Origin of the sequence: Roseovarius amoyensis (assembly GCF_003260265.1) — a bacterium.
Taxonomy (GTDB): Bacteria; Pseudomonadota; Alphaproteobacteria; order Rhodobacterales; family Rhodobacteraceae; genus Roseovarius; species Roseovarius amoyensis.
On the sequence record NZ_QITQ01000019.1, the window covers coordinates 1 to 54,192 of the forward strand.

General features: G+C 64.7%; 62 protein-coding genes, 1 tRNA gene and 1 pseudogene (1 of these 64 only partly in view). 40 read left to right on the forward strand and 24 right to left on the reverse strand.

The window, feature by feature from the left end:
• Positions 1-89: 89 nt before the first annotated feature.
• The 8 genes from DL899_RS14375 to DL899_RS14405 form a co-directional block, all read right to left on the reverse strand.
• Positions 90-575: a hypothetical protein gene (locus DL899_RS14375; RefSeq protein WP_111735061.1), complete on the reverse strand. Its 486-nt coding sequence runs from the start codon at positions 573-575 to the stop codon at positions 90-92.
• Positions 576-856: 281 nt separating this feature from the next.
• Entirely contained in the window at positions 857-1,207 is a 351-nt protein-coding gene (locus DL899_RS14380; RefSeq protein WP_162685589.1) for a hypothetical protein, read from the reverse strand.
• Positions 1,208-1,257: 50 nt separating this feature from the next.
• The gene (locus tag DL899_RS14385) at positions 1,258-1,458 is read right to left on the reverse strand and encodes a hypothetical protein (RefSeq protein WP_111735063.1); all 201 of its coding nucleotides are present in this window, start codon (positions 1,456-1,458) and stop codon (positions 1,258-1,260) included.
• A complete protein-coding gene (locus tag DL899_RS14390; protein WP_111735064.1) occupies positions 1,448-1,729 on the reverse strand; it encodes a hypothetical protein in 282 nt (93 codons plus the stop codon). The genes DL899_RS14385 and DL899_RS14390 overlap by 11 nt, the downstream gene beginning before the upstream one ends.
• Positions 1,722-1,970: a hypothetical protein gene (locus DL899_RS19435; RefSeq protein ID WP_162685590.1), complete on the reverse strand. Its 249-nt coding sequence runs from the start codon at positions 1,968-1,970 to the stop codon at positions 1,722-1,724. Before DL899_RS19435 ends, DL899_RS14390 begins: the two co-directional genes overlap by 8 nt.
• On the reverse strand, positions 1,967-2,464 hold the full coding sequence (locus DL899_RS14395; protein WP_111735065.1) for a hypothetical protein: 498 nt from the start codon (positions 2,462-2,464) through the stop codon (positions 1,967-1,969). Before DL899_RS14395 ends, DL899_RS19435 begins: the two co-directional genes overlap by 4 nt.
• Positions 2,461-2,859, reverse strand: coding sequence for a hypothetical protein (locus tag DL899_RS14400; RefSeq protein ID WP_162685591.1), 399 nt, complete (start codon positions 2,857-2,859; stop codon positions 2,461-2,463). The genes DL899_RS14395 and DL899_RS14400 overlap by 4 nt, the downstream gene beginning before the upstream one ends.
• A gap of 379 nt (positions 2,860-3,238) precedes the next feature.
• Complete coding sequence (locus DL899_RS14405; protein ID WP_111735067.1) at positions 3,239-4,324, reverse strand: site-specific integrase; 1,086 nt, start codon at positions 4,322-4,324, stop codon at positions 3,239-3,241.
• Positions 4,325-4,424: 100 nt separating this feature from the next.
• Here DL899_RS14405 and dusA point away from each other — a divergent pair, with 100 nt between their 5' ends.
• Positions 4,425-5,438 (forward strand): tRNA dihydrouridine(20/20a) synthase DusA, encoded by a 1,014-nt coding sequence (gene dusA, locus DL899_RS14410; RefSeq protein ID WP_111735068.1) that lies wholly within the window; start codon positions 4,425-4,427, stop codon positions 5,436-5,438.
• A gap of 60 nt (positions 5,439-5,498) precedes the next feature.
• Positions 5,499-6,323 carry a sulfite exporter TauE/SafE family protein gene (locus tag DL899_RS14415; protein ID WP_111735122.1) on the forward strand — a complete coding sequence of 275 codons (825 nt, stop codon included), beginning with the start codon at positions 5,499-5,501 and terminating at the stop codon, positions 6,321-6,323.
• Positions 6,324-6,419: 96 nt separating this feature from the next.
• Here the strand turns inward: DL899_RS14415 and DL899_RS14420 are convergent, their stop codons facing one another.
• Genes DL899_RS14420 through ccmI form a run of 3 tightly spaced genes read right to left on the reverse strand, consistent with a single transcriptional unit; the run spans position 6,420 to position 8,358 of the window.
• On the reverse strand, positions 6,420-6,656 hold the full coding sequence (locus tag DL899_RS14420) for a DUF1289 domain-containing protein (RefSeq protein WP_111735069.1): 237 nt from the start codon (positions 6,654-6,656) through the stop codon (positions 6,420-6,422).
• Positions 6,653-7,129: a Holliday junction resolvase RuvX gene (ruvX, locus tag DL899_RS14425; protein ID WP_111735070.1), complete on the reverse strand. Its 477-nt coding sequence runs from the start codon at positions 7,127-7,129 to the stop codon at positions 6,653-6,655. The genes DL899_RS14420 and ruvX overlap by 4 nt, the downstream gene beginning before the upstream one ends.
• Positions 7,126-8,358, reverse strand: a complete 1,233-nt coding sequence (ccmI, locus tag DL899_RS14430) for a c-type cytochrome biogenesis protein CcmI (protein WP_111735071.1) — start codon at positions 8,356-8,358, stop codon at positions 7,126-7,128. The genes ruvX and ccmI overlap by 4 nt, the downstream gene beginning before the upstream one ends.
• A 222-nt stretch (positions 8,359-8,580) precedes the next feature.
• On the opposite strand from ccmI, the gene DL899_RS14435 reads away from it, so the two are divergent.
• From DL899_RS14435 to DL899_RS19440, 7 genes are all read left to right on the forward strand, one after another.
• Complete coding sequence (locus tag DL899_RS14435; protein WP_111735072.1) at positions 8,581-9,825, forward strand: sarcosine oxidase subunit beta family protein; 1,245 nt, start codon at positions 8,581-8,583, stop codon at positions 9,823-9,825.
• Between the two features lie 181 nt (positions 9,826-10,006).
• The gene (locus tag DL899_RS14440) at positions 10,007-10,216 is read left to right on the forward strand and encodes a hypothetical protein (RefSeq protein WP_111735073.1); all 210 of its coding nucleotides are present in this window, start codon (positions 10,007-10,009) and stop codon (positions 10,214-10,216) included.
• A gap of 108 nt (positions 10,217-10,324) precedes the next feature.
• Positions 10,325-10,654: a sarcosine oxidase subunit delta gene (locus tag DL899_RS14445; protein ID WP_111735123.1), complete on the forward strand. Its 330-nt coding sequence runs from the start codon at positions 10,325-10,327 to the stop codon at positions 10,652-10,654.
• Entirely contained in the window at positions 10,651-13,665 is a 3,015-nt protein-coding gene (locus tag DL899_RS14450) for a sarcosine oxidase subunit alpha family protein (RefSeq protein ID WP_111735074.1), read from the forward strand. The genes DL899_RS14445 and DL899_RS14450 overlap by 4 nt, the downstream gene beginning before the upstream one ends.
• Entirely contained in the window at positions 13,658-14,212 is a 555-nt protein-coding gene (locus DL899_RS14455; protein WP_111735075.1) for a sarcosine oxidase subunit gamma, read from the forward strand. The genes DL899_RS14450 and DL899_RS14455 overlap by 8 nt, the downstream gene beginning before the upstream one ends.
• Before the next feature lie 120 nt (positions 14,213-14,332).
• Positions 14,333-14,932 (forward strand): superoxide dismutase, encoded by a 600-nt coding sequence (locus DL899_RS14460; protein ID WP_111735076.1) that lies wholly within the window; start codon positions 14,333-14,335, stop codon positions 14,930-14,932.
• 266 nt (positions 14,933-15,198) lie between these two features.
• On the forward strand, positions 15,199-15,870 hold the full coding sequence (locus DL899_RS19440; protein WP_162685592.1) for a hypothetical protein: 672 nt from the start codon (positions 15,199-15,201) through the stop codon (positions 15,868-15,870).
• A 280-nt stretch (positions 15,871-16,150) separates the two neighbouring features.
• On the opposite strand, the gene DL899_RS14465 is transcribed toward DL899_RS19440, so the two are convergent.
• Positions 16,151-16,882, reverse strand: coding sequence for a class I SAM-dependent methyltransferase (locus DL899_RS14465; protein ID WP_111735077.1), 732 nt, complete (start codon positions 16,880-16,882; stop codon positions 16,151-16,153).
• Positions 16,883-17,155: 273 nt separating this feature from the next.
• On the opposite strand from DL899_RS14465, the gene DL899_RS14470 reads away from it, so the two are divergent.
• Together DL899_RS14470 and rarD are read left to right on the forward strand one after the other, a co-directional pair.
• On the forward strand, positions 17,156-17,614 hold the full coding sequence (locus DL899_RS14470; RefSeq protein WP_111735078.1) for a host attachment family protein: 459 nt from the start codon (positions 17,156-17,158) through the stop codon (positions 17,612-17,614).
• A gap of 84 nt (positions 17,615-17,698) precedes the next feature.
• Positions 17,699-18,619, forward strand: a complete 921-nt coding sequence (gene rarD, locus DL899_RS14475) for an EamA family transporter RarD (RefSeq protein ID WP_111735079.1) — start codon at positions 17,699-17,701, stop codon at positions 18,617-18,619.
• Here rarD and DL899_RS14480 read toward each other — a convergent pair.
• Complete coding sequence (locus DL899_RS14480; protein ID WP_111735124.1) at positions 18,556-19,107, reverse strand: LOG family protein; 552 nt, start codon at positions 19,105-19,107, stop codon at positions 18,556-18,558. The two genes, rarD and DL899_RS14480, sit on opposite strands and share 64 nt — an antisense overlap.
• A 103-nt stretch (positions 19,108-19,210) precedes the next feature.
• Between DL899_RS14480 and DL899_RS14485 the strand changes: the two genes are divergently transcribed.
• The 3 genes from DL899_RS14485 to xrtE all read left to right on the forward strand — a co-directional run bounded on the left by DL899_RS14485 (position 19,211) and on the right by xrtE (position 24,068).
• Positions 19,211-20,470 (forward strand): LysM peptidoglycan-binding domain-containing protein, encoded by a 1,260-nt coding sequence (locus tag DL899_RS14485; protein WP_111735080.1) that lies wholly within the window; start codon positions 19,211-19,213, stop codon positions 20,468-20,470.
• A 78-nt stretch (positions 20,471-20,548) separates the two neighbouring features.
• The gene (locus DL899_RS14490; RefSeq protein ID WP_111735081.1) at positions 20,549-22,384 is read left to right on the forward strand and encodes an ABCB family ABC transporter ATP-binding protein/permease; all 1,836 of its coding nucleotides are present in this window, start codon (positions 20,549-20,551) and stop codon (positions 22,382-22,384) included.
• Between the two features lie 106 nt (positions 22,385-22,490).
• Positions 22,491-24,068 carry an exosortase E/protease, VPEID-CTERM system gene (xrtE, locus tag DL899_RS14495; protein ID WP_476705490.1) on the forward strand — a complete coding sequence of 526 codons (1,578 nt, stop codon included), beginning with the start codon at positions 22,491-22,493 and terminating at the stop codon, positions 24,066-24,068.
• A gap of 12 nt (positions 24,069-24,080) precedes the next feature.
• Here xrtE and DL899_RS14500 read toward each other — a convergent pair whose 3' ends face one another.
• Complete coding sequence (locus tag DL899_RS14500; protein WP_111735125.1) at positions 24,081-24,308, reverse strand: VPEID-CTERM sorting domain-containing protein; 228 nt, start codon at positions 24,306-24,308, stop codon at positions 24,081-24,083.
• Positions 24,309-24,603: 295 nt separating this feature from the next.
• Between DL899_RS14500 and tnpA the strand changes: the two are divergent.
• From tnpA to der, 4 genes and pseudogenes are all read left to right on the forward strand, one after another.
• Positions 24,604-24,980 (forward strand): annotated as a pseudogene (tnpA, locus tag DL899_RS14505) (IS200/IS605 family transposase).
• A 143-nt stretch (positions 24,981-25,123) separates the two neighbouring features.
• Positions 25,124-25,777, forward strand: a complete 654-nt coding sequence (locus DL899_RS14510; protein WP_111735083.1) for a hypothetical protein — start codon at positions 25,124-25,126, stop codon at positions 25,775-25,777.
• A gap of 104 nt (positions 25,778-25,881) precedes the next feature.
• Positions 25,882-27,177: a PQQ-like beta-propeller repeat protein gene (locus DL899_RS14515; RefSeq protein WP_239494715.1), complete on the forward strand. Its 1,296-nt coding sequence runs from the start codon at positions 25,882-25,884 to the stop codon at positions 27,175-27,177.
• Between the two features lie 48 nt (positions 27,178-27,225).
• A complete protein-coding gene (gene der, locus DL899_RS14520; protein WP_111735084.1) occupies positions 27,226-28,692 on the forward strand; it encodes a ribosome biogenesis GTPase Der in 1,467 nt (488 codons plus the stop codon).
• Positions 28,693-28,727: 35 nt separating this feature from the next.
• Here der and DL899_RS14525 read toward each other — a convergent pair whose 3' ends face one another.
• Positions 28,728-29,429 (reverse strand): hypothetical protein, encoded by a 702-nt coding sequence (locus DL899_RS14525; RefSeq protein WP_111735127.1) that lies wholly within the window; start codon positions 29,427-29,429, stop codon positions 28,728-28,730.
• Positions 29,430-29,639: 210 nt separating this feature from the next.
• Here DL899_RS14525 and DL899_RS14530 point away from each other — a divergent pair, with 210 nt between their 5' ends.
• Entirely contained in the window at positions 29,640-30,629 is a 990-nt protein-coding gene (locus DL899_RS14530; protein ID WP_111735085.1) for a fatty acid desaturase, read from the forward strand.
• A gap of 162 nt (positions 30,630-30,791) precedes the next feature.
• Complete coding sequence (locus DL899_RS14535) at positions 30,792-31,025, forward strand: EF-hand domain-containing protein (RefSeq protein ID WP_111735086.1); 234 nt, start codon at positions 30,792-30,794, stop codon at positions 31,023-31,025.
• A 162-nt stretch (positions 31,026-31,187) separates the two neighbouring features.
• Here DL899_RS14535 and DL899_RS14540 read toward each other — a convergent pair whose 3' ends face one another.
• Complete coding sequence (locus DL899_RS14540; protein ID WP_162685594.1) at positions 31,188-32,054, reverse strand: sigma-70 family RNA polymerase sigma factor; 867 nt, start codon at positions 32,052-32,054, stop codon at positions 31,188-31,190.
• 114 nt (positions 32,055-32,168) lie between these two features.
• Here DL899_RS14540 and DL899_RS14545 point away from each other — a divergent pair, with 114 nt between their 5' ends.
• Complete coding sequence (locus DL899_RS14545) at positions 32,169-32,765, forward strand: MarR family winged helix-turn-helix transcriptional regulator (RefSeq protein WP_111735088.1); 597 nt, start codon at positions 32,169-32,171, stop codon at positions 32,763-32,765.
• A 37-nt stretch (positions 32,766-32,802) separates the two neighbouring features.
• Here the strand turns inward: DL899_RS14545 and serS are convergent, their stop codons facing one another.
• A complete protein-coding gene (gene serS / locus DL899_RS14550) occupies positions 32,803-34,095 on the reverse strand; it encodes a serine--tRNA ligase (RefSeq protein ID WP_111735089.1) in 1,293 nt (430 codons plus the stop codon).
• Between the two features lie 87 nt (positions 34,096-34,182).
• Positions 34,183-35,541 carry a pentapeptide repeat-containing protein gene (locus DL899_RS14555; RefSeq protein ID WP_162685595.1) on the reverse strand — a complete coding sequence of 453 codons (1,359 nt, stop codon included), beginning with the start codon at positions 35,539-35,541 and terminating at the stop codon, positions 34,183-34,185.
• A gap of 236 nt (positions 35,542-35,777) precedes the next feature.
• Between DL899_RS14555 and yajC the strand changes: the two genes are divergently transcribed.
• The 9 genes from yajC (at position 35,778) to DL899_RS14600 (ending at position 43,338) form a co-directional block, all read left to right on the forward strand.
• A complete protein-coding gene (gene yajC, locus DL899_RS14560) occupies positions 35,778-36,059 on the forward strand; it encodes a preprotein translocase subunit YajC (protein ID WP_111735091.1) in 282 nt (93 codons plus the stop codon).
• Between the two features lie 38 nt (positions 36,060-36,097).
• A complete protein-coding gene (gene secD / locus DL899_RS14565) occupies positions 36,098-38,731 on the forward strand; it encodes a protein translocase subunit SecD (protein ID WP_111735092.1) in 2,634 nt (877 codons plus the stop codon).
• Between the two features lie 43 nt (positions 38,732-38,774).
• The gene (locus DL899_RS14570; protein ID WP_111735093.1) at positions 38,775-39,128 is read left to right on the forward strand and encodes an Mth938-like domain-containing protein; all 354 of its coding nucleotides are present in this window, start codon (positions 38,775-38,777) and stop codon (positions 39,126-39,128) included.
• A gap of 68 nt (positions 39,129-39,196) precedes the next feature.
• Positions 39,197-39,814 carry a heme ABC exporter ATP-binding protein CcmA gene (gene ccmA, locus DL899_RS14575; RefSeq protein ID WP_111735094.1) on the forward strand — a complete coding sequence of 206 codons (618 nt, stop codon included), beginning with the start codon at positions 39,197-39,199 and terminating at the stop codon, positions 39,812-39,814.
• Positions 39,811-40,467 carry a heme exporter protein CcmB gene (gene ccmB, locus DL899_RS14580; protein ID WP_111735095.1) on the forward strand — a complete coding sequence of 219 codons (657 nt, stop codon included), beginning with the start codon at positions 39,811-39,813 and terminating at the stop codon, positions 40,465-40,467. The genes ccmA and ccmB overlap by 4 nt, the downstream gene beginning before the upstream one ends.
• A 16-nt stretch (positions 40,468-40,483) precedes the next feature.
• Positions 40,484-41,221 carry a heme ABC transporter permease gene (locus DL899_RS14585; protein ID WP_111735096.1) on the forward strand — a complete coding sequence of 246 codons (738 nt, stop codon included), beginning with the start codon at positions 40,484-40,486 and terminating at the stop codon, positions 41,219-41,221.
• On the forward strand, positions 41,218-41,376 hold the full coding sequence (ccmD, locus tag DL899_RS14590; protein WP_204355320.1) for a heme exporter protein CcmD: 159 nt from the start codon (positions 41,218-41,220) through the stop codon (positions 41,374-41,376). The genes DL899_RS14585 and ccmD overlap by 4 nt, the downstream gene beginning before the upstream one ends.
• Before the next feature lie 231 nt (positions 41,377-41,607).
• Positions 41,608-42,153, forward strand: a complete 546-nt coding sequence (locus DL899_RS14595) for a DsbE family thiol:disulfide interchange protein (RefSeq protein ID WP_239494716.1) — start codon at positions 41,608-41,610, stop codon at positions 42,151-42,153.
• 123 nt (positions 42,154-42,276) lie between these two features.
• Positions 42,277-43,338, forward strand: coding sequence for an ABC transporter ATP-binding protein (locus DL899_RS14600; RefSeq protein ID WP_111735098.1), 1,062 nt, complete (start codon positions 42,277-42,279; stop codon positions 43,336-43,338).
• 103 nt (positions 43,339-43,441) lie between these two features.
• Here DL899_RS14600 and DL899_RS20100 read toward each other — a convergent pair whose 3' ends face one another.
• The 4 genes from DL899_RS20100 to DL899_RS14620 all read right to left on the reverse strand — a co-directional run bounded on the left by DL899_RS20100 (position 43,442) and on the right by DL899_RS14620 (position 45,187).
• Positions 43,442-43,567, reverse strand: a complete 126-nt coding sequence (locus DL899_RS20100) for a hypothetical protein (RefSeq protein ID WP_275426795.1) — start codon at positions 43,565-43,567, stop codon at positions 43,442-43,444.
• Positions 43,568-43,722: 155 nt separating this feature from the next.
• Positions 43,723-44,502, reverse strand: a complete 780-nt coding sequence (locus tag DL899_RS14610) for a short-chain dehydrogenase/reductase (protein ID WP_111735099.1) — start codon at positions 44,500-44,502, stop codon at positions 43,723-43,725.
• Between the two features lie 46 nt (positions 44,503-44,548).
• Complete coding sequence (locus DL899_RS14615) at positions 44,549-44,755, reverse strand: Clp protease/crotonase-like domain-containing protein (protein ID WP_111735100.1); 207 nt, start codon at positions 44,753-44,755, stop codon at positions 44,549-44,551.
• A gap of 342 nt (positions 44,756-45,097) precedes the next feature.
• Positions 45,098-45,187: transfer RNA gene (locus DL899_RS14620), tRNA-Ser, on the reverse strand.
• A 119-nt stretch (positions 45,188-45,306) separates the two neighbouring features.
• Between DL899_RS14620 and DL899_RS14625 the strand changes: the two genes are divergently transcribed.
• From DL899_RS14625 to DL899_RS14655, 7 genes are all read left to right on the forward strand, one after another.
• Positions 45,307-46,146: a DUF2059 domain-containing protein gene (locus DL899_RS14625; RefSeq protein WP_162685596.1), complete on the forward strand. Its 840-nt coding sequence runs from the start codon at positions 45,307-45,309 to the stop codon at positions 46,144-46,146.
• A gap of 195 nt (positions 46,147-46,341) precedes the next feature.
• A complete protein-coding gene (locus DL899_RS14630) occupies positions 46,342-46,980 on the forward strand; it encodes a 50S ribosomal protein L21 (protein ID WP_111735102.1) in 639 nt (212 codons plus the stop codon).
• A gap of 23 nt (positions 46,981-47,003) precedes the next feature.
• Positions 47,004-47,273, forward strand: coding sequence for a 50S ribosomal protein L27 (gene rpmA, locus DL899_RS14635; RefSeq protein ID WP_111735103.1), 270 nt, complete (start codon positions 47,004-47,006; stop codon positions 47,271-47,273).
• Between the two features lie 160 nt (positions 47,274-47,433).
• Positions 47,434-47,973: a GNAT family N-acetyltransferase gene (locus DL899_RS14640; protein ID WP_111735104.1), complete on the forward strand. Its 540-nt coding sequence runs from the start codon at positions 47,434-47,436 to the stop codon at positions 47,971-47,973.
• A gap of 38 nt (positions 47,974-48,011) precedes the next feature.
• A complete protein-coding gene (obgE, locus tag DL899_RS14645; protein WP_111735105.1) occupies positions 48,012-49,049 on the forward strand; it encodes a GTPase ObgE in 1,038 nt (345 codons plus the stop codon).
• Complete coding sequence (gene proB / locus DL899_RS14650) at positions 49,037-50,143, forward strand: glutamate 5-kinase (protein WP_111735106.1); 1,107 nt, start codon at positions 49,037-49,039, stop codon at positions 50,141-50,143. The genes obgE and proB overlap by 13 nt, the downstream gene beginning before the upstream one ends.
• Before the next feature lie 58 nt (positions 50,144-50,201).
• A complete protein-coding gene (locus DL899_RS14655) occupies positions 50,202-51,467 on the forward strand; it encodes a glutamate-5-semialdehyde dehydrogenase (protein ID WP_111735107.1) in 1,266 nt (421 codons plus the stop codon).
• On the opposite strand, the gene DL899_RS14660 is transcribed toward DL899_RS14655, so the two are convergent.
• A complete protein-coding gene (locus DL899_RS14660; RefSeq protein ID WP_162685597.1) occupies positions 51,464-52,063 on the reverse strand; it encodes a histidine phosphotransferase family protein in 600 nt (199 codons plus the stop codon). The genes DL899_RS14655 and DL899_RS14660 overlap by 4 nt on opposite strands.
• A gap of 29 nt (positions 52,064-52,092) precedes the next feature.
• Here DL899_RS14660 and DL899_RS14665 point away from each other — a divergent pair, with 29 nt between their 5' ends.
• From DL899_RS14665 to olsA, 3 genes are all read left to right on the forward strand, one after another.
• Complete coding sequence (locus tag DL899_RS14665) at positions 52,093-52,275, forward strand: DUF3553 domain-containing protein (protein ID WP_111735109.1); 183 nt, start codon at positions 52,093-52,095, stop codon at positions 52,273-52,275.
• A 120-nt stretch (positions 52,276-52,395) separates the two neighbouring features.
• Positions 52,396-53,163: an L-ornithine N(alpha)-acyltransferase gene (gene olsB / locus DL899_RS14670; RefSeq protein WP_111735110.1), complete on the forward strand. Its 768-nt coding sequence runs from the start codon at positions 52,396-52,398 to the stop codon at positions 53,161-53,163.
• A complete protein-coding gene (gene olsA, locus DL899_RS14675) occupies positions 53,160-53,996 on the forward strand; it encodes a lyso-ornithine lipid O-acyltransferase (protein WP_476705489.1) in 837 nt (278 codons plus the stop codon). Before olsB ends, olsA begins: the two co-directional genes overlap by 4 nt.
• A 4-nt stretch (positions 53,997-54,000) precedes the next feature.
• Here the strand turns inward: olsA and DL899_RS14680 are convergent, their stop codons facing one another.
• Positions 54,001-54,192, reverse strand: the end of a protein-coding gene (locus DL899_RS14680; protein WP_111735112.1) for a thiamine phosphate synthase. The gene runs 429 nt beyond the window's last position; 192 of the gene's 621 nt are visible here — the last part of the coding sequence; the start codon falls outside the window, past its right edge — the gene reads right to left on this strand; its stop codon occupies positions 54,001-54,003.

Consider the following 54,192-nt stretch of genomic DNA (forward strand, 5'->3'; position numbering starts at 1 on the left):
GGCCCTTGGCGGCAGACCACCCGCCGTGGTCTATTGGCAGAGAAATGAAACAACCAACCCCGATCAGCAGATGCAAAGAGTAGCTTGAATTACGCCAGATCCTGTCCAACCGATGGGGAGTAGCTCACCGGTACGCGCTTTCGTCGCCCCCGGAAGACAGGCCTGTCCTCTGCCTTCGCTGCCAGATCGGCCAGCTTGTCGAGGTGCGCGTCACGTTCTTCGGCATAGGCCGCGCAGTCTTCGATATATGCGTCGATCTTGTTTTCGATCAGCATTTCCAGTTCGCTATCTACCGTGGCAATAGCTGCGGCACACATATGATGAATCTGGTCCTCGGAGTCTGCGACGTACTGAAATTCATCGAAGACCTCGCGCGGCAACGGACAGCCAGTCAATTGCCACACGGCATTTTGGGCGCTCGCAAAGCCAGCCCAATATTCATAGCTGAGGTCGGTAACCTTCCCGGCGAGGTGGCGCAGCCGTTCGGCGGTGGTCAGCGTCAGCGGATGCAGCGCCAAATTTGCCATTTCATCGGTCAGCCGGAGCAACCGGCCTTCGCGTTCTTCGTTTTCCATTCTCAATCCTTCCGTTTTTGGTGGTAGTGACGTCCATTTAAGTGGGGTGGATGCGGGAGTCAAATTTATGATTTTGTTAGAAAAAATCACATCTGAACGCTCGGAAAAATGGCATTCTCTGGAAAATGTCACATCCCATGACAGGGCGTCCGGTGCGTCACCTTCACTTGCGTCAATTCGGCTTAGGGTCAGCGCTTGTGACACCCATTGCCTAAAAATTAGGCGAATGGGAAATGTCACATCCTGAAGAATCGGCTGTCTCTGATTTGGAAACGGACTGTTTAGGCATGATCGAACAGAATATCCGTCATCTCTTCCGCGAACACCTCGGGAAAAGTATAGGCGTCGGGGCGAGTGTCCCCCTTTCCAATGGCCCACTGCTCAGGCATCCGCCGGAATCCGGCGCGGCGCAGGACCGCACGGGCGAGTCGGGGTCCGAGTGCATCGGACAGCCATTCGAAGCTGAGGCGCATCCCGCGACCACCGCCCCGGCGGGCAAGCGTGGTGATCTTGTCCGCCAGTTCCTGCACAAGGTCGTCATCAAAGGTGGGCAAGCGCCCATTCTGGAAAGTCTGCATGTGTATCTCCATTGCAGTGGTGATGATTAGGGCAGACGGCGGCAATTCTTCCACGAGAACCCCCCGCTATGTGCGGGGTGCCGCCGTCTGTTCTTTGGAGGGGCTTAGCCCAGCCCCTCGCGTTCAAGCTGTTGGCTCACGCTGCGCTCTACGGCCCCAAGGTTCTTAAAGAACGCCTCTTCGCCAAGGCGGTGGCGGGCTGACGCCCAGAGGGCGTTGCGGCGATGCATCCTTTCACGGGCAACAAGGTACTTGGCCGCGTCGAAGGTCGCGGGGGTGTTTCGCTGGATAAAGCTACGCCGCATCGCGCTGTTCCCCTTCGCGGGCTTCCAGCATCGCCTGCACTTCCAGTTCCAGCCGCTGGCGTTCCTCTTCGTGCATCTCGGGCGTCCAATATTCGCGCGCTGCATGGGCACGTGCCCAGTGCTGCTTGCGCTCAAATGACCGCTTCTTTGCGGCGGCGCGTTCTGCCTTGGGCAGATGCTTAAAATCGCCGCTGGTATCGAACGGCTCGGCGTATCCGAATCGAGGTTCTTCGAGCACGGTTCCGGAATCGTTCATGGGATCGTCAGACATTCCCTCCTCCCTTGGCCACGGCCTTCGCGCGCAAGTCATTGCGCCGACGGTCGGACAAGGTCGCCCCCGGCGCGGGTTCTTCGCCGGTGAAATGGCGCACTACTGCAAGATACGCCGCTGGGGTCAGAACATGACCACTTGGAAGGTACTTGTACCCATTTTCAACGGCGTGAAAGACGCCCCAAAATGCCCCACTGTGGTGGGTCTGAATCTCTTCGATTACATCATCAACATTGGTCATTCGATCAGTCCCCAACGGCGCGCCAGTGAGAGCCTTTCGGAGGGGTCGGAAATGTCCTTCAGAGCTTCGAGTCGCTCATTGCGGGAACGCTCATCCTCTTCCGGCGGCGGCGTCGCGATTCCAAGCTCGCGAGCTTCGGACAAACGGCGCGCGGCATGAGATACGCAGTTCGAATGGTGAACATCATCCTTGCCCCGGTTCACATCCGCGACAGCCGCTGCCCGTGCCTCTTCATCGCCCTCGGAAATCGCCTTCTTGCGGGCGGCGGTGGACAGCGCGGGCAGGTTCAGAAGCTCCGCCGCGTATTCGTCTTCATCCAGAGGCGCGCCAAGCGCGGCGATGCGGGCCGAACGAAGGTTCAGCACGTCATCTGCTTCAAGCGTAACGCCGTGCTGCGCAGCTTCGGTGACGGTGCGCTCTACCAGAGCGGCCCAGCGGTCGCGGACGGCCTCAGAGCCTTCCACAATGTTCAAAAAATTGGTGTAGTCGGTCATGCCGCTTCCTTCATAGTGGTGTGATACTGGTCAAGGGTGCCTTCGTTCGAAGCGACCGCGAAAGCGGGGGCGATACCGTCAACGTCCGGGGCTTCCCCACCACGCAGAACCCACGCCAGAACCGGCGGGCAGAGCGCGAAAAGCTGGCGCAACGGGGTCAGGTTCCGAACGATGGTCGGGCTGCACAGGCGGCTGTTCGCCACTGCCACGACGAAAGAATTCTGGGCGGTCCGAAGGCGGTTGCGCATGGCCTCAGTCGGAAGCCATTCAGCAAATTCCAGCGCCATGGGTAGCGCTTCAGCTTCAACGTAGAGGTCGCGCCCGTGAAGGTCCTTCGCGGCCTGTGCCAGAGCCTCAGCGGCCCCTGCATCCACTTCCTTGCCCTTCAAGGTCATTACGGCCCCAGCAAGCGGGAAGTGCTTCCGTCCCCGTCCGCGCGTCGGGATGCGAAACGGGACGTCCGCGAGACGCCGACCCGCCGTGGCGGTGCTTACGCCGGTTGCGGCGCAGTAATCTTCGATCTTTATATACAATGCTCTTCCTCATTTTCTGGGAGATTTTGTTGCCCGCAAATTAGGGGTTGACATTTCTATATAACGAATTCCTAAAACTGTCACGAATCGGCGCAAAAACGGGTCACGGAATGCAAATGGACGGCAGAGCCGTCCCGCTGACGCGGGGGCCATAGGAAGGACAAAGCCCCGCCAAATCGGCGGGGGCGGGGCAGTGTGTTTGCGGCACTGATGAATGCCCGCGTTTAGCGGGCGGGGGCGGCTAGGTAACTTCTTTGATCCACCGCCAGTTTTCGTACTTGTCGCCCCGCTTCTTGATTTGCGTGTAACGCTTCATGCTGGTCCACGACTTGTGGCCTGTAACTGACGCCGCGAGTGGCACCGTGTACCCTAGTTCAAACAGGCGCGATGTTCCTTCGTGGCGCAGGTCGTGGAAGTGAAGGTCTTCAATTCCCAAGAATTGACAAGCCCGCGTGAAGCGGGTGCTGACGCTATCACTGTGAAAGGGAAAGATGCGCTCTTCTACGCGTGGCATAGCGTCGATAATTGCGCAGCAAGGGTCCGGCAGTTCGCACCAAATGTCATTTCCCTTCTTCTGGCCGGGGTTCTTCATGTCCCGGACCAGAACCCGCTGGTGCTCCGGTTCGTAATCTTCCCAAGTGATCCTGCAAATCTCAGCCTGACGGCGCGCGCTGAATATCGCGAAGGCGCACAATACATGCATTGGCGTGACGCGCGGGTCCGCCGCTGACGCGGCGTAAAAATGTTCCATGAGGCGATTCATTTCATCTAAGGTCGGGCGGCGGGTCCGCTTATTGCTCTTGCTGGTGAGGCCATGCCGTGTGCAGACGCGCTGGGCGTCCTTCATGGCCTGTTCGTCCAGCGGATACCCCCACAGGGGGCGGGCGTCCGCGAAGACGGCGGAAAGGTGCGAAAGGTAGTTCAGTGCGGTTGCCGGGGAAGACAGGTCTGGGCGTTTGTGCAGTTCCCGGACAAAGGTAACAATGTCGGGGGACTCAATTTTGTCACAGGGCATATCCGCGATGTCATATTCCGTTCGGATGGTGCGCAGTACCTGCGCCTTGGTCTTCCCGATTTCAGACATGGACTCGGCGATATACCTGTCTATGGCGTCGCCCAAAGTCACCTTCTTTGCGCCCCGCCTCTGCACCTTCCGTCCGGCGGCAATGTCGTCGTCTATTTCTTTCTCTCGCTTCTTGGCCCATGCTTCGGCGGTCTTGCGTTTGTCAAAGGTACGCGCTTCCTGATATGGGGGATTTCGGCGTACAATCTGAGCCGTCACGCTGGTCTTGCCGCTCTTCAATGTTCGTTCGCGAAAGGTGGCCATTCTCGTATGACTCCGGGTTGCTTCGTATGACTCTGAGTCATACAGGATGCAAAAAAAGGCGTAAATGGGTCAAAATGAGCAAGAATGGTATGACTCCAATATGGAAGAAAATGTAGCAAAAACAGATATTTCAAGAGCTTCACGGCTATCTATCGCCCCGATGATGGATTGGACCGATCGGCATTGCCGGTTCCTGCATCGCCAGTTCTCGCGCAACGTGCTGCTTTATACCGAGATGGTGACCGCCCCGGCGCTGGTGCGGGGGGGCGCGCTGTATCTGTTGGAACATTCCCCCGCCGAGCACCCTGTTGCGCTGCAACTTGGCGGGTCGGACCCGGATGAGCTGGCGCAGGCGGCCCGGCTGGGGGCCGAGGCGGGGTATGACGAGATCAACCTCAATGTCGGCTGCCCCTCGGACCGGGTGCAGTCGGGCACCTTTGGCGCGGTGCTGATGAAAGAGCCGGCGCTGGTGGCCGACTGCTGTGCGGCGATGATCGCGGCGCAGCCGCGCGAGGTGACGGTCAAGTGTCGTATCGGGGTCGATGACCAGGACCCCGAAACCGTGCTGCCCGATTTCCTGGACCGCTTCCGGCAGGCTGGCGTGACCCGCGTGATCATCCATGCCCGCAAGGCGTGGCTGCAGGGGCTGAGCCCCAAGGAAAACCGCGATGTTCCGCCGCTCGATTACGACATCGTGCACAAGGTGAAGGCGCGGTTTGGCGATCTGCACATCTCGGTCAATGGCGGCATCGCCACGCTGGAGGATGCACGCGCGCAGCTTGCAGCCGGGCTTGACGGGGTAATGGTGGGGCGGGCGGCCTATTACAACCCGGCTGCCATCCTGGGTCCGGCCGATCGGGTGATCTATGGCGATGACGTGCCCGACCGGCGGGCAGAGGACGTGGTGCGCGCGATGCTGCCCTATATCGAGGCGCATCTGGCGGCGGGCGGGCGGCTGCACCAGGTGGCGCGGCACATGCTGGGGCTCTTTGCCGGGCGTTCGGGCGCGCGGGGCTGGCGGCGGGTCTTGTCGGAGGGAGCGACGCGCCCCGGCGCGGGGCCCGAACTGGTCGAGGCGGCGCTGACGCAAGTGGCCGGCGTGCAGGTGGGCTGAGGTGCTTTCCTCGCGCATCATGCCGGTGTAAGCCTGCCCCGGCGACCAGAGGAAATGCCCATGCCCGACACCTCCCTTCTTTGGCAAATGTTGATCCTGCTGATGGCCATCGGCGGCTTTGCCGGCGTGCTGGCCGGGCTGTTGGGGGTGGGCGGCGGCATCGTTCTGGTGCCGGCCTTTTTCTATGCCTTTAAGACGTTGGGCTATGACGGCCCGCAACTGATGCAGATCTGCCTGGCGACGTCGCTGGCGACGATCATCGTCACCTCGGTGCGTTCGGTCATCAGCCATCACGCCAAGGGGGCGGTGGACTGGTCGATCCTCAGGACATGGGCGCCGGGCATCGCGGTGGGCGCTGTGTTGGGCGTGCTGGTGGCGTCGTCGCTGCGCTCGGGCGTGTTGCAGGGGGTGTTCGGCGGCGTGGGCATCGTCATCGGGCTTTACCTGGCGCTGGGGCGGGCGGAATGGCGGCTGGGCGAAGAGATGCCCGGCGGCCTGACGCGGGCGCTGATGTCGCCGGTGGTGGGGTTCCTGTCGGTGCTGATGGGTATCGGCGGCGGCAGTTTCGGCGTCCCGCTGATGAGCCTTTACGGCCTACCCATTCACCGGGCGGTGGCCACCGCTGCGGGCTTTGGCGTGACCATCGCGGTGCCATCGGTGATCGGGTTTCTGTTTCTGACCATTGCGCCCGAACACCGCCCGCCGCTGACGCTGGGGGCGGTCAACCTGCCGGCATTTGCGGTGATCATCACCATGACGCTGCTGACCGCGCCGCTGGGGGTGCGGCTGGCGCATGCGATGAACCCGCGGCCACTGCGGCGCGTCTTTGCGGTGTTCCTGCTGTTGGTGGCGGGCAACATGCTGCGCAAGGCGCTGGGATGGTAGAGGGGGTGTTGGCGCGGGGCTGGGCAACTTTCCCGGCCGCGCCGCCGTTGCCGGGTATTTGTAACCAAAAAGAAGCAGGCAGAGGGGTGTGCCCGGTCAGCCCCTCGCCAGCCTCGCCGCGCGCCCGCCCCGGCGTTTTTTCAACAGCGAGGCGCGGCCCGGAAGTTCAGCCATGACCTGTTGACGTTCCTCGCGTGTCATCCTTGACCAGCGCGAGATTTCATCGGTGGTGCGGTAGCAGCCGGTGCAGATGCGCGCTTCGGGATGCACCACGCAGACGCGAATGCAGGGGCTGTCGGTTTCCGGGCGGGTCCAGACGGGCGTGTCGTTCACGGCTCTGTCCTCAGATGTTGCAACCGGTCGAGGGCTCCTTGCAGAATATACGCCGCCGCGACCGCGTCGATAACCTCTTTGCGACGCTTCCGGGTCAAATCGGCCTCCAACAGTGCCCTTTCGGCCGCGACCGTCGACAATCGTTCGTCCCAGAACCCGATCGGCAGCTCGGTCAGCTTGGCGAGGTTGCGGGCGAATGCGCGTACTGACTGGCAGCGCGGCCCCTCTGACCCGTCCATGTTGCGCGGCAGGCCCAGGATGATGCCTGCCGCGGCGCGATCCTCGGCGATGGCCAGGATCCGGGCGGCGTCGGCGGCAAAGCGGGTGCGGCGGATGGTTTCGACCGCCCCGGCCGAGGACAGCAGCGCGTCCGAGACCGCGACGCCCACCGTCTTTTCCCCCGGGTCGAGCCCGATCAGCGGACGCATCGGCGCCAGCGCGGCGGCAAAGGCGGCGATGTCGTCGTGGATCATTCGATCAGCCCGGCGCGGCGCGCGGCCTGCGCGAGGATCTCCAGGTCGTCCTCTTGCCCGGCAAAGGCGGATTGCGCCGCGTCCCAGGCGGCCTGCGCCTGTTCGGGCTGACCCAGAACGCCGTAGGCGGCAATGAGGCGGGCCCATTCGGCTGCGCTGCCGCCCCCGTCGTTGAGGCGCGTGGCAAGCCCCTCGACCATGCCGCGGATCATTTCGGTGCGTTCGGCATCGGTCATGTCGCCGGCGGCCTCCAGCGCTGTGGCGTCGGGGCCGGGGGCCGCGTCATCAAGCGGCGGCAGCTGGTATTCGACGCCGGCGCGCCAGGCGACCTCTTCTATCTGGCTGCGGATCAGCGGCACCCAGGGCGCGTCGGGGCGGCTGTCGCTCAGCAGTTTTTCCCAGGTGCGGAATGCGGCGTCGGGGCGGTCGACCTGCATCAGGTAAAGCCCCAGGTAATAGCGCGCGCGCGGCTCGCTCGGGTCGCGTTCCAGCGCGGACCGGATCGCGGCCTCGGCCTCTTGCGAGACATAGCCGCGGGCGGCCGACACCATCAGGTCGGCCAGCAGGCCGTATTCCCAGGCTTGCGCGTTGTCGCCCTCGATTTCGATCACATGGGCCTGGGCGGTGTGTGCGGCGGTGTAGTTGCCCAGCGCGGCCTCGTTGCGCACCAGCAGGCGCAGACCGCGCAGGTCGTCGGGGTGTTTCGCCACTGCCTCGCGCAGGCGGTCGACCAGGGCGAGGTATTCCTCGCCGGCCTCGGGGGGCGGGGCAGGGGCGGCGGTCGCGCTCGTCTCTGCGTCGGCCTGGCTCAGCCGGTCGGTACGCGCGGCGTCAGAGGCCGCCAGCCTTTGCGAGATCGGCAGATCGCGATAGCCGGGCGCGCCGATGCGGTTGTAAAGCAGCCCGGCGCCAAGCGTCAGCCCCGCCACGGCCAGCCCCGCCACGGCCCAGCCGGCGGCGCGCGGCTGACCGCCGGTTTCGCCGGCGGCGCGCAGCTTGGCGTCGGCGGCCAGGATGCGGCGCGATATTTCGGTGCGCAGGCGCTCGGCCTCTTCGGCATCGACGATGCCGCGGGCGCGGTCGCGATCGACTTCGCGCAGCTGGTCGCGGTAGACCTGCAGGTCATAGGCGGCGGGCGCGGCGTCGCCGGTGCGGCGCGCCATGGCCGCGCGTGCCAGAACGGCGCCGCAGACCAGCGCAAGGACGATGACGGTAATCCAGAACAGCATGGCGTCTCCGTTGGCTTTGCCTCATGTAGCGGCGCGCCGCCCCGATAGAAAGGGGCAAGTGGTCACAATCCGGCAGGCTGTCAGGTGTCGCGGGCGGCATGATCACGCGTGTCGCAATTTTCATGTTTTTTGCCGCGCAGGGCATCTTATGCGCGGTCGGGATGGCGCATTACACTGGGCAGCACTGCCAGACCCGCGAATCCATGAGCCTTGGGGATGTCCATGAAACGCTATTCCGCCTTTGCCGTCGCCCGCGAAGCCCTGCGGTATCACCTTGGCTGGGAACGCGCCTGGGCCAGCCCAGAGCCGCGCCGCAAATACGACATCATCATCATCGGTGCCGGCGGGCACGGCCTGGCCACGGCCTATTACCTGGGCAAGAACCACGGCATCACCAATGTGGCGATCCTGGAAAAGGGTTGGCTGGGCGGTGGCAACACCGGGCGCAACACCACCATCATCCGCTCGAATTACCTGCAGGATCCGTCCGCCGCGATCTATGAAAAGGCCCGCTCTCTCTATGAGAGCATGAGCCAGGACCTGAACTTCAACGTCATGTTCAGCCCCCGCGGCGTGATCATGCTGGCCCAGACCGAACACGAGGTGCGCGGCTACAAGCGCACCGCGCAGGCCAACGCCCTGCAAGGCGTGACGACCGAGTTCATATCGCCTGCGCGGGTCAAGGAGATCGTGCCGATCATCAACCTGGACGGTCCGCGCTATCCGGTCCTCGGCGGGCTGTCGCAGGCGCGCGGCGGCACTGCCCGGCACGACGCGGTGGCCTGGGGCTATGCTCGTGCTTGCTCTGCGATGGGCATGCACGTCATCCAGAAATGCGAGGTCACGGGCATCCGGTCGGAAAACGGCAATGTCACCGGCGTGGCCACCAACCGCGGCGACATCGACTGTGACAAGCTGGGTATCGTGGTGGCGGGGCATTCCGGCCACCTGGCCGACATGGCGGGCTTTCGCCTGCCGATCGAAAGCGTGGCCTTGCAGGCGCTGGTCAGCGAGCCGATCAAGCCCTGCATGGACTGCGTCGTCATGGCCAACACGGTGCACGGCTACATGAGCCAGTCGGACAAGGGCGAAATGGTGATCGGCGGCGGTGCGGACGGGTTCAACAACTTTACCCAGCGCGGCAGTTTTCACCATATCGAGGAAACCGTGCGCGCGTTGTGCGAGACCTTCCCGATGATCCAGCGGCTCAAGATGCTGCGGCAATGGGGCGGCATCGTCGACATGACCGGCGACCGCTCGCCCATCCTGTCAAAGACGCCGCTTGGCAACTGCTTCATCAACTGCGGCTGGGGCACCGGCGGGTTCAAGGCGATCCCCGGCTCCGGCTGGGGATTTGCCGAGCTGATGGCGCGGGGGCAGTCGCCGCTGTGCGATGCCTTCTCGCTCGACCGGTTCCGCGAAGGCCGCTTCATCGACGAATCCGTGGCCGCCGGGGTGGCGCACTGATGGCACCCGACCGGATGATCCTTTCGGGGCGCGGCAGGACCCCGCTGAAGGCGGATATCGGCCTACGCGACCCCGGCCGTTTCGCGGGGTTTGGCCGGTTTGCCTTGGGGAAATCCGCCGAGCCTTTCCAGCCCGTCCCCGCGCCCGCATCCTGTGTGACAGCCACACAGGAGGAATTCAGATGGCCCACGAATGGCGCAAATCGCGCGACATGCCGGACTTTACCCGCAACGGCAATGAAACTGGCGGCGGGCGGCTGGTCTGGCTGCTTGTCGTTCTCGCCGTTCTCGGCGGGCTGGTCCTTGCCAGCACCTTCGTTCTGTCGCCCCTGCCGACCGGTGGTGATGACGGAACTGTGCGCATCCCCGCGCCGGCCATGTCCGGCGACTGAGACACTGACAACGGCAAGAAAGGGCGGGCGCCGCGCGGCGCCCGCCCTTTGCCTGCCCGGCCACCGGGCCACCCCCCGAAATGCAACCCCCACCAGATGGAGACGCGCATGCTGATCCTCGAATGTCCCTATTGCGGCGTCAAAGGCGAAGAGACAGAGTTCGCCCCCGGTGGCGAGGCGCATCTCAAGCGGTTCGGCCCCGGTTCGTCCGAGGACGATTTCAACGCCTATCTTTTCCGCAAGGAAAACCCCAAGGGTGTGCATTTCGAACGCTGGCGCCACGCCCATGGCTGCGGCAAGTGGTTTCACGCCGCGCGCTGTACCATGACGCTGGAGGTTTTCGGAACCTACCCGGCACAGACCACCGAACCGCCGCAGGATATCCGTGACCGGATCACCGCCAAACGGCCTGGCTGGAGCTGGAGGGAGTTATCATGAGCACGCGCCTTTCCCGTGGCGGGCGGCTTTTGAACCGCGACCGCCAGATCGGTTTCACCTTCAACGGCAAGCATCTGCACGGGGTCGAGGGCGATACGCTGGCCTCGGCATTGCTGGCCAACGACCAGATGATGATCGGCCGGTCGTTCAAATATCACCGCCCGCGCGGGGTGGTCGCCTCGGGCGCCGAGGAGCCGAACGCGCTGTTCAACATGGGCAAGGGCGCGCGGTTCGAGCCCAACCAGCGCGCCACCACGACCGAGCTATTCGACGGGCTGGAGGCCGAAAGCCAGAACCACTGGCCAAGCCTGGAATTCGACATCGGCGCGGTGAACAACAAGCTGGCCCGGTTCCTGCCGGCGGGGTTCTATTACAAGACATTCATCAGCCCGCGGCCATTCTGGAAACACATCTACGAGCCCTTCATCCGCCAGTCGGCGGGGCTGGGCCGGGCGCCCAAGGACCGCGATCAGGACCGCTATGAACATTTCTACGCGTTCTTCGACGTGGTGGTGATCGGTGGCGGTATCGCCGGGCTGACCGCCGCGCGCGCTGCGGGCGAGGCCGGGGCCAGGGTGCTGGTGATGGAACAGACCCCGCACTGGGGCGGACGCGCGCCCGTTGATGGTGGCGACGTGGGCGGCGAGCCTGTGGATAAGTTCGTGGATGATTCTCTATCTGCGCTGGCTGCAATGGAAAATGTCACCCTTCGCAACAGGCTGATGGGCGTGGGCGTCTATGATCACGGCTATGTTCTGGGGTACGAGCAGGTGCGTGATCACACCCCCGGCGTACCGGGGCCGCGCCACCGGTTGTGGCGTATCCGCGCCGGCCAGATAGTGACCGCGACAGGGGCCATCGAGCGCCCTCTCAGCTTTGCCGGCAACGATGTGCCGGGGGTGATGCTGGCCTCGGCCGTGCGGGATTATGCCGTGAATTTCGGGGTTTCCCTGGGCGACAGGACTGTTGTCGTGACCAACAACGACGATGCCTACCGCACCGCGATAACCCTGAAAAACCTCGGGCTGGAGGTGCCGGCGATCCTGGATGCGCGGGCATTGGGCGGCGGCGCGCTGGCGGATGAGGCGCGCGCGCTGGGAATTCGCGTGGAGACCGGTAAGGGCGTGGCTAAGGTCAAGGGCGGCCGCCGGGTCGAGGCCGTGTGCGTCTGTTCGCAGGCCGGCGAAGGCGCGGTGCTGGAAGAGATCAAGTGCGACGCGGTGGCGATGTCCGGCGGCTGGTCGCCGGTGGTGCACCTGTGGTCCCATTGCGGCGGCAAGCTGGTCTGGGACGAGGCACTGGCACATTTCCGCCCGGATGTGGACAAGTCTCCGACCGGGGCCGACGGAAAGCCGTTCGTCATCGCCGCCGGGGCCGCCAATGGCGCGCTCAACCTGGCCTCGGGCCTGGCCGATGCACATGCCGCCGGGCAGGCCGCGGCGGCGGCCACGGGCCACAAACCCAAGGCCAGATCGGCAGCCCCCAAGGCCGCCAGCGCCGACGAGGCGCCGATTGCGGCGGTCTGGCTGATGCCGCAGGGCGCCAAGGTGCAGTTGCGGATGAAGTCCTGGCTGGATTTCCAGAACGACGTCAAGGTCAGCGACATCCAGCTTGCTGCGCGCGAGGGCTATGCCAGCGTCGAACACGCCAAACGCTATACCACGCTGGGCATGGCGACAGACCAGGGCAAGCTGAGCAACATCAACGGTCTGGCGATCCTGTCCGACGCGCTGGGCCAGCCCATCCCGCAGACCGGCACGACCACCTTCCGCCCGCCCTACACGCCGATTTCGATGGCCTCGATCGCCGGGCAGGCGCGCGGGCCGCTGTTTCAGCCGGTGCGCAAGACGCCGATGCATGCGTGGCACGAGGCCAACGACGCCGATTTCGAACCGGTGGGCCAATGGCGCCGCCCCTATACCTATCGCCGCGGGCAGGAGAGCCGCGAAGAGGCGGTGAACCGCGAAATCCGGCAGGTGCGAGACAGCGTCGGCCTGCTCGACGCCTCGACACTGGGCAAGATCATCGTCAAGGGGCCGGATGCGGGGCGGTTCCTCGACATGCTTTACACCAACATGATGTCGACGCTGAAACCGGGCCGCTGCCGTTACGGGCTGATGTGCAACGAGAACGGGTTCCTGATGGATGACGGCGTCGTGGTGCGGCTGGACGAGGATACCTTCCTTTGTCACACCACCACCGGCGGGGCCGAGAACATCCATGGCCACATGGAAGAATGGCTGCAGACAGAGTGGTGGGACTGGAAGGTCTATGTCGCCAATGTCACCGAGCAGTTCGCGCAGGTGGCCGTGGCCGGCCCTAATGCCCGCAAGGTGCTGGAAAAGCTGACCGATGATGACATCAGCGCCGATGGGCTGAGCTTTATGGGTTGCAAGGACATCACCGTCGCCGGTATCCGGGCGCGGGCCTATCGCATCTCGTTCACCGGCGAGCTGTCGTTCGAACTGGCGGTGCCGGCGGGGCAGGGACGGGCGCTGTGGGACGCGCTGCTGGAGGCCGGCAGTGATTTTGGGGTCATGCTCTACGGCACCGAGGCGATGCACGTCATGCGGGCCGAAAAGGGCTTTATCATGATCGGGGACGAGACAGACGGCACCGTGATCCCGCAGGATCTGGGGCTGGACTGGGCGATCTCGAAAAAGAAAGAAGACTATATCGGCAAGCGCGCGCAGCAGCGCAGCCACATGACCGACCCCAACCGGTGGAAGCTGGTCGGGCTGGAAACGCTTGATGGCGGGGTGCTGCCCGATGGAGCCTATGCCACCGCCGAGGGCGTGAACGCCAATGGCCAGCGCAACGTGCAGGGGCGCGTGACCTCGACCTATCATTCGCCCACGCTGGGGCGTGGCATCGCCATGGGGCTGGTGCTGAACGGCCCCGGCCGGATGGGCGAAGTGCTGGAGTTCGCGCACGTGGACGGCACCGTGATGCAGGCCCGGATCGTCGATCCGGTGTTCTATGACAAGGACGGGGAGAAGCAGAATGTCTGAGGCACAAAGCGCACTGCCCGTCACCGTCCGCGAAGCCGGGCCTTGCGGCATGATCACCCTGCGCGGCGACCTGGGCGCGCCGGCGCTTGCCAAGGCTGTCAAGGCCGCTGCCGGGGTGGCCATGCCGGGGCGGCGAGAGGTCGCGCATGCCGATGGTTCGTCGGTGGCGTGGATGTCGCCCGACGAGTTGCTGGTGATGACCGATCCCGGCAATGTGGACGCGGCGCTGGCCGCCATCGACGCCGCGCTGAAGGGTGCGCATTACCTGGCCGTCGACGTGTCTGACGCGCGGGCCGTGTTCGATGTCACCGGCCAGCCCGGCGCGGTGCGCGAGGTGATTGCCAAGCTCTGCCCGGTGGACATGACCCCTGACGCATTCGCGCCCGGCCAGATCCGGCGCACGCGCATGGGGCAGGTCGCGGCGGCGTTCTGGATGGTGGATGAGGGCACCGTTCGGGTGGTCTGTTTCCGTTCGGTCGCCGAGTATGTTCATGGCCTCTTGCAGGATGCGGGCCTGCCCGGCGGCGAGGTCGGCATCTTCGGCTGACGGGGCCGCGCAAAACCCCAGCGGGGCGGAAAAGGCGAGCGATTTACTCTTGATTTCCCCCCTCGTCGGTTACCATGTAGGGCATATCGGTTTTGAAACGCGAACGAACAGGGGGCCAACATGGCATTCGAACTTCCCGACCTTCCTTACGCGCATGACGCGCTGGCCAATGGCGGCATGAGCCGCGAGACGCTGGAATATCACCACGACATCCACCACAAGGCCTATGTCGACAACGGCAACAAGCTGATTTCCGGCACCGAATGGGACGGCAAATCGGTCGAAGAGATCGTCAAGGGCACCTACCAAGCCGGCGCCGTGGCGCAGTCGGGCATCTTCAACAACGCCAGCCAGCACTGGAACCACAGCCAGTTCTGGGGTTGGATGGCGCCGGGCGGCACCGGCATGCCGGGCGCATTGGAAAAGGCGCTGACCGACAGCTTTGGCTCGGTCGACAAGTTCAAGGAAGAATTCGCCGCCGCCGGCGCCGGGCAGTTCGGATCTGGCTGGTGCTGGCTGGTCAAGGACTCTGACGGCGGGCTGAAGGTCACCAAGACGGAAAATGGGGTCAACCCGCTCTGCTTTGGTCAGACCGCGCTGCTGGGCTGCGATGTGTGGGAGCATTCCTATTACATCGACTTCCGCAACAAGCGCCCGGCCTACCTGCAAAACTTCCTCGACAACCTCGTGAACTGGGAGGCCGTCGCCGCAGGTCTCTGACCACGGCGCGCCAGGTAAAATCCAAGGGGGCCCTGCCGCATGGCGGGGCCTTTTTCGTTTGGGTTGAGGGGGTTGGGGGCGGTGATGTGGCGGGGCTGAAACGCGCCGGGTTTGCCGGTGGCTTCAATTCGCAAGTAGGATGAAGCATCATGAGCGTGGGGTTCGCATGGTTGTGGACAATGCCGGGAAGTTGGAGAGCCGGTGGGTGGCGATCCAGTCGGTTTCGGCGAAGATCGGTTGCGCGCAGAAAGGACAAGTGAGGAAACATGAAAATCCTGTTTTCAATGGCCTGGGCGCTATTGATATCCGCGATCGTCGCAACCGACTGTCATGCTGAAGAAGTGGCCTCGGAAACCAGAGAATGCACCACTGGAGCGAACTGCCAGATTTCATTTGAACGGTTGTCCACCGAAGAAAGCGACCCCTTCTTGTATGTTGGCCGGACGCCGAAGGAGCTGCGACGTAAAAAACTAGGTGGTGATCAGAGCAGACATCTGAGAGCGATCAGTCGCTTCCCAACCGTTCGCGATTGTCTGCTTCCGTCCGAACGGACCGCCGAAATTCCTGATCTTGGGAAGTTTGCCTGGAAGAGTATGCCGGATTTGGATACTGTAGAAGTTTGCGTGTTCCGCGTGGCCGCAAGCATCCGGCCCGTCGACGGGATGAAGGCTTGGCTGGAAAGCCAGGATTTCAGAATAGAAGTTCTACAACCATTTAGCCGCAATATCATTAAACAATGGGGCCATGAATGGGTTCCTGGCGTTGGCATCACAAGCGGGCGTTCTGTAGAAGAGGATGGCGTATTCTGGGGGCGCGGTTGGTATCATCGCAATGTCCGGCACTACTACAGTCGTTATCTTTCTCTGGGCGTCGTGTTTTCTTCCAGAAACGAGCCCCTGAGCGTGCATACGTACCTGTCTCACGCATTTTCCCTGTAACCCGGAGTGAAAAATGTCTGAAATTCGTTTGGCTGCCAATTTGATCAGCAACGATGTGACAGGCGATACCGGTTGGGGTCACTTTCAAATGGTTCTTTACAGTAGCCAGACCTCTCAATTTGAGATTGAGGTTCAGGCCCCGAGCAAGTGCATGATCCCTTTTGGCGGGGATTAGGTTTTTTCTGAGTCGAACCGACCGCATTTCGGTCATTCTCTGCGGTATCTCGACTGTCCGGTTCTGCTCTGGTGCTTCACCCAGCGGTAAACAATGGCAGTAGCACTATCGCGTCACGACTAATCTATATCCGCAATCGCGGTCTCCGAGTTTGAGCACGTCACCGTAGCGCTCGCTCCAGGCGCCACACTCAAGGTCATGCCGCAATTGATTCAAGCCCGGCGTGACGCCGCTGATCTTCCAGAAGGAAGAAATCGCGGCACGAACGCGGGGATCGAGATAGGCGGCCGGGCGTCGCCAGTAGGCCGCAAGGAACCCGTCTGCACAGTCGTGGGGAATAAGGACCGGAGACACATCCACAGGGCCAAGCCATTCAGCATAGGCGTCCAGCGGCGGCATCTGCCCTTGATCAAGCGCGGCGAGTTCCGGGAAGTAGTCGAACAGCCAAAGATCGCGAAAAGAAGGGTCGTAGGTCAATACTACGATGGGACCGCGTGAGACACGGCGCATTTCCGCCATGCCTTTCGCTCTGTTGGTCCAGTGATGAACAGTCAGCACCGCCATCACCGCGTCGAAGGTCTTGTCCTCAAAGGGAAGGTTCTCGGCGACGCCTTGCACCGACCTCGTGCCGGACGGCGCTCGCTGCGCGATCATCTTGGCAGAGGGCTCAACCGCCGTGACGGCGCGGTCTTGCGGCTCGTAAGACCCGGCACCGGCACCTACGTTCAGCACAGTGCGACTGTCACCGAGCGCAGCGTGAATAGGTAGTGCAATACGTTGGTCGGGCTGACGTAGCGCGGCGTAGTTCAAGCCGATGGTGTCGTAGAGAACGTTCATTGGAAAATCTTACCACAGCGGATGGCCGGAACAACAAGAGCCGCCGTTGGTCCGGAATGCAGCATCAGCCAATATGGACGCAAAACGGCCATCGCCCTGAGACACATCGCATGCGAGGCGCCGCGCGGCCGGCAACATATCCGCCGTGTGGCGGGGTTTTTCGCCCCCCCACGGCGGCATGAATCCGCCTTGTCTTGATCGGGGTCATTGCGGCGTGCCCACGGGGCTTGCCAGAATGACGGGAGGAAATCCAAAGCAAGGAGACTGTCGAACATGCCGACGCTGACCAACGGAACCTGGGTGCTGATCGCAGACGGTGAAAAGGCGCTTTTCCTGCGCAACGACCTGGACGAGATAACCCCCGGCCTGACCGTGGTGCGGATTGAAGAGCAGGACAATCCCGCCAATGCCGGCCAGATGTCCGACAAGCCCGGGCGCAGGCCGGATACCGGCGCGGGCCAGCGTTCGTCAATGGAGGCGCCGGACTGGCACGCCCTGGCCAAGGAACGGTTCGCCGACGAGTTGTCCGAGATCCTGTATCGCTATGCCCACAATGGGAAATTCGGGCGTATCGTGCTGGTGGCGCCGGCGCGGGTGCTGGGCGAGCTGCGCCAGAAGCTGCACAAGGAAGTGACATCGCGCGTCGTCGCCGAATTGCCCAAGGACCTGACCAACCATCCGCTGGACAAGGTCGAGCAAATGCTCAAGGAGGCGCTCGACCCCACCGCCTGACGGGGCAGAACCGGCTTGCCTTTGCCCGCATCCTTGGGCAGCACTGTGCAAGGATGCGGCAGGGGCAGGGGCAGGAGGCCGGAAATGACGGATGGCGCCAAGGGCGTGGCGGCGGTGTTCGGGGCCTGCTCCGTCTGGGGGCTGTCGGCGATCTATTACAAGATGCTCGATCACGTCCCGCCGCTGGAGGTGCTGGCCCACCGCACGCTGTGGTCGCTGGTCTTATTCGCCGGCATTCTGATGGTGCAGGGCCGGCTGCGGCTGGTGCCGCAGGCCCTGGGCACCCCGCGCGGGGCGCTGGTCATCGGCGCGGCGGCCGTGGTGATCTCGACCAACTGGTTCATGTTCATCAGCGCTATCCAGTGGGGACGCGCGACCGAGGCGTCGCTGGGCTTTTTCACCGTTCCGCTGGCGTCGGTTCTGCTGGGGATAGTGTTCTTTGGTGAACGGTTGGGCCGGGCGCAGGGGTTTGCCGTGGTGCTGGCGGCGCTGGCGCTGGCGCTGCTGACCCTGGGCCTGGGCGCGGCGCCCTGGATCGCACTTGTCCTGGCGGTTTCGTTCGGGCTTTACGGGGTGGTCAAGAAATCGCTTTCGGTGGGGCCGGTGGTGTCGGTCACCGCCGAGGTTCTGCTGCTGTCACCCATCGCGCTGGTGATTTTGTGGCAGATGCATGCAGCCGGCGGCGGGTATTTCGGCCATGATTTGGGCGACAGCGTGCTGCTGGCGATATCGGGGCCGTTGACGGCGATCCCGCTGGTGCTGTTCAGCTATGCCGCGCGGCGGCTGCGGCTGGCCACGCTGGGGCTGTTGCAATACTTCAACCCGACACTTCAGTTCCTGGTCGCAACGCTGATCTTTCGCGAGGTGTTCACCGGCTGGCACGCGACGGCGTTCGTGCTGATCTGGCTGGCGCTGGCGATCTATACGTTTTCGCTATGGCGTCAGGACAGGGCCGCGCGCAGGTTGGCGCGCAGTTCTGACACCGTGGTGCATACGGTGATGTAATCGCGCAGGCTGGCATCGGCGAACCCTTCGGCGATGACATGATCAAGCAGCGCGATCAGCGGGCGCCAATAGCCGTCTGTGTCAAGCAGGACAACCGGCTTGGCATGCAGCCCCAACTGGCGCCAGGTCAGCACCTCAAAGAACTCGTCCAGCGACCCTGCGCCGCCCGGCAGCACCACGATGGCGTCGGAATTCATGAACATGACCTTCTTGCGCTCGTGCATGGTCTCGGTCACGATATGGGCTGCGGTGTCTGATCGGCCGGCCTCGCGCCGGACCAGATGCGCGGGGATCACGGCCAGCGTGTCGCCGCCCGCCGCACGGGCCGCGCGCGCCACGGCGCCCATCAGCCCGACATCGCCGGCACCGAAGACCAGGCGCCAGCCCTCGTCAGCCAGCCCCTGACCCAGCGCTTTGGCCTCTGCCTCGTAGGCCGGGTTGCGCCCCGCATGTGCGCCGCAAAAGACACAGACCGACCGTAGTGTCATGGGGGGCTCCGCGCTTGTGAAAGGGTTGTTTTGACCCTTGATACGCATGTTGCTAATGTCCCGCAACCGCGCTTGGGCAATGGTGCGGACGAGAAGGGGATTGATGACCAAGCTGGCTGGACTGGGGGGTGGGCAGGGTGCCTTGATTGCAGCGGCGGCGCTGGCTGTTGTCGGTGGCGGGTTGTATTTTGCCGGGGTGTTCAGACCGGATGCGCCGGACGTGGTTGCACCTGAAACGTCTGCCCCCGAAACTGTGGCGATGGACGCCCAGCCGGAAGGCGCGCCCGACACGGCGCCCGACACGGCAACCGACACCGGACAAGGCACTGATCAGGCCACAGATACGCCATCCGAACCCGCCCTGCCGGGGCCGCCGGCGATCAGCACGTTCCGGCTCGACCCCGACGGGCGCATGCTGGTGGCCGGGCGCGCCCAGCCGGGGTGGGAGGTTTCGGTTCTGGTCGATGATGCCGCCCTTGCCACCCTGCAGCCCGATGACCGGGGCGAATTCGTGGCATTCCTTGACCTGCCCGCCAGCGCCGAGCCGCGTATTCTGTCGCTCTTGATGCGCGAGCCGGCCAGCGGGGCCGAGGTTGCGTCGGACGACGAGATCATCATCGCGCCGACCCCGCCGCACGCGGTTGCCGCGCTGGACGGCGATGCTGATGCCGCCGGGGCCGAGCCGGGGCGCGAGCCCCCCGAATTGCCGGCGCCGGGCGAGGGTGCGCAAAGCGCAGCCGGAACCGAGACCACAGGCACCACGACCGAAAACGATCAGCGCTCTGAGGCCGTGGTCCGCGCCGAGATCGGCACCGAACCCGCCGGTGCCCAGGCGGTGCTGCTGTCGGACGAGAGCGGCGTGCGGGTGATCCAGCCGGCCGTTTCTGCAGACGCCCCACCCGAGGTCATGTCGGTGGTCGCGCTTGACGCCATCAGCTATGACGAGGCGGGCGAGATCGCGCTCAGCGGGCGCGCGCCGGGTGATGGTTTCGTGCGGGTCTACATCGACAATTCGCCCGTCACCACGGCGCGGATTTCACCCGATGGCCGCTGGCGCACGGGGCTGCCGCAGGTCGACACCGGCGTCTATACCCTGCGCGTCGATCAGGTGGACGAGGGCGGCAAGGTCGTCTCGCGCGTCGAAACGCCGTTCCGGCGCGAGGATCGCACCGTTCTCGCCGACCATGGCACCGACCGCCGGGTAGAGGCGATCACCGTGCAGCCGGGCAATACGTTGTGGGCGATTTCGCGCGACCGTTACGGCGAGGGCGTTTTGTACGTCCGCATTTACGAGGCCAACCGCGACCGTATCCGCGACCCCGATCTGATCTATCCTGGGCAGGTCTTTACGCTGCCGGAATAGGCGGCAATGGCCGATTGGCACTGGCGGGCGGCGATGTGCTGACCTATCTGATGCCGACATGTCTGGTAAGAAAATCCCATGCGCCGCAGCCAACTGACCACCACCGACGCACCGCGTAGCGGCTGGCGCACGATCCGGCAGGTCGCGCCCTATCTCTGGCCCGAGGGCGAGGGGTGGGTGAAGCGCCGCGTGGTGCTGGCGCTGCTGGCGCTGGTCGCGGCCAAGCTGGTGGCGGTAGGCACGCCGTTCTTTTACAAGGCTGCGGTCGATGCCCTGTCGGGCGAAACCGGCGCCGCGACGGGCGCGGGCGAGGCGTGGATGCTGGCGCTGGGCGCCGTCGGTCTGACGGTGGCCTATGGCATGGCCCGGCTGATGAGCACCGGCTTTCAGCAGTTGCGCGATGCGCTGTTCGCGCGGGTGGCGCAGCGGGCGCTGCGCAAGCTGGCGCTCAGGACCTTTCAGCACATGCATGCCTTGTCGCTGCGATACCACATCACCCGCAAGACCGGCGGTCTGAGCCGCATCATCGAGCGTGGCGTCAAGGGCGTGGAATTCCTGCTGCGCTTTCTGCTGTTCTCGATCGGTCCGCTGATCCTGGAACTGCTGCTTGTCGCGGTGATCCTGTGGACGCTTTTCGATATCTGGTATCTGGCTGTGGTGGCCGGGGTGATCGCGGCCTACGTTCTTTTTACCTTTCGCGTCACCGAATGGCGGGTGAAGCTGCGCAAGGAGATGAACGACCAGGACACCGACGCCAACCAAAAGGCGATCGACAGCCTGCTGAACTTTGAAACCGTCAAGTATTTCGGCGCCGAGGCGCGCGAGGCCGCGCGCTATGACCGGGCGATGGCGGGTTACGAGTCTGCGGCGATCAAGACCGCCTATTCGCTGTCGCTGCTGAATTTCGGCCAGACGTTCCTGATCACCGGCGGGCTGGTGGGGGTCATGGTGATGGCGGCGATGGGGGTGCAGGCGGGAAAGCTGACCACCGGCGATTTCGTCATGGTCAACGCCTACATGATCCAGATCACCATGCCGCTGAACTTTCTCGGGACGGTCTATCGCGAGATCCGTCAAAGCCTTGTCGACATGGGCGAGATGTTCGACCTGCTGCAACAGCCCCCTGATGTAAGTGACAAGCTCGGCGCGAAGCGGCTCAGGGTCACGGGCGGCACGGTCGAATTCGACGATGTGTATTTCGGCTATGACCCAGAACGCCCGATCCTGCGGGGCGTCAGCCTGACCGTGCCGGCGGGGCAGACGGTGGCGGTGGTGGGGCCGTCCGGGTCGGGCAAATCCACCATCGGGCGGCTGCTGTTCCGGTTCTACGACGTCAGCGGCGGGGCGGTGCGTATCGACGGGCAGGATCTGCGCGATGTGCCACAAGAAAGCCTGCACGCCGCCATCGGCGTGGTGCCGCAGGACACGGTGCTGTTCAACGACACCATCCGCTATAACATCGGATATGGCCGTGATGGCGCCACCCAGGACGAGATCGAGGATGCGGCGCGCGCCGCCCAGATCCACGATTTTATCGCCGGCCTTCCGCTGGGCTATGACACCCAGGTGGGCGAACGGGGGCTGAAGCTGTCGGGTGGCGAAAAACAGCGGGTGGGGATCGCGCGGGCGTTGCTGAAAGACCCGCCAATCCTGCTGTTGGACGAGGCGACCAGCGCGCTGGACACCGAGACCGAGCGCGACATTCAGGACGCGCTGCGCCGCGCCGGGCAGGGGCGCAGCGTGATTACCATCGCGCACCGGCTGTCGACGGTGGCAGAGGCCGACAACATCGTGGTGCTCGAGGATGGCCGTATCGTCGAGCAGGGAACCCATGCCGCACTGCTGGCGCGGGGCGGGCGCTATGCCGGGCTCTGGCAGCGCCAGGCCAGCGAGGGCGAGATCGCGGCGCAATAGGCCGCGCGAGGGGGTGTGATGGGGGCCGAAATCACCCGCAAGACGCCATGAAATCAACAGGTTTGGGCGGCTTTCTGCACCGAATGAAACGGATATGGCCAGGATGATGCCGAAACGGGTCTGGATGATTTGCGGCCTTTTTGCCGCCGAGGCGGTGCTGATCGTGCTGGCCTTTCAGGTGCTGGCGCCGGTCGAATGTCGCCTGACCGGGATCGAGGCCGCCTGCCGGGCCCTGCGCGGCGCGGCGGTGCGGGCGATGTGCTTGGGCGCGCTGTTGGCGGTGTACCTGTGGGCGGTGCCCGCGGCGCGTCATTCGCTGGTGCGCATTGCGGCGGCGCGCGCGGGCGGCGGGCGGGGCTGGGCGCTGGTTCATGCGCTGGCGATGGCTGTGGTGTTCGCGCCGTTGCTGCTGGTGGTGCCGGACCAGTTGAACGTGCACTTTGCCGGCGTTTTCGCGGCGCTGAGCCTTGGCGGGCTGGCGGCGCTGGTTTCGGGGCTGTTCTGGCTGGCTGCACCCTCGGGCTGGCTGGGATGGCTGCGGGCGCGGGCGGGGATGCTGGCGGTGATCGGGCTGGTGGCGCTGGTGCTGCCCGACATCGCCGCGCTGATCGGGCCGCTGTGGTACTGGGGCATTTTGACTGAAACCACCTTTGCCGCCGTCGCTGCGGTGATTTCGACGGTCGCGGACGAGGTGCTGGTGCTGCCCGATATGCAGGTCATCGGCACAAACGGCTTTGCCGTGGCGGTGGCCGATTCCTGTTCGGGCGTCGAGGGGTTCGCGCTGATCGCCGCCTTCATGGGCATCTATGCCTGGCTTTTCCGTGACAGCCTGCGGATGGTGCCGTACTGGGGCATCGTTTTGCCGGTGGCCCTGATGCTGAGCTGGGCGCTTAACGTGCTGCGCATTGCCGCGCTGGTGTTGATCGGGGCGCATGTCTCGCCCGGGCTGGCGCAGAACGGGTTTCACAGTTTTGCCGGCTGGCTGTTCTTCTTGGTGCTGGCGTTCGGCGTGCTGCTGGCGGCAGACCGGCTGCCCTGGCTGCGCCGGCCCGGCGGCGGCAAGGCCGCGCCCGCGACGCCCCTGGCAGAGGACGAGGTTGCCACCCGCATCGTGCCCTTCGTCGTGTTCATGGTCTCGGGCGTGGTCGTGCAGGCATTCTGGGGGACGCCCGCGCTGGCCTTTCCATTGCAGGCGGCGGCGATGGCGCTGGCGCTGTGGTGGGGGCGCCGCGCCATCGGGCCGTTGCTGGTGCGCCCCGACGCGGTGGCGGTCCTGGCCGGGGCGGCGGTCGGCATCGGCTGGGTCTGGACGGCGCCCGCGCCGGGGCCGGCGCCCGCGGCGCTGTTGGCGCTGTCACCGGTGGTCTTCGCGCTGTGGGCGGGGGTGCGCATCGCCGGTACGGCGCTGCTGGTGCCGATGGTGGAAGAACTGTTCTTTCGCGGATACGTGCAGCACCGTCTGGATGGTGATGGATGGTCGCGGCGGGTGCTGGCGATCGCGGCCTCGTCGGCGCTGTTCGCGGCGCTGCATGGCCGCTACGTCGCCGCCGGGGTGGCGGGCGTGGTCTTTGCCCTGATCTATCTCAGACGCGGGCGGCTGGCGGATGCCATTGCCGCCCATGCCGTTGCCAATGCCCTGATTGCCGTTGTGGCGGCGTGGCGCGGCGACTGGGGTCTGATCTAGGCGTCTTCCAGATTAGCCGCGCCGGCGGCGCAGTTCCCAGACCAGCGCCAGCGTTGCGGCCACGGCGGCCACGGCCAGCAGGCCGCTGGATACGTCGATCTCGGGCACGTTGGTCCCGCCGCCGCAATAGCTGCGGTGGGTATGGCAGATACGATCCCAGAACCCCTGCGCCGAGGCCTGCGAGACGCTGCCAAGGCAGAGCGCGCCCGCGCTGCCGAATGCTGCAATACGTGCTTTCATGACCGTTCCCCCAAAATTCATACACTTATCAATCGCCACAATCATGCCACAATCGGCGCCAAGGCCGCAAACGTCTTGCGTGGTCCGTGCCCATTCATGCAGGTATTGGTGCGTGCCCTTGCTGTAATCCCCTGTGACTGGAGCGATTGTTTCCCCTGAGGGTACATGCGACCCAGATGCGTGGCAAACTGGGGGTGATTCGCAACAAGGCGCCATGCCGCGCGTTCAAGCGCCCAGTCACGCGCCAGCCGGCCGCACCACCCGGTCACCGTTGGTCCTGATCGGCAGGGCGCAGATGTCGCGCGGGTCAACAAAGTACCGCTACAAGGTTCTGCACTGTGCCATGCGAGAGCCTATCTGGGGGATCATCCGCCAAGCCTGCGCCAAAATGGGTGTGTATGTCGTGAACGGCGTGCTCGCGCAGGATTACGCCCACATGTTCATGTCCCTACCGCCGCACGTTGCGCTGTCAAAAGTCATGCAGCGGATCAAAGGATATTCTTCCCGCCGCGTTCTGAGAGAGAGTTTCCAGAACCGCGTAAGCACGATTGGGGCAGGTGGCTTTGGGCCCGTGGATACTTTGCTGCCAAATCAGGCAATGTCACCGACGACATCATTTTCCGGTATCCGGAACAGCGATTCAAACGCGATGCGACCGGCGTCGGCCGGTAGTCCTGTACGTCAGGTTTCTTGCCAGCTTCCCGCAAAGTGCGTGGAATTGGTGCGGTCGTGCAACATCCGCCGCCCCTTGGCAGCGCCCGGCCCAGACTGTAAGAGGGGCGGAACGACGGCGGCAGCGCAGCGGGGCGTGCAGGGTGAGCGATAGCGACAGCTTTATTGACGAGGTAACCGAAGAGGTCCGGCGCGACCGGCTGTTCGGATATGTGCGCCGTTACGGCTGGCTGGCGGTGCTGTGCGTGGTGCTGCTGGTGGGCGGCGCGGCGTGGAACGAATGGCACAAGTCGGCCGAGCGCCAGAGCGCGCAGAAATTCGGCGACGCCATTCTGGCGGCGCTGGAAAAGCCTGAGCGCGCGGACCGCGTCACGGCGCTAGAGACGGTCGAGGCGCCCAGCGCCGGCGGCAAGGCGATGCTGGCCCTGCTGACCGCCGCCGAGGAGGGCAGCGACGACCCCGCCGGGGCCGCAAGCCGCCTGCTGGACCTGGCCGACAGCACCGAAGAGATACCGCAGGCCTATCGTCAGCTCGCCACGCTCAAGGCGGTGGCGATTGCCGATTCCGGGCTGGACGTGGACGAGCGGCGCATGCGGCTGGAGGGTCTGACGCAATCCGGCGGGCTGGTGCGGCTTTTGGCCGAGGAACAGCTGGCGCTGCTGGATATAGAGACAGGTGAGCGCGACGCGGCGCTTGATAGGCTGCAACGGATCGTCGAGGATGCCGAGGCAACGGCGGGCTTGCGTCAGCGCGCGGCACAGGTGATCGTGGCGCTGGGCGGCGAGTTGGCCGCCTGAAGGCGATGAATTTGATATGCGCCGGTCGCGATTGGCGCAAGCGCACCGGCAAGATGGGGGCGAATGCCTTGAAAACATTTGCGATTTCTTTCGGATTGGTGGGCATGGTCCTGCTTGCGGCCTGCGCCAAGAAGGAACATGTCCTTCCGGGTGAGCGGCACGATATTCGCTCGGTCCTGACCGAGGGCGCGGGTGAAACCACGCTCGCCTCGACCGAAGCGCCGGCACAGGCGCCGCCGCTGGCGCTGCCCGCCGCCCGCGCCAACACCGAATGGCCCCAGAGCATCGCCAGCCCCGCCACGCGCACCGCGCATCCGGCGCTGGGCCGCGCGCCACAGCTGATCTGGTCGGTCGGCATCGGCGAGGGCGACAGCCGCCGCAACCGTATCACCGCCGATCCGGTGGTGGCCGGGGGGCTGATCTATACGCTGGACGCGCTGGCGCGGGTCAGTGCGGTGTCACCTTCGGGCCAGGTGGTCTGGTCGCGCGACCTGACGCCGCCGGGCGAATCCGGTCACGACGCCAGTGGCGGCGGGCTGGCCTATGGCGGCGGCAAGCTGTTCGTCTCTTCCGGTTTCGGGCTGATGACCGCGCTTGACGCGCGCACCGGCGAAATCGTCTGGCAGCAGGACCTGGATACCACCGGCACCGGCAGCCCCACGGTATACGGCGACCTGGTCTATCTGGTCTCGGGCGACGAGATCGGCTGGGCGCTGGACACCGGCAACGGCCGCATCCGGTGGCAGGTTTCCGGCACGCCCGACAACAATAACGTGCTAGGCGCCCCGGCGCCGGCGATTTCGGACAAATATGCCGTATTCGCCTTTGGCTCGGGCCAGGTACAGGGCGCGTTCCGCAAGGGCGGGCTGCGGCGCTGGGATGCACAGGTTGCAGGGCGGCGCGCGGGCTTTGGCACCGGCGCGGTGACCGACATCACCACCGATCCGGTGATCGACGGCGACACCGTCTATGTCGGCAGCCATGCGGGGCGCACGATCGCGCTGGGCCTGGGCAATGGCGAACGCCTGTGGACGGCGCCTGACGGGCCGCTGAACCCGGTGTGGCCGGCTGGCGGGTCGCTGTTCATGATCTCCGACCGTAACGAGCTGCTGCGCCTTTCGGCGCGCGATGGCAGCCGGCAGTGGGGGGTAAAGCTGCCCTTCTTCACCAAGGCCAAGCCGCGCAAGCAGAACGAGATTTTCGCCCATTACGGGCCGATCATCGCCGGCGGACGGCTGATCGTGGCCTCGAATGACGGGCTGATGCGGCTGTTCGACCCGCAAAGCGGCCAGGCACTGGGCACGATCCCGTTGCCGGGCGGTGCAACCACCAACCCGGTGGTGGCCAATGGCACGCTTTACGTGGTTTCGACCAAGGGACAGTTGCTGGCTTTCCGCTGACGCGCATCTGCGCTATGGGGACTGCCTGACCCCGCCCTGGAGCGCATCATGAGTTTCACCCTCGCCATCGTCGGGCGGCCCAATGTGGGCAAGTCGACGTTGTTCAACCGCCTTGTCGGCAAGCGCCTGGCGCTGGTCGATGACCGTCCCGGCGTGACCCGCGACCTGCGTGAAGGCGCGGCGCGGCTGCTGGACCTGCGTTTTACCGTGATCGACACCGCCGGGCTGGAAGAGGCGACCGATGCCTCGCTCGAGGGGCGGATGCGGCGGCTGACCGAACGGGCGGTCGAAATGGCTGATATCTGCCTGTTCCTGATCGACGCGCGCACCGGTGTCACCCCCGATGACGAGGTCTTCGCCGACATCCTGCGCCGGCGTTCGAACCATGTGATCCTGGCCGCCAACAAGGCCGAGGGCTCGGCCGCCGATTCCGGCGTGATCGAGGCATGGACGCTGGGTCTTGGCGAGCCGGTGGCGCTGTCGGCCGAACACGGGCAGGGGTTGGACGAACTTTATGCCCGGCTGCGCCCGCTGGCCGATGCCTTTGCCGAGGCGGCAGAGGACGCACCCGAAGAGGCGCCCCGGACGGATGTCGATATCGTCGACGGCGATGCCATGCCCGGGGATGCGGCGCACAAGCCCACCCCCGAACGCCCGCTGCAGGTTGCCGTGGTGGGGCGTCCGAACGCCGGAAAATCGACCCTGATCAACAAGATACTTGGCGAGGACCGGTTGCTGACCGGCCCCGAGGCCGGGATAACCCGGGATGCCATCTCGCTCAGGATCGACTGGGACGGGATGCCGGTGCGCCTGTTCGACACTGCCGGGATGCGCAAGCGGGCCAAGGTGCAGGACAAGCTGGAAAAGCTGTCGGTTGCCGACGGGTTGCGCGCGGTGCGTTTTGCCGAGGTGGTGGTCGTGCTGCTGGATGCGGCGATTCCGTTCGAGCAACAGGACCTGCGCATCGCCGACCTGGCCTCGCGCGAGGGGCGTGCGGTGGTGGTGGCCGTCAACAAGTGGGACGTCGAGCAAAACAAGCGCGAAAAGCTGGCGGAACTGCGCGAGGCGTTCGACCGCCTGCTGCCGCAGTTGCGGGGCGCGCCGCTGGTCACCGTGTCGGCCAAGACCGGGCGGGGGCTGGACCGGCTGCGCGCGGCGGTGGAGCGTGCCCATGATGTCTGGAACCGGCGCGTCAGCACCGCGCGGCTGAACCGCTGGCTTGAGGGGATGCTGGCACAGCACCCGCCGCCGGCACCGGGCGGGCGGCGCATCCGCTTGCGCTATATGACCCAGGTCAAGACCCGGCCGCCCGGGTTCGTGGTGATGTGCTCGTATCCCGAAAAGCTGCCCGAAAGCTATTCGCGCTACCTGATCGGCGGGCTGCGCGAGGATTTCGACATGCCCGGCACGCCGATCCGGCTGTTTTTCCGCAGCCAGGCGGACAAGAACCCCTTCAAGGGGCGGCGTAAGCCGGGCCCGTCGAAGCTGCGCAAGCATCTCGACAAAAAGGGGTAGGGGCGGCGACATCGGCGGCCTTCGATTGCCGCAGCTCAGGCGCCCCGCTGGCGCTGTCGCACGACCAGCGTGCCCAGCACCGCGATACCGGCGACGCATAGCGCCAGAACCGCGATGTTTCGTGGCTCCAGGTTGCTGACGATGATGCCAACCAGCGCCCAGACCAGCGTCAGCGCGTATTCCGGGGTGTTCGGGCGGGCAATCAGGACCCCAGCGCCGATGACCAGCGCCAGCACGATCATCGCGATCGCCGCGGCCTGTTCCCCCATGATGCTGTGACCGGCCAGAACCAGCGCCAGCGCCACGCAGGAGGCCGCCGTCAGCCACCCGGCATAAAGCGCGACCGGCACGGCCAGCCACAGGCGGTCACCCCGGCCGCAGGACAAGAGCGCCATGATGGCTGTCACCAGCATGACCCAGATCAGCACCGTGGCCCAAAGGGGCGACATCTGCGCCACCGGGATCCAGGCGGCGCCCACGACGAGGCTGACGATCAGCGGCCAGCGCGGGGCATCCCAGTCGGGCGCCTCGGCGCGCGCCAGCAGCCCGAATGCGGCCCCCGCCACCAGCCACAGATAGATCAACCCCCAGATGGCAAAGGCGTACCCCTCGGGCTGTACCGGCGGGTCGATCTGCGGCAGGGGGAACTGATCGGGCCGGAACCCGTTAAAGCCCGTCGTCGTCAGCGGCGACAACAGGAATGCCACTGCTGCGGTCAGGGTGAGGATGGCTTTCATGCGGTTCATGGGATGGGATGTGGTTGTGCGGGCGGCAGAGTCAATGGCCGGCCCGTACGGCTTTCCGGCGCGCGCGTGGCCGTTCAGCCGCGAAACGGGCGGCAAACTGCCGCCTGTGTACTTGCCAAGAGAGGGCAAAAAATCCCATGCTCGGCCGGGACGAACGCCGGCTGGCGGATGCGCTGGCGCCGAATCGGACGAGGTGTCGGGATGACGGATATACGCAGCCATACACGGGCCTACGCCACCAAGCGCGATGCGATGGGCGGACTGAGCCTGACCGCCACGCTGGCCGCCTATGCGGTGGCGCTGGTGATCGGGGCGCAGTATGCGGCGCTGCCGTGGATATCGGTGCCGATGGTGGTGGTGCTGGCCTTTGCCTCTGTCCGGCTCTACGTGCTGCAGCACGATTGCGGGCATTATTCGCTGTTCGAAACCAGGTGGGTCAACGATGTGGCCGGGCACCTGCTGTCGGTCTTTTCGCTGACGCCCTACCGGGTGATGCAGTACAATCACAACCTGCACCACGCCTATCTGGGCAACCTCGACCATCGCGAATCGACCGAGGTCTATACCATGACGCTGGCCGAATGGCGGGCGGCGCCACCGCTCAGACGGCTGTGGTACCGGCTTTATCGCAACCCACTGGCGATGCTGTCGTTGGGGGGGATTTTCACCTATTTCATCGTCTATCGCTGGCCCCGCAATACCCGCAAGGTGGGGGTGGGCGGCGTGATCGCGCACAATATCGCGGTGGCGGCCTGGGCGATCGTGGTCTGGCTGACGCTGGGGGTGGCCGGTCTGGTGGTGCTGGGCCTCAGCGCCGTGCTGGCGGGGGTGATCGGGGTGTTCCTAGTCTATCTGCAGCACAATTTCGAAGACACCTACTGGGACCGCAAGCCCGATCTCGATTTCCGCAAGGCGACGCTGGTGGGGTCCAGTTCGCTGGACCTTGGCCACTGGTGGGATATCGGCACTGGCAACATCGCCTATCACGATCTGCATCACTACAACCCCGCGATCCCGTCCTACCGGCTGCGCCAGTGCCAAAAGGCCCTGCCGGACGAGCTGAAAAGCCACGAGGTGATCCGCTGGCCCGAGGCCATCGCCAGCTTTCGGCTGAAGCTGTGGGATGAAGAGCGCCAAAGACTGGTGCCGTTCCCGCCACGGCGCGAGGAGGCGGCAATCGCCGCCGGATAAGCCGCTGTGAAGAAACGGTAAACCGCATCGGCCATTTGGCGCCGATGGCGGCGTGCGGCGTCTGGATACATCTTGATTTGGCGGTGAAAACTGCCAAATTCCGCGAGTGGGCAGTTGTGCCCTCGTCCGGCGGCAATAGCCGCCACTGGAGTTGAGACCCCAATGAAAACGCATGTACTGTTCCTTGCCGCCGCGATGGCGGTCACCGCAGTTCAGGCATCCGCCGCCGCTGTCGAGGATACCGACGGCAACGGCGCCTATTCGATGGATGAGCTGATGGCGGCTTATCCCGATATGACCGAGGAAACCTTTGCCACCGCCGATGCCGACGGTTCCGGCGAAGTCAGCGAGGACGAGCTCGCCGCGGCGGTCGATATGGGCATTCTGGCCGAATAAGGCGTGCCGCGCCAAGTGGCGCGGTTCCCGGCCCCGGCCTCAAAGCCGGGGTCACACCTTGCAAGGGCCAAACCACCCGTCCGACGAATTCATGATGGGGAGAGGCAGATCAAAGGAGGCGTTCCGACACCGGTGCGACCCCTGGCATCGGAACGCCCCCGGTCAAGGAAGGGTCACCAGCGCCCCTTCCTCTTGTCCCAGCGATTCGCGCAGCCGTTCCAGCCCGCGTTCGCGCAGCTGGCGCACGCGTTCGCGCGAGATGCCATAGGTTTCGCCCAGGTCCTGCAATGTCTTGGGCGGGTCCTGCATGACGTTGGCGATGACGATGTCGCGTTCGCGGTCGGGCAGGCGGTGCAGGTGCCGGCCCAGCGCCTTGCGGATCACGGCCAGGTCGTGACGGGCGGCCACTTCGGCCTCGACATCGCAATTGGGGTCCGGCAGCAGGTCGACCGCTTGGGTTCCGCCCTCACCCTCGCCGGTCAGGCGGTTGAGCGAGCTGTCGGCGGCGCCGAACTGACGGCGCATACCATCCAGTTCCCTGGGCGCGACACCCAAAAGTTGGGCAATGCGGATATCGCGGTCTTCGGCCGTTTGCGCGGGGTCGTGCGGCAGCGACGCCTCGACCGGGCCGAGCCGAAAGAACGCCTTGCGCGCCTTGGCTGACCGCCCGCGCCGCACCAGCGACCAGTTGGCCATCCGGTAATCCTGTAACTCGGCCCGCACCCACCAGGCGGCATAGGTCGAAAACCGCACGCCGCGTTCGGGGTCGAACCCGTCCGCCGCGCGCATCAGCCCGAGAAAGGCGTGCTGCATCATGTCGGGGTCGTCCTGGGCGCGGGTCTTGGTAAAGCGCTGGGTCATCGACATCACCAGCGGGGTAAAGGCTGTGACCAGCCGGTTGCGCGCCTCGATGTCGCCCTTGTCGCGCCATGCACGGGCGAGGCGGCGCTCTTCGACCTCGCTCAACAGGGCGGGGCGGGCGCGGACGGCCTCGCTGGCGGTGGTGGTGGGAATGTAGGGTTTGTTCATGGCGCGCTTCGATGCTGGCTTGGATGTCTCGTTTCTGACCATTTGGTTTCGATTCGAAATCATATGGACTGCACGCGGCTTGTCAATTTGATTTCGAGTCGCTATTAAATTCTCATGATCGAGCCAGATGATTCCACACCGTGCGCCCTGAAGCTGGCCGAGATGATCGTGCATATCGGTCGCGCCGCGCGTGGCGAGGATTGCGGCGGCGCCGCCGGCATGACCGCCGCACAATGGAGCGCGCTGCGCTATTTCGCCCGCGCCAACCGCGCCTCGCGCACGCCGTCGGCCTTTGCCGAATTCCAGGCCACGACGCGCGGCACCGCCTCGCAGACAATCAAGACGCTGACGGCAAGGGGGCTGTTGGTGGGACGGCGGGCCGAACACGACCGGCGCAGCATGCAGTTCGACCTGACCGAGGAGGGCTGTGCATTGATGGCGCAGGACCCGCTGCGCCACCTGACAATGGCAATCGACCGTCTGGCACCGCTGGACCAGGCGACATTGTCACGGCTGTTGCCCGACCTGGCGGTGGCGCTGGCGCGCGAACGCGGCGCCCATGCATTCGGCACCTGCGACAAATGCGACCATTACCAGGATCGTGACAAGGGCGGCTATTGCGCCTGCGTGGCGATGCAGCTGGCGCCGTTCGAGATCGGCCAGCTGTGCATGCGTTACGCACCAAAGCCCGAAGACGAAGCGGCGGCCTAGGGCCGCGTCATGCGCGGCCCGTGACCGGCCGGCCCTGTCAGGCCAGTTGTCCCCCGGGCGTCAGGCGCGTGCGCCCGCCCAGATAGGGGTGCAGCGCCTCGGGCAGATCGACCGTACCATCCGCCTGCTGGCCGTTTTCCAGCACCGCGATCAGGCAGCGCCCCACCGCCAGCCCCGAACCGTTGAGCGTATGCACGAATTGCGGCTTGCCGCCGCCTGCGGGGCGGAAACGGGCGTTCATCCGCCGGGCCTGGAAATCACCGCAGACCGAGACCGATGAGATTTCGCGATAGGTGTTCTGGCCGGGCAGCCAGACCTCGATATCGTGGGTGCGCCGCGCGCCGAACCCGATGTCGCCGGTGCACAGAGCCACCGTGCGATAGGACAGGTTCAGCCGCTGCAGGATGCCCTCGGCACAGCCTGTCATGCGCTCCAGTTCGTCGCGGCTGTGGTCGGGGTGGGTGATCGACACCATCTCGACCTTTTCGAACTGATGCTGGCGCAGCATCCCGGCGGTGTCCTTGCCTGCGCTGCCGGCCTCGGAGCGAAAGCACTGAGTATGGGCGACATGGCGGCGCGGCAGGCTGTTCTCTTCGATGACCTCGCCGGCGACGATGTTGGTCAGCGGCACCTCGGCGGTGGGCACCAGCCACCAGCCGTTGGTGGTGCGATAGCTGTCTTCGCCGAACTTGGGCAACTGCCCGGTGCCGTACATCATTTCCTCGCGCACCAGCACCGGCGTCCAGGTCTCGGTCAGCCCGTTTTCGGTGATGTGCACGTCCAGCATGAACTGCGCCAGCGCCCGGTGAATGCGTGCGACGGCCCCCGACAGCACGACGAAGCGCGAACCCGACAGCTTGGCCGCGGTTTCGAAATCCATGCCGGTCTTGACGCCTTCGATCTCGAAATGCTCTCGCGGCGCGAAATCGAGTGTGCGGGGCTCTCCCCAGCGGCGGATTTCGACGTTGTCGGCCTCGTCCGCACCGTCCGGCACGTCGTCGAGCGGCAGGTTGGGCAGCCCGGCCAGCATCTCGGTCAGCCTGGTGTCCAGCTCGCCCGCCTCGGTTTGCAGTTTGGCCACCTCGGCCTTTTTCGCGGCGACCAGTGCGCGCAGGCGCTCGAACTCTGCCTCGTCGCCGCGCGCCTTGGCGGCGCCCACTTCCTTGCTGGCGCGGTTCTGCTCGGCCTGGGCGGTCTCGGCCGCCAGGATGCGTGCGCGGCGTTCCTCGTCCAGCGCCAGGATGGCGGGCGAAGGTGCATCCACCCCGCGCCGGGCCAGCGCGGCGTCGAAGGCTTGCGGATTTTCGCGGATCGCGCGGATGTCGTGCATGGGTTCGCTCCCCCGGGGCAATGAGTCGTCCGCCGCCTTATGCCCCAGATTTCGGGCGGGGTGTAGGGTGGGGATCGAGGGAAAAGATCAAGGGTCTTGCACTTTGAATGGCCAATGGTTGAGACCCAGCGCCTTTAGGAATTCAGCTCTGAAGTGTTCAAGGGCACCGTCGTCTGCGTTGAAAGGGATCCAGTACTTGAAACCTGCCGCGTCGATTTCTTGCAGGTGAGGTAATTGATCGTCTGAAAGGTCATCCGTATTTCGAAAAATGTTTGCTTCCATGACGTCCCTAGATGGTTTTTTCGTTTCTAAGTTTGTGCCAAGTCGTGTGTCCCAACTGCCCATGATTTCGTTCATAGGAGCGATAGTTCCTAAACTATTCACCGCCGGAAAATCTGCTCCGGGAAAAGAAACTCCCCTAAGAGTAGCGAGGCCTAATGTAGTCCCTCCTGACCCATTATGTTGCAGAACTGGTCTGTTAAGTACGGCGTGGTCCAGCCTCGCCCCCGTTAGGTCTGTGGATAAGAAATGTGAAAAGTTAAGAAGCGATTTGCTCAGGATCACGCCCCTAAAGTTGGTCCGATGAAAGTTACAACCCTCAAGGCGGCAGCCAAACAGGATTGCACCAGCGAAGTTTCCTTTGCCAAAGCTTGCGTAGCTCAGGTCTGACTGGCGAAGGTCGAGCCGATATTCTTGTGCGCGCTCTTTCTCCAAAGCCTTGGCAGAGCGTCTACCGATAGCCGTCAGTGCCGTTTGGACGTCGCTTCTGATCTTGCCGTTTTTGTCTGGTTTATCTTTGGGCGCAAGGCTGCTGACCGGGGCGTTGTGGCGGATATAGGCGCAGAGGATTTCCATGATCTGCACATGGTCGCGGTCGCTGTCCTGCGCGATGCGTTCCAGCGCATAGATCGCGCCGATGCGCACTTCTAGGTTGGGTTCGGTCTCAGTGAAGGGTTGCCATTCTGCCTCATCTACAATGTTCTCATGATCATCAAGCGGAATAGTTTCGCCTTGTCTGCGAATTCTGGTTCGCGAATACGCTTCACCGCCGTTTATTTCCGGTCTGGATGTCGAAATGGATTGTCCAATCCAGTTGACCGTCTTTTCCGCTCCCAGACCTTCTACCGCCTTGTTGATCCGGTCGGTGATGAGGCCCTGTTCCTGCACATCGACCGTCTTTTGCGCGACGATCGCCCGCCAGATCACGAAGGGCGCGCCGATAATCGCCACGGCCACCGCGCCGGTGCCTAGCCCGGCGCCAGGTGTGTCCGGAAGGCCGAAGAATACCGCCTGGATCAGCACCATGAACGCGGTGGTGATCGCAAGCAGGATCAGAAGGATTATCATCAGGCTGATCACTGGTCCCATCCAGCGTGCGACCTGATAGGCCGGGGTGCTGCGCATGCCCAGCCAGTCCAGAAGATCGGGTTTGTTGTCCTTGTTCAACGGGCTGTTCCCTCCTCCTCGACGCAACTTAACCGCGATCCTGTCATAAGGCACGCCCCCTTGTGCGGTGCCGTGCAACGCGCCTTGGCGGGATGGCGTTGCCCGGCAATGTGGCGCCTTGCGCGCCCCGTTGAACTGTTACCCTTTCGCGCCTTGCAAATGCACCGCCCGAACCTTAGGTTCGCGCAGAATTTCGCGGCCCCGGGCCGCCAGCCCAGCCACAAAGGAACGCGCGCATGGATGCCATTGGCCAATTTCTTCCCCTCATTCTGATCTTTGCGATCATGTATTTCCTGCTGATCCGGCCTCAGCAGAAAAAACTGAAGGATCACAAGGCGATGGTCGAGGCGATGCGGCGCGGCGATCAGGTGGTCACCCAGGGTGGCCTGATCGGCAAGGTTGCCAAGGTCAAGGACGACGACGAGATCGAGGTCGAGCTTGCCCAGGGCGTCAAGGTGCGGGTGGTCAAGTCGACCATTGCCCAGGTGCTGTCCAAGACCGAGCCTGCCGAGGGCTGATTCCGGCCCATCCAACGACCCAATAAAAAGGCTAAAACATGCTTCAGATCGACCTGTGGAAGCGGATTTCCATCTGGTTTCTGGTGGCGGTCGGGCTGCTGCTGGCGCTGCCAAACGCCTTTTATACAAGGGTCGAAACCCACAACGACGCCGTCGCGGCGATAGAGGCGGGGGCAGAGGCCCCCAGCCTGGACGAAAAGGCCGCCTTGTGGCCGGACTGGCTGCCGTCCAGTCTGGTCAACCTGGGGCTTGACCTGCGGGGCGGTGCGCACCTGTTGGCCGAGGTCAAGGTGCAGGACGTCTATGAGACGCGGATCGAGTCGATGTGGCCCGAAATCCGCGACCTGCTGCGCGAAGAGCGCGACCGCGTCGGGCCGATCCGGCTGCAGGGCGTGCAGGACGGCGTGCTGCGGGTGGGGCTGGTCGAAAAACCTGACGAAATCGAATATGCCGCCTCGCTGGTGCGGGGGCTGGCGCGGCCGGTGACCAGTCTGACTGGCGTTAATGCCTCGGATATCGAGGTCGCAACTGATGGCGCCAACATTCTGGTAACTCTCAGCGAGGCCGAAAAGCGCGCCACCGACGAACGCACCCTGCGCCAGGCGCTGGAAATCGTGCGCCGCCGCATCGACGAGGTGGGCACCCGCGAGCCCACCATTCAGCGCCAGGGCAGCGACCGTATCCTGATCCAGGTGCCCGGCATCGGCAGCGCCGCCGAGCTGAAGGAAATCATCGGCACCACCGCGCAGCTGACGTTTCAGCCGGTGGTGGGGCGCACCACCAACCCGGATGAGCGCGCGGGCCCCGGAAACGAGGTGGTGCCGTCGCTGGACGAGGAAGGTGTTTATTACATCCTCGAAACCGCGCCGGTGGTGAGCGGCGAGGAACTGGTCGATGCACAGCCCGATTTCGACCAGAATGGCCGCCCGGCGGTGGCGTTCCGTTTCAATCCCACGGGCGCACGCAAGTTCGGCGATTATACTGGCGAGAACATCGGCAACCCCTTTGCCATCGTGCTGGATAATGAGGTTATCAGCGCGCCGGTGATCCAGGCCCATATCGCCGGTGGTTCGGGCATCATCACCGGGCGGTTCACCGTCGAGGAAAGCACCCAGCTGGCGGTGCTGCTGCGCGCGGGCGCGCTGCCTGCCGGGCTGGAGTTTCTTGAGGAACGTACCATCGGGCCAGAATTGGGCGCCGACAGCATCGAAGCCGGCAAGATCGCCTGTATAGCTGCCTTTGCGCTGGTGCTGGTGTTCATGTTCGCGGCCTATGGCCTGTTCGGGCTGTTTGCCAATATCGCGCTGATCATCAACGTCGGGCTTATCTTTGGTCTGCTCAGTGTCATAGGCGCCACGCTGACGCTGCCGGGCATCGCCGGGATCGTGCTGACCATCGGCATGGCGGTGGATGCCAACGTGCTGATATTCGAGCGCATCCGCGAGGAAATGCGCACCGCGCGCGGCCCCGCCCGCGCCATCGAGCTGGGCTATGAGCGGGCGCTGAGTTCGATCGCGGACGCCAATATCACCACCTTCATCACCGCGATGATCCTGTTCGTCATGGGCAGCGGCCCGGTCAGGGGCTTTTCCATCACCCTGGGGCTGGGGATCATCACCTCGGTATTCACGGCGATCTATGTCACCCGCCTGCTGGTGGTGATGTGGTTCGAACGCAAGCGACCCAAGACGGTGCTGCAGGGGCGCACGCTGCGGCTCGTGCCTGGGCAGACCAGCTTTGATTTCTTCCGCCGCTGGAAGATCTGGCTGGGCATTTCGGGTGTGTTGATCGTGGTCGCGATCGGGTCGTTCCTGATGCAGGGGCTGAACTACGGCATCGATTTCCGCGGCGGGACCACCATCCGCACCGAAAGCGCGCAGGCGGTCGATATCGGCACCTACCGCGACGCGATTCAGCCGCTGGGGCTGGGCGATATCTCGATCACCGAGGTGTTCGACCCCACCTTCGGCCCCGACAAGAACGTCACCATGATCAGGGTGCAGGCGCAGGACGAACAAGAGGCCGTATCGGCCGACATCATCGCCCGGATCGAGTCAGAGCTGCAAAAGGCCATACCGGACGTCGCCTTTACATCCGTCGAAAGCGTCGGGCCCAAGGTTTCGGGTGAGCTGATCCAGACCGCGGCGATTGCGGTGATCCTGGCCATCGGGGCGGTGCTGATCTATATCTGGCTGCGGTTCGAATGGCAGTTCGCGGTCGGTGCGGTGGTGGCGCTGGTGCATGACGTGGCGCTGACCATCGGTATCTTTTCCGAGCTTCAGATACAGTTTGACCTGGCCATCATCGCGGCCTTGCTGACCATCGTCGGCTATTCGCTGAACGATACAGTCGTGGTCTTTGACCGCGTGCGCGAGAACCTGCGCAAGTACAAGAAGATCACGCTGTCAGAGGTGCTGAACATTTCGATCAACGAGACGCTGAGCCGGACCACCATGACCTCGGTCACCACGCTGCTGGCGCTGGTGGCGCTCTATTTCCTGGGCGGCGACGTCATTCGCGGGTTCGTATTCGCGATGATCTGGGGTGTGATCGTGGGGACCTATTCGTCGGTCTTCGTGGCCAGCACCATGTTGTTGTGGCTGGGGGTCAAGCGCGACTGGTCGAAAACCAACGCCAGCGCCGGCACGCAGTTCGGCGATATCGATGCCTGACGGCATGCTTGTTGCTGCCGGGCGGGTCTGACAGGGTAGGGCCATGCAACTGCATGAGATCAGGTTCGACGCCGCGACCCCGATCGACGGCTACGGCGCGGGGTTTTTCCGCATCGGCGGCCAGGTGATCGAGGGGGCGGTGCTGGTCACCGCCGCCGGCGCCCGCGTCTGGGGCGGGTTCGAGGATATCGACCCGCTGCTGGCGCTGATGGATGACATCGACGTGCTGTTCCTGGGCACCGGGGCCGAGACGGCCCACCCGCCCGCCGCGCTGCGAGCGCGGCTGGAAGAGGCGGGATTGGGCGTCGAGGCGATGAATTCGCCCGCTGCCTGCCGCACCTACAACGTGCTGCTTGCCGAGGGCCGGCGCGTCGCGGTGGCGCTGTTGCCGGTCTGATCGGCCCGTGCGCCGGGGCATGCCCGTTCCCGCTTTCCCGTCACCCCCCTTTGCGCTAAGGGATCGCCATGACGCTTGAGGTTTCCGATCTGGCCGTCGCGCGGGGCGGGGTGCGTGTGCTTGAGGGGGTGTCGTTCGCGCTGCCGCCGGGGCGGGCGCTGGTGCTGCGCGGACCCAACGGGATCGGCAAGACGACGTTGTTGCGCACGGTGGCGGGCTTGCAGCCGCCGCTGGCGGGCACGGTGCGCTCGGAACCCGAAACACTGATCTATGCCGGCCATGCCGACGGGATCAAGGCCACGCTGAGCGTTGCCGAAAACCTGAGCTTTTGGGCGCAGGTCTTTGGCAAGTCGGACATTTCGCAGGCGCTCGACGCCTTTGCCCTGGCACCGTTGGCCGATCGCCCTGCGGGGATGCTGTCGGCGGGGCAAAAACGCCGGCTGGGGCTGGCGCGGCTGCTGGTGACGGGGCGGCGGGTGTGGCTGCTGGATGAACCCACTGTTTCGCTCGACCGCGACGCGGTGGCGATGTTCGCCGATGCGGTGGCGGCGCACCTGGCAGGTGGCGGTGCGGCCCTGCTGGCCACGCATATCGAGCTGGGGCTCGATGATGCAACAGTGTTGGACCTGGGCCCGTTTCGCGCGCGACCAGCCGAGCTGGACGATTTTGACGAGGCGTTCTTGTGATCGCGCTGCTGGCACGCGATCTGCGCCTTGCGGTGCGGGCTGGCGGGGGCTTTGGCCTTGGCCTGGCCTTTTTCCTGATCGTGGTGACGCTGGTGCCCTTTGGGGTGGGGCCGCGCACGCAACTGCTGGCCGCCATCGCGCCCGGCATATTGTGGCTGGGCGCCTTGCTGGCCTGCCTGCTGTCGCTCGACCGCATATTCGCTCTGGATTGGGAGGATGGCAGCCTGGACCTGCTGGCCACCGCGCCCCTGCCGATGGAGGGGGCTGTCAGCGTCAAGGCGCTGGCGCATTGGCTGACGACGGGGCTGCCGCTGGTGCTGGCCTCGCCGGTCTTTGCCCTGCTGCTGAGCCTGCCCGCCGCAGGCTACGGCCCGATGGTTCTGTCGCTGCTGCTGGGCACCCCGGCGCTGAGCGTGATCGGCACCTTCGGCGCGGCGCTGACTGTGGGGCTGAAACGGGGCGGGTTGCTGTTGTCGCTGCTGGTGCTGCCGCTTTATATGCCGACGCTGATCTTCGGGGCCGAAATGGCCCGGCGTGGCGCCGAGGGGCTGGACTATTCCACGCCGCTGTTGATGCTGGCCGGTATCACCTGCGGCACGATCGCGCTTTTGCCTTTTGCATCGGCTGCGGTATTGAGGATCAATCTGCGATGAGGGCGGGAATGCGGGCATGAACTTCAACGCGTTGTGGCAATACGCCAACCCGAAGAAATTCATCGAGACCACCGACCGGGTGCTGCCCGCGATTTCGGTTCTCGCCGGGCTTTGCATGGTTGCGGGGCTGATCTGGGGTTTCTTTTTCACGCCTGAGGATTACCGCCAGGGATCGACCGTCAAGATCATCTATCTGCACGTGCCCTCGGCGCTGATGGCGATCAATATCTGGCTGATGATGCTGGTCACCTCGCTGGTGTGGATCGTGCGACGCCACCATGTCAGCGCGCTGGCGGCCCGGGCCGCCGCGCCCATCGGCATGGTGATGACGGTGATCGCGCTGGTCACCGGCGCAATCTGGGGCCAGCCGATGTGGGGCACCTGGTGGGCGTGGGACCCGAGGCTGACCTCGTTCCTGATCCTGTTCCTGTTCTACCTGGGCTATATTGCCCTGTGGAGCGCGATAGAAAACGATGACACCGCAGCCGACCTGACCGCGATATTGTGCCTTGTCGGGTCGGTATTCGCGCTGCTCAGCCGCTACGCGGTGAATTTCTGGAACCAGGGGCTGCACCAGGGGGCCTCGCTCAGCCTGGACAGAGAGGAAAACGTGGCAGACGTGTTCTGGTATCCGCTGGTGGTGACGATGGCAGGGTTCGTGCTGTTCTTTGTCGCGCTGGTGATCCTGCGCACGCAGACCGAGATCCGCGCCCGCCGGATGCGCGCGCTGCTGGCGAGGGAGCGGATGGGATGATGCCGGATCTGGGAAAATACGCCGAGGCGGTGCTGTCGTCCTATGCCGTGTCGCTGCTGCTGCTGGTGGTGCTGACCGTGGCCAGCGTCCGCCGCGCGCGCCGGGTCAGGAAAGAGTTGCAGGATATCGAAGGAAAGATGAGAAAAGATGGCTAGTCATCTGACTCTCGAATTCGCGACATTGACCAGTTTCTACCGGATCGCTTGCGATCCGGTTCGCGCCCGACCCCGCCCCCCAGGGCGGGCGCGAAACGATCGATACCTTTCAAGCTGTTGCACAGTCTTTCACAACTGCGCCGTTGTTCCGGGTTCAGCGGCGCCCACCCTCGGGGCCGGGCGCGAACCTCTGTTGCGCCCAGATTTCAATGTATCGAACTAGGAATCCACATGGCTAGGGTATCGCCACTGATGATCGCGCCGCCGCTGATATTCGCGGCTCTTGCGGCGCTCTTTTTCTTCGGGATGCAGCGTGACAATCCCGACGACCTGCCCTCGACCTTCATCGGGCGCGAGGCCCCGCCGGTGCCTGCGGCCAGCCTGCCGGGGCGCGAGGGGTTCAATGATGCCGACCTGCGCGCGGGCGAGGTGAGCGTGGTCAATTTCTGGGCCAGCTGGTGCCCGCCCTGCCGCGCCGAGCACCCCACGCTGCACCGCCTGAGCGAAGAGGGCATTCGCCTTTATGGCGTCAATTTCAAGGATGCCGAGGCCCAGGCCAACGGCTATCTCGATGATGACGGCAACCCCTTTGCCGGCATCGCCTTTGACCCGAGCGGGCGCGCGGCCATCGAATGGGGCGTGACCGGCCCGCCCGAGACCTTCATCATCGGGGGCGACGGCACCGTGCTTTACAAGTTCATCGGCCCGCTGGTGGGCGACGATTACGAGCAGCGATTCCGCCCCGAACTGGACAAGGCGCTGAAAGCGTCCCCGTAAGCGGCGCGCTTGCGCCCGCGCGGCGGGATTGATATCTGCCCGGGGTAATCCCAAGTAATTCCGTCAGACAGCAATGAGGCCCAGTTGAGCGCAGCCCCCCCCAGACTCGAAGTCAGGCACCTGATGCGCCGCTATGGCGGGCGCGTGGTGGTCGATGATGTGTCGCTGCAGGTGCATCCGGGGCAGGTGACCTGCCTGCTGGGGCCGTCGGGCTGCGGCAAGTCGACGACGCTGCGCATGATCGCCGGGGTCGAGATGCAGGACAGCGGCGAAATCTGGGTCGATGGCAAGCTGGTCTGCGACACGATTTTCCGCATCCCGCCCGAGCGGCGCAACATTGGCCTGATGTTCCAGGATTTCGCGTTGTTCCCGCACCTGCGGGTTAGCGAGAACGTGGGTTTCGGCCTGTCCGGCGACAAGGCGACGGTGGAACGGCGGGTGCGCGACCTGCTGGAACGGGTGGGGCTGGGGCAATATTACAGCGCCTATCCGCATGAATTGTCGGGCGGCGAACAGCAGCGCGTCGCTCTGGCGCGGGCGTTGGCGCCAGGGCCGTCGATCATGCTGATGGACGAGCCGTTTTCGGGCCTCGACAACCGGTTGCGCGACGGCATCCGCGACGAGACGCTGGAAATCCTGCGCGAACAGGACACCGCCGTGCTGCTGGTCACGCACGAGCCCGAAGAGGCAATGCGCATGGCCGACAAGATTGCGCTGATGCGCAACGGGCAGATCGTGCAGGAGGGCGCGCCCTACAACATCTACAACGCGCCGGCCGACCGGGACGCGGTGGCGTTCTTCAGCGATATCAACGTGATCCGCGGCCGCGTGCATGGATCGCTGGTGGAAACCGCCTTTGGCCAGTTCCTGGCGCCGGGCGTGCATGAGGGCAACGAGGTCGACATCGTGATCCGCCCCCAGCACGTCAAGCTGGACTTTGACCGCAACGGGCGTGGCCCCGATCCAACCATCGAGATGGGCACACCGGCGCGCGGGGTGGTCAAGCGCGCGCGGTTCCTGGGGTCTGAAAGCCTGGTGGAATTCCGCATGGATTACGACGGCTCGATCTTCAAGGTGACGGTGCCGAATGTGTTCCTGCCTGCCAAGGGCAAGCCGATGTGGCTGATGATCCGGCGCGACAAGTGTTTCCTGTTTCCGCTGGGTGGAAGACGGCTGAACTCATGAGCTTGCAGGGGCGTCGCGCGCTGGTCAGGGGCGGGGCCGGGGGCATCGGCGTGGCCTGCGTCCGCGACCTGGCAGAGGCGGGGGCCGAGGTGGTGGCGCAGGGCTAGGGGCAGATCATTACGCTGGGTTCGGTCAACGGCCAGATCGCCAATGCCGGGCGCGCCACGATGCCGTCGCTGTCAGTCAGGGTGCCCGACACGACAAATACCTCTTCCCAGTAGTCGCGCACAAACGGCTCGTTGGTTTTTGCTCTGGGTGCGAATCTCACGAGGCGGGTGCGGCGCCTCCTTCTGCCGCTCTCGTCGAGCGCATCGGCGAGGATACGCTGGGGGGTGCCGGCGCCGCCCCCAAGCGGTGTTGATACCGTGTCTATTGCAGTCTCTTTCAAAGCGAACTGCGCGAGGCCATGCCGCCATCCACGGTCAGGATCGTACCTGACAGATAGGCACTCCTTTCCGAGGCGACGAAAACGATCAGGTCGGCCACCTCGGTCGCCTTTGCGGGCCGGCCGGACGGGTAACGGTCAAAGAAGCGACGGTATTCTGCCTCGTCGCCGTATGTTTCGGTCGCGCGGGTCTTGAGCAGGTTGCGCAGTCTTTCGGTCTCGACCGCGCCGGGATTGACGCCGATCACGCGAACGCCCATGTCGAGGCTTTTTCCACCGACCGCGCGGGTAAAGGCCATGAGCGCCGCATTGCCGGTCGAGCCGCAGATATAGTCGAAATCCGGGCTTTCCCCGGCGCTGCCGATACTGTTCACGATAACCCCGCCGCCCGAAGCGGACATCGTTTTCAGAAAGTGCTTTGTCAGGGCTATGTAGCCAAAGACCTTCAGCTCCCACCCCGCTCGCCAGGTCTCCATCGAGATGTCGAACAGGTTTCCAGCCGGGATGGCGCCAGCATTGTTCACGAGAATGTCGATGTGCCCCGCGTTTTCGGTCACCGAGGCAAAGCCCTCTTTCGTGGCAAGGTCCGCGGAAATCGTGCGACTTTGCGCACCGTGACGGTGCTTGAGGTCTTCGGCTAGCGCGGCGAGCTTTGTTGCGTCACGGGCCGTGAGGACGAGCTTGGCGCCCTCGGCGGCGAAACGGTCGGCGATCTCGCTGCCGATTGCGCCGGTCGCGCCGGTGACCAGTACCACCTTGTCCGTCAGTCCCAGTTCCATCACTCTCTCCTCCAGCCTTGGTGTTGCGGAAATCCGGCACACGTTGTTAGCGATACGCGGCGCCCCCTTCGCGCATTTCGGGACCGGAAATACCCAGCATCGCATGTGCTGTCGAGGTGTCGAAAGTCGGCCCGGCCGAACGCAGCCAGGTGTTCATAGCATAATTCGTCCAGGAGATCGCGTCGGTGGCCCCGTTTGCCAGTTCGGTCGCAGTCTCGATCGCGGTCGTCAGCACCTCGTCCGGCGCCGCCATCGTGACAAGACCGGTGCGTTCGGCCTCTTTCCCAAGGATCAGGTTTCAATTGGCCTTTGCCAGGGAAAGCGCCTGGGCCGCTTGATCCAAACTCGCGCACCTATCTGCGCAACAGAGATACCTGCGGCGGATGCTTGACGACGTTTTCATCGGCCGCATGGAGGGGATTACCCGGGGGATTACCGGTCGGAAGTTCATGGAATGGGAGAGTACCGGCCATCAGAGACCGCGTCCTGCCCGGTCGACCGCGAGGCAGGTGAATAGCCCCACCCGCATAACCCTCAAAAACAACGGAAAAATCCGGCCGCAGCCGGATCGGGAGAACGGTTTCTCAAGGGTAAGTGGCGGAGAGACAGGGATTCGAACCCTGGGATCCCGTGAAGGATCAACGGTTTTCGAGACCGCCCCGTTCGACCACTCCGGCACCTCTCCGCGGGGTCTGGAGGCCGCGTGTAATGGCCTTTTCTGATCGAGACAAGAGGCTTTTGCATTGTTTGGCGCAAGAAAGCCCCTAGACTCGGGTTCAGGCCCACGAATGAAAGGAAATCGCCGTGCCGGTTCGCCCCCTTGCCCTTGTTTCCATGCTGGCGTTTCTGGCCGTGATGCTGGCGCTTGTGCCGCCCGCCACGGCCCAGCGCGCGCCGCAGGCAGAGCGGCTGATGACCGTGCTGCGGGTGGCCGATACGATTGCGATCATGCGGCGCGAGGGGCTGGTTTATGGCGCCGATCTGGGGCGCGAGATGATGCCGGACCTGGATCAGAAGGGCTGGCAGGCGCGCATTGACCGGCTTTACGACACCGCGCGCATGCAGGACATCGTCGAAACCAGCCTGGTGCGCGAATTGCAGGGTATCGACCTGGCGCCCTTGCTGGCGTTTTTCGACACGCCGCTCGGCGAGCGGGTGGTCGCACTGGAACTTTCCGCGCGCGAGGCCTTTCTCGACCCCGAGATCGAGGAGGTGGCCAAGGACCGCTATGGCGAACTGGTGCAGGAGGGGGCGGATATCGCCGCCCGGATCGACGCCCTGATCGCCGACAGCGACCTGGTAGAGCGCAATGTCAGCGGAATACTCAATTCCAACCTCATGCTCTATCGCGGGCTGGCCGATGGCGGTGCCTGGGATCTGGGCGAGGACGAGATGCTGCGCGATGTCTGGTCGCAGGCGGAAACCGTGCGGCAAGACAGCCGGATATGGCTGGGCGGCTACCTGCTGACCGCCTACAGCCCGCTTGCGGGCGACGACCTTGACCGCTACGTCGCGCTGTGGCGCTCGCCCGAGGGGCGGGCGCTGAATTCGGCGCTGTTCGCCAGCTATGACCAGCTTTATGAAGAGCTGTCCTATCTGGTCGGCCGGGCCCTGGCCCAGCACATGCGCGGGCAGGAATTGTGACGCCGAAAGCGCGCCGTTTGCCCCCTTGACTTGCCCACGCTTTGCCCCGATAAGCGCATTTCCCGGCGGGGCAAGGCCCTGCGCGGGGATGGTATCATTACGCCCTGACCGGGGCGCGCTGTCCGAGGCGGGGCATTGACCCCAAAACACCCATTCCGGGGGCCACAGGATGCGGGAGAACAAGGAAGATTTGGCATGTTTGCGGTCCTCAAGACCGGTGGCAAGCAGTACAAGGTTCAACCCGGCGACACGCTGACGGTTGAAAAACTTGCTGCGGATGCCGGCGAAAAGGTTCAGTTCAACGAGATTCTGATGCTGGGCGGCGACACCCCTGTGATCGGAGCGCCGTTCGTCGATGGCGCCGCCGTGCAGGCCGAGATCGTCGATCAGATCAAGGGTGACAAGGTCATCCACTTCGTGCGCCGCCGGCGCAAGCATTCCTCCAAGCGGACCAAGGGCCACCGCCAGCAACTGACGCTGTTGCGCGTGACCGAGATCCTGGAAAATGGCGCCGACAAGACGGGCGTCAAGGCAGCGCTGGGCGCTGGTTCGGTCGCGGCGCCGAAAGCTGCGAAGCCGGCCAAGGCCGAGGCCCCCAAGAAGGCCGCCGCCGAAAAGGCCGCACCGAAGAAGGCAGAGCCCAAGAAGGCCGAAGCAACCGTTTCCGCCGACGATCTGAAGCTCATCACCGGCATCGGTCCGGCGGCTGAGAAAAAGCTCAACGAGGCCGGCGTGACCACCTATGCCCAACTGGCCAAGCTGGACGCGGACACGTTCGAGGCGGTCAAGGTCAAACCCGAATGGATTGAACAAGCCAAAGAAATGGCTAAGTAGTCCGGCGAGACAGGAGAGACGAAATGGCACACAAGAAAGCAGGCGGTTCCTCGCGCAACGGCCGCGACTCAGCCGGCCGGCGCCTTGGCGTCAAGAAATATGGCGGCGAGTCCGTGATCCCCGGCAACATCATCGTGCGTCAGCGCGGTAACAAGTTCTGGCCGGGCGATGGCGTGGGCCAGGGCAAGGATCACACCCTCTTTGCCGTGACCGAAGGCGCCGTGACCTTCCGCAAGGGCCTCAAGGGCCGCACTTTTGTATCGGTCATGCCGATGGCGGAGGCCGCCGAGTAAGCCGACCTTAAGAGGTTCTTGAAACATCAGGGGGATCGGCGAAATCGCCGGTCCCTTTTCTGTTACGGGGTCTTGCGGGCGCGGGGGAGGCGCCCGACATGATGTCGGGAGGACAGGAGATGCCGGGGCAGTCCCCGGTAACCGCAGGGGAGAGAGGCAGATGAAGATGGATGTTGTCGTCAACCAGCCGGTGATCGAGGCCGAGCGTTTCGTGCTGCGCCCGCTGCGCGTGTCCGATACCGGGCTGATCAGCCTTTATGCAGGCGATGAACGGGTGGCGCGCATGACCTCGTCGATCCCGCACCCCTATCCGCCGGGTGCGGCCGAGGCATTCATTACCCGTGCCTGCGCCCCTGATCGGGACGACGACGTCTGGGCGATGGATGCCACCGCCGCCGGCGGGGCCGAGCTGATGGGGGTGATCTCGCTCAAGCAACTCGACCGCGAGCAGGGCGAGGTTGGTTTCTGGGTGGCGCCGGCGTTCTGGAACGGGCAGGTCGCATCAGACGCGGTTGCCGCGCTGGTCACCGCGAACCCGCGCGGCTGCAACACCGTCTTTGCCACCGTGTTTCAGGACAACGCCGCATCGGCCCGCGTGCTGACCAAATGCGGTTTTCGCTATCTCGGCGATGCCGAGGCATTTTCCGTGGCGCGTGGCGCCACGGTTCCCACATGGACCTACAGCCGCAATCTCGATTGAGGATTGAGGCGTTTCGACCACTGGCGTAAGGAAAGCGCATGAAATTCCTCGATCTCGCCAAGGTCTATATCCGGTCTGGCGCCGGCGGGGCGGGCTGCGTCAGCTTTCGCCGCGAAAAATACATCGAATTCGGCGGCCCTGATGGCGGTGACGGCGGCAACGGGGGCTCGGTCTGGGCCGAGACGGTCGAGGGGCTGAACACGCTCATCGACTTTCGCTACCAGCAGCACTTCTTTGCCGAGAACGGCCGCCCGGGCATGGGCAGCCAGCGCACCGGGCGCAGCGGCGAGGATATCGTGCTGCGGGTGCCGGTGGGTACCGAGATACTGGAAGAGGATGGCGAAACCCTGATCGCGGACATGACCGTGCCGGGCGAACGCGTGCTGCTGGCGCGCGGCGGCAATGGTGGCTGGGGCAACCTGCATTTCAAGTCCGCCACCAACCAGGCCCCGCGCCGGGCCAATCCGGGGCAGGAAGCGGTCGAGCGCACGATACGGCTGCGGCTCAAGCTGATTGCCGATGTCGGTCTGGTCGGGCTGCCCAATGCGGGCAAGTCCACCTTTCTGGCCGCCACATCGAACGCGCGGCCCAAGGTCGCTGATTATCCCTTTACCACGCTGCATCCCAACCTGGGCGTCGTGGGGGTGGATGGCAGGGAATTCGTCGTTGCCGACATTCCCGGCCTGATCGAGGGCGCGCATGAGGGCAGGGGGCTGGGCGACACATTCCTGGGTCATGTCGAACGCTGTTCGGTGCTGCTGCACCTGATTGATGGCACATCCGGCACGTTGATCGAGGATTACCAGACCATCATCGGCGAGTTGGAGGCTTATGGCGGGGTGCTGGCGCAAAAGCCGCGGGTGACCGTGCTGAACAAGATCGACGCGCTCGACGACGAAGAACGCACCTTCCTGCGCGAAGAACTGGAAGCAGCGGCCGGTACGCCGGTGATGCTGATGTCGGGGGTTTCGGGTGAGGGCGTGCCCGAGGTGCTGCGCGCGCTCAGGGCGTGCATCGACCAGCACCGCGCGTCGCAGGCGGCCGAGAGTAACGAGGCGGAACCGTGGCGTCCCTGAACGAGGCACGGCGCATCGTCGTCAAGATCGGTTCAGCGCTGCTGGTCGATCGCGCGACCGGCGCCTTGCGGGCCGAATGGCTGGCGGCGCTGGCGGCGGATGTGGCCGGGCTGCGGGCGCGCGGGGCGGATGTTATTCTGGTGTCGTCGGGGTCCATCGCGCTGGGGCGCGCGGCGCTTGGCCTGCCGGGGCATGAGCTGACGCTGGAACAAAGCCAGGCGGCTGCGGCGGTGGGGCAGATCCAGCTGGCCCACGCCTATGAGCAGGCGCTCAGGGCGCATGGGCTGCGCGCGGCGCAGGTGCTGGTGACGCTTGAGGACAGCGCCGACAGGCGGCGCTATCTCAATTCCCGCGCGACGCTGGAACAGCTTGTCGCCCTTGGTGTCGTGCCCATCGTCAATGAAAACGACACCATCGCCACCGACGAGATCCGCTATGGCGACAATGACCGCCTTGCGGCGCAGGTGGCGGTGACGGCTGGTGCCGACCGGCTGATCCTGCTCAGCGATGTCGACGGGTTCTATTCCGGCAACCCCGCGCAGGACCCGGATGCCAGGCGTTTCGACATCATCGAACGTATCACGCCCGAGATCGAGGCGATGGCGGGCGACGCCGGATCGGGGCTGTCAAAGGGCGGCATGAAGACCAAGCTGATGGCCGCACGCACTGCCACCGCCGCCGGCTGCGACATGGCGATCACATTGGGAATGGCCCTCAACCCGCTGGAAAAGCTGGCAAACGGCGCGCCGGCGACGTGGTTTCTGGCGCAAGGCGACCCGCAGCAAAAGCGCAAGGCGTGGATTGCCGCGATGAAGCCCAGGGGCCGGGTGAATGTCGACGCCGGCGCGGTTGCAGCGCTGGAGCACGGCAAGAGCCTGCTACCCGCCGGGGTGAGTGCGGTTTCGGGCAGTTTCCGCCGTGGCGATCCGGTCGAGGTGGCCGGACCCGACGGGCATGTTCTGGGTCACGGGCTGACCCGCTATGACGCGACGGATGCCGAGCGGATCAAGGGGTTGCGAACCGATGAGATAGAGTCGGTGCTGGGATACCCGCCGCGCGGGCCGCTCATCCACCGCGACGATATGGCGTTCTGAACATGCATCGTGATAATCTGGTATCGCCTGCGCCCGCCTTTCCCGAAAGGAGCCTTCGATGAAGGACATCGATAACATTCCCGCCCTGATGGCCGATATCGGCGCCCGCGCACGGGCCGCCGCCGCCACGCTTGCCACCGCCAGCGCCGAGACCAAGCGCCACGCGCTCGAGGCCGCCGCCGACGCCGTATGGGCGCGCCGGGAAGACATCATCGAGGCCAACGAGAAAGACCTCGCCTTTGGCCGCGACAAGGGGCTGTCCGACGCGATGATCGACCGCCTGAGCCTGAGCGAGACGCGCATTCGCGGCATCGTCGAGGGGCTGCGTGCCGTCGCCGCGCAGGATGACCCGGTCGGTGCCGTGATGGCGGAATGGGATATGCCCTCGGGCCTGCATATCCGCCGCGTGCGCACGCCGCTGGGCGTCATCGGCGTGATCTATGAAAGCCGCCCCAACGTCACCGCCGACGCCGGTGCGCTGTGCCTGAAATCGGGCAACGCGGTGATCCTGCGCGGCGGTTCGGAAAGCTATCTTTCCTCGGCCGCAATCCATGCCTGCCTGGTCGAGGGGTTGCGCGCCGCCGGCCTGCCTGAAGATGCGATTCAACTGGTGCCCACGCGCGACCGCGCGGCGGTGCGCGAGATGCTGACCATGACCGACACCATCGACGTGATCGTGCCGCGCGGCGGCAAGGGGCTTGTCGGGCTGGTTCAGGCCGAAGCGCGGGTGCCGGTCTTTGCCCATCTCGAGGGGATCGTGCACATCTATGTCGACGCCGCCGCCGACCCCGAAAAGGCGCTGCGCGTGGTTATGAATGCCAAGACCCGGCGCCCGGGCATCTGCGGCGCCGCCGAATGCCTGCTGATCCACCGCTCGGTCGCCGACACCATCGGGCAGGGCCTGATCCGGGCGCTGATCGACGCCGGGGTCGAGGTGCGCGCCGATGCCGAACTGCAGGCCATCCCCGGCACCAGCGCGGCGGAAGAGGGCGACTGGGGGCGTGAATACCTCGACAGTATCATCGCCGCCCGGCTGGTTGACGACATTGACGACGCCATCGCTCATATCCGCAAGTATCATTCCCAGCATACCGACTGCATCATCACCGAGGATGACGAGGCCGCGGCGCGGTTCTTTGCCGAACTCGACAGCGCCATCCTGATGCGCAACGCCTCGACCCAGTTTGCCGATGGGGGCGAATTCGGAATGGGGGCCGAGATCGGCATCGCCACCGGCAAACTGCATGCGCGCGGCCCGGTCGGGGTCGAGCAGTTGACCAGCTTCAAATACCTGGTCGAGGGCGACGGCACGACCCGGGGCTAGAGCCGGATTTCCAGTTCGTTTTCAGCATGCTGAACGGCAAGGTTCATGTTCGCAACAGCGCAGGCGCCCGGCAGCAGCAGGAACTGCACCGCCGCCGGTGCGATCCGGTCCGGCGGGGCCGCACCGTCAAGCATGTTCCACAGCGCCGGATCGGGGCTGAGACGATCCGCCGCGGCATGAACGCGCCAGCGCCCGTCCGTGCAGGTGACGGTGATGCGCCCGCTGCCTGCCAGGGCGGTTTCGGCGCAAAGCAGGGCCAGCAGCACCGCCTCGACCGCGGTTCGGGGGGAATCGCCCGGGGGCTGCCATTCCACCGAAATGCGGCCGGTGCCATGAACCGCCGAAAGGATCTCGACGACCTCGTGCCCGGTGACGGGCTGGCCCGTGCCGGCATCGCCAAAGGCCAGCCGAAACAGCCGGATACGGGCCGATGCGTCGGCCGCGCTGGCGGCGACCAGCGACAATTCGGGCGTCGCGGCCTGGCCCGACAATTCCAGCAGTTCCAGACCGTTGCCGATAGCGCCCACGGGGCTGATCAGGTCGTGGCATATGCGCGCGCCTATCAGCGCGGCGATCCTGTCGTTAGGATGGGGCAAGTGAAACCTCTTTCGGGGACGCAGCGGCCATGACCGACCTCAACGAATTTCTCGAACCCGGGATGCTGGTGCGCCATCCGGGCCAGCCCGATTGGGGCACGGGGCAGGTGCAATCGAATATCGGCGGCAAGATCACGGTCAATTTCCAGGAGGCGGGCAAGGTGGTGATTGATGGCTCTCGTATCGGGTTGATTCCGGTGACTGAATCATGATTTTGGTTAATGAAGGATTAACACAACCCCGGGTTGTCAGTCATCCCGCGCGGGCCGGCGTTGCCATCCTGAACCGTGCGGCTTAAGACCGCAGGCCAGGGGAATGAGAAGGGGCTTGCGATGACGGCCGGTGCCGAGCGCTTCAGCGTCAGACGGGTGGAATGCCCGACTGATTTGCGTGCCGCGCAACGGCTGCGTTACGAGGTGTTCGTGGCCGAACTGGGCGGCGACGGGCCGATGGTCGATCACGACGCGCGGCTGGAACGCGATCGTTTCGACCCCTTTTTTGATCACCTGATCCTGACCGATGCCGAAAGGGATGGCGTCGTGGTCGGCGTCTACCGGGTGCTGCGCGACGATCAGGCCGCGCGCGCCGGCCAGTTCTATTCCGAGGACGAATACGACCTGGGCGTGCTCAAGCGGTCCGGCCGACGGCTGATGGAGTTGGGCCGGTCCTGCCTTGCGCCGGAGTATCGCGGCGGCGCGGCGATGTATCATATGTGGCAGGGGCTGGCGCGCTATATCGTTGAAAACGAAATAGAAATCTTGTTCGGGGTGGCCAGCTTTCATGGCACCGACCCGCAGGCGCTGGCGCAACCGCTGTCGCTGCTGCATCACCGTCACCTGGCGCCGGAGGAACTGCGCGTACGGGCGCTGCCGGGGCATTACCAGGCACTGAACCTGCTGCCCGATGCCGAGATCGACCGCCGCGCCGCGATGCTGCAGGTGCCAGCCCTGATCAAGGCCTATCTGCGGCTGGGTGGTTTCGTCGGCGACGGGGCCTTTGTCGACCACGCCTTCAACACCACCGACATCTGCCTTGTCATGGATACGGAACGCCTGAGCAAGACGCAGAAAAACATTTATACCAAGGGCCTTGCGGGGTGAACTTTACCTGGTCACCAGAGCAGAAGATGCCCCCGCCCAGAGTCACGCCGGCGGGCTGGGCGCGAGTGGTTCTGCGGGGCGGTGCGCTGGCGGCGATCTATGGTTTGGGGGCCGTGGTCGTGATGCTGCTGCGATTGGTGGAACGGCCGCTTTTCGGCGCGGCCCGGCCCTGGACCCCCTATGTCACCCAGGCGGCCAGCCGGCTGTTGTTCACCGTGCTGGGCATGCGCCACGAGGTGGTGGGCGAGCAGATGAAACAGCCCGGTGCGGTGGTGGCCAACCATGCCTCGTGGTTGGATATTTCGGCGCTCAACGCCCGCAAGCGGGTCTATTTCGTCTCCAAGGCCGAGGTCGCGCGCTGGCCCGTCATCGGGTTCCTGGCGCGGCTGGTCGGGACGGTTTTCATTGCGCGCGATCCCCGGCAGGCGCACACCCAGCGCCGGATATTCGAGGAACGCCTGTCGGCGGGGCACAAGCTGTTGTTCTTTCCCGAGGGTACATCGACCGACGGAATGCGGGTTTTGCCATTCAAATCAACACTTTTCGAGGCGTTTTTCAGCGACAGCCTGCGTGACAGGACCCATATCCAGCCGGTGACTGTCGTCTACGAGGCCCCGCCGGGCCAGGACCCGCGCTTTTACGGCTGGTGGGGCGACATGGACCTGGGGCCACACCTGTTGCAGGTGCTGTCGGCCCGGCGCAACGGCGCGGTGCGGCTGGTCTATCATCCCGCCGTCCGCGTGGCGGATTTTGACGGCCGCAAGGCGCTGGCGCGGCAGCTGGAGGAGGCCGTGCGCGCCGGCATGCCGCCTGAACGCCAGCTTGCCGGCTGATGCCTCAGCGCATCGCGGCGGCCAGCCGCCCCAGCGCCGCCGCCGGGTCGTCGGTGTTCCAGATCTCGGTGCCGATGGCAAAGAAGTCGGTCACCGGGGCCAGATCGCGGATCAGCGCCTCGTCCAGTGTGCCCTCGGCCACCACCGGCAGTTCGATCATCTGCGACCACCATTCGAACAGGTCGCGTTCGGCGCG

Coding starts and splice junctions, on each gene's coding strand:
- DL899_RS14405 (WP_111735067.1), bottom strand. CDS start 4,324: ATGGCCACCTTTCGCGAACGAACATTGAAGAGCGGCAAGACCAGCGTG.
- xrtE (WP_476705490.1), top strand. CDS start 22,491: ATGCCGAAACGGGTCTGGATGATTTGCGGCCTTTTTGCCGCCGAGGCG.
- DL899_RS14440 (WP_111735073.1), top strand. CDS start 10,007: ATGGCCCACGAATGGCGCAAATCGCGCGACATGCCGGACTTTACCCGC.
- DL899_RS14570 (WP_111735093.1), top strand. CDS start 38,775: ATGCAACTGCATGAGATCAGGTTCGACGCCGCGACCCCGATCGACGGC.
- ruvX (WP_111735070.1), bottom strand. CDS start 7,129: ATGATCCACGACGACATCGCCGCCTTTGCCGCCGCGCTGGCGCCGATG.
- DL899_RS19435 (WP_162685590.1), bottom strand. CDS start 1,970: ATGACCAATGTTGATGATGTAATCGAAGAGATTCAGACCCACCACAGT.
- DL899_RS14545 (WP_111735088.1), top strand. CDS start 32,169: ATGATCGAGCCAGATGATTCCACACCGTGCGCCCTGAAGCTGGCCGAG.
- serS (WP_111735089.1), bottom strand. CDS start 34,095: ATGCACGACATCCGCGCGATCCGCGAAAATCCGCAAGCCTTCGACGCC.
- DL899_RS14385 (WP_111735063.1), bottom strand. CDS start 1,458: ATGCGGCGTAGCTTTATCCAGCGAAACACCCCCGCGACCTTCGACGCG.
- DL899_RS14530 (WP_111735085.1), top strand. CDS start 29,640: ATGACGGATATACGCAGCCATACACGGGCCTACGCCACCAAGCGCGAT.
- DL899_RS14485 (WP_111735080.1), top strand. CDS start 19,211: ATGACCAAGCTGGCTGGACTGGGGGGTGGGCAGGGTGCCTTGATTGCA.
- obgE (WP_111735105.1), top strand. CDS start 48,012: ATGAAATTCCTCGATCTCGCCAAGGTCTATATCCGGTCTGGCGCCGGC.
- DL899_RS14435 (WP_111735072.1), top strand. CDS start 8,581: ATGAAACGCTATTCCGCCTTTGCCGTCGCCCGCGAAGCCCTGCGGTAT.
- DL899_RS14500 (WP_111735125.1), bottom strand. CDS start 24,308: ATGAAAGCACGTATTGCAGCATTCGGCAGCGCGGGCGCGCTCTGCCTT.
- olsB (WP_111735110.1), top strand. CDS start 52,396: ATGACGGCCGGTGCCGAGCGCTTCAGCGTCAGACGGGTGGAATGCCCG.
- DL899_RS14415 (WP_111735122.1), top strand. CDS start 5,499: ATGCCCGACACCTCCCTTCTTTGGCAAATGTTGATCCTGCTGATGGCC.
- DL899_RS14665 (WP_111735109.1), top strand. CDS start 52,093: ATGACCGACCTCAACGAATTTCTCGAACCCGGGATGCTGGTGCGCCAT.
- ccmA (WP_111735094.1), top strand. CDS start 39,197: ATGACGCTTGAGGTTTCCGATCTGGCCGTCGCGCGGGGCGGGGTGCGT.
- DL899_RS14610 (WP_111735099.1), bottom strand. CDS start 44,502: ATGGAACTGGGACTGACGGACAAGGTGGTACTGGTCACCGGCGCGACC.
- DL899_RS14615 (WP_111735100.1), bottom strand. CDS start 44,755: ATGGCGGCGCCGGACGAGGTGCTGACGACCGCGATCGAGACTGCGACC.
- rarD (WP_111735079.1), top strand. CDS start 17,699: ATGACGGATGGCGCCAAGGGCGTGGCGGCGGTGTTCGGGGCCTGCTCC.
- DL899_RS14515 (WP_239494715.1), top strand. CDS start 25,882: ATGGTCCTGCTTGCGGCCTGCGCCAAGAAGGAACATGTCCTTCCGGGT.
- DL899_RS14470 (WP_111735078.1), top strand. CDS start 17,156: ATGCCGACGCTGACCAACGGAACCTGGGTGCTGATCGCAGACGGTGAA.
- rpmA (WP_111735103.1), top strand. CDS start 47,004: ATGGCACACAAGAAAGCAGGCGGTTCCTCGCGCAACGGCCGCGACTCA.
- DL899_RS14600 (WP_111735098.1), top strand. CDS start 42,277: ATGCGCCGCTATGGCGGGCGCGTGGTGGTCGATGATGTGTCGCTGCAG.
- DL899_RS14455 (WP_111735075.1), top strand. CDS start 13,658: ATGTCTGAGGCACAAAGCGCACTGCCCGTCACCGTCCGCGAAGCCGGG.
- DL899_RS14395 (WP_111735065.1), bottom strand. CDS start 2,464: ATGACCGACTACACCAATTTTTTGAACATTGTGGAAGGCTCTGAGGCC.
- DL899_RS14465 (WP_111735077.1), bottom strand. CDS start 16,882: ATGAACGTTCTCTACGACACCATCGGCTTGAACTACGCCGCGCTACGT.
- yajC (WP_111735091.1), top strand. CDS start 35,778: ATGGATGCCATTGGCCAATTTCTTCCCCTCATTCTGATCTTTGCGATC.
- DL899_RS14540 (WP_162685594.1), bottom strand. CDS start 32,054: ATGAACAAACCCTACATTCCCACCACCACCGCCAGCGAGGCCGTCCGC.
- der (WP_111735084.1), top strand. CDS start 27,226: ATGAGTTTCACCCTCGCCATCGTCGGGCGGCCCAATGTGGGCAAGTCG.
- DL899_RS14525 (WP_111735127.1), bottom strand. CDS start 29,429: ATGAAAGCCATCCTCACCCTGACCGCAGCAGTGGCATTCCTGTTGTCG.
- DL899_RS14450 (WP_111735074.1), top strand. CDS start 10,651: ATGAGCACGCGCCTTTCCCGTGGCGGGCGGCTTTTGAACCGCGACCGC.
- DL899_RS14640 (WP_111735104.1), top strand. CDS start 47,434: ATGAAGATGGATGTTGTCGTCAACCAGCCGGTGATCGAGGCCGAGCGT.
- ccmI (WP_111735071.1), bottom strand. CDS start 8,358: ATGCTGTTCTGGATTACCGTCATCGTCCTTGCGCTGGTCTGCGGCGCC.
- ccmD (WP_204355320.1), top strand. CDS start 41,218: ATGATGCCGGATCTGGGAAAATACGCCGAGGCGGTGCTGTCGTCCTAT.
- DL899_RS14655 (WP_111735107.1), top strand. CDS start 50,202: ATGAAGGACATCGATAACATTCCCGCCCTGATGGCCGATATCGGCGCC.
- DL899_RS14535 (WP_111735086.1), top strand. CDS start 30,792: ATGAAAACGCATGTACTGTTCCTTGCCGCCGCGATGGCGGTCACCGCA.
- DL899_RS14490 (WP_111735081.1), top strand. CDS start 20,549: ATGCGCCGCAGCCAACTGACCACCACCGACGCACCGCGTAGCGGCTGG.
- secD (WP_111735092.1), top strand. CDS start 36,098: ATGCTTCAGATCGACCTGTGGAAGCGGATTTCCATCTGGTTTCTGGTG.
- DL899_RS14595 (WP_239494716.1), top strand. CDS start 41,608: ATGGCTAGGGTATCGCCACTGATGATCGCGCCGCCGCTGATATTCGCG.
- DL899_RS14460 (WP_111735076.1), top strand. CDS start 14,333: ATGGCATTCGAACTTCCCGACCTTCCTTACGCGCATGACGCGCTGGCC.
- DL899_RS14480 (WP_111735124.1), bottom strand. CDS start 19,107: ATGACACTACGGTCGGTCTGTGTCTTTTGCGGCGCACATGCGGGGCGC.
- DL899_RS14630 (WP_111735102.1), top strand. CDS start 46,342: ATGTTTGCGGTCCTCAAGACCGGTGGCAAGCAGTACAAGGTTCAACCC.
- DL899_RS14445 (WP_111735123.1), top strand. CDS start 10,325: ATGCTGATCCTCGAATGTCCCTATTGCGGCGTCAAAGGCGAAGAGACA.
- DL899_RS14390 (WP_111735064.1), bottom strand. CDS start 1,729: ATGTCTGACGATCCCATGAACGATTCCGGAACCGTGCTCGAAGAACCT.
- DL899_RS14585 (WP_111735096.1), top strand. CDS start 40,484: ATGAACTTCAACGCGTTGTGGCAATACGCCAACCCGAAGAAATTCATC.
- dusA (WP_111735068.1), top strand. CDS start 4,425: ATGGAAGAAAATGTAGCAAAAACAGATATTTCAAGAGCTTCACGGCTA.
- DL899_RS19440 (WP_162685592.1), top strand. CDS start 15,199: ATGAAAATCCTGTTTTCAATGGCCTGGGCGCTATTGATATCCGCGATC.
- DL899_RS14400 (WP_162685591.1), bottom strand. CDS start 2,859: ATGACCTTGAAGGGCAAGGAAGTGGATGCAGGGGCCGCTGAGGCTCTG.
- DL899_RS14375 (WP_111735061.1), bottom strand. CDS start 575: ATGGAAAACGAAGAACGCGAAGGCCGGTTGCTCCGGCTGACCGATGAA.